The sequence below is a fragment of the Alteromonas sp. ABH4_456 genome, from assembly GCF_056160645.1.
In genome coordinates this window covers 1-57671 of record NZ_JBSWXO010000005.1, presented here as the reverse complement: position 1 = coordinate 57671, position 57671 = coordinate 1, and the positions used below count along the sequence as shown (strand labels likewise).

General features: G+C 50.0%; 49 protein-coding genes and 1 riboswitch (1 of these 50 running past the window's edge). Of the genes, 27 read left to right on the top strand and 22 right to left on the bottom strand.

The features are described from left to right. The 7 genes from ACXAG2_RS09560 to ACXAG2_RS09530 form a co-directional block, all read left to right on the top strand. Positions 1-674, top strand: partial view of a rhamnogalacturonan acetylesterase gene (locus tag ACXAG2_RS09560; RefSeq protein WP_474866346.1) — the 3' portion only. The gene continues 82 nt to the left of window position 1, outside the view; 674 of the gene's 756 nt are visible here — the last part of the coding sequence; its start codon lies off the left edge, out of view; its stop codon occupies positions 672-674. Positions 675-687: 13 nt separating this feature from the next. After that, positions 688-837 (top strand): hypothetical protein, encoded by a 150-nt coding sequence (locus tag ACXAG2_RS09555; protein ID WP_474866343.1) that lies wholly within the window; start codon positions 688-690, stop codon positions 835-837. Between the two features lie 200 nt (positions 838-1037). Then, positions 1038-3719 (top strand): TonB-dependent receptor, encoded by a 2682-nt coding sequence (locus ACXAG2_RS09550; protein WP_474866340.1) that lies wholly within the window; start codon positions 1038-1040, stop codon positions 3717-3719. A gap of 54 nt (positions 3720-3773) precedes the next feature. Further along, a complete protein-coding gene (locus ACXAG2_RS09545; RefSeq protein WP_474866337.1) occupies positions 3774-5285 on the top strand; it encodes a CehA/McbA family metallohydrolase domain-containing protein in 1512 nt (503 codons plus the stop codon). After that, positions 5275-5805, top strand: coding sequence for an RNA polymerase sigma factor (locus ACXAG2_RS09540; protein ID WP_474866334.1), 531 nt, complete (start codon positions 5275-5277; stop codon positions 5803-5805). Before ACXAG2_RS09545 ends, ACXAG2_RS09540 begins: the two co-directional genes overlap by 11 nt. Beyond that, complete coding sequence (locus ACXAG2_RS09535) at positions 5805-6743, top strand: FecR family protein (RefSeq protein WP_474866332.1); 939 nt, start codon at positions 5805-5807, stop codon at positions 6741-6743. Before ACXAG2_RS09540 ends, ACXAG2_RS09535 begins: the two co-directional genes overlap by 1 nt. Positions 6744-6749: 6 nt before the next feature. Next, positions 6750-9728 carry a TonB-dependent receptor gene (locus ACXAG2_RS09530; protein WP_474866330.1) on the top strand — a complete coding sequence of 993 codons (2979 nt, stop codon included), beginning with the start codon at positions 6750-6752 and terminating at the stop codon, positions 9726-9728. A 30-nt stretch (positions 9729-9758) separates the two neighbouring features. Here ACXAG2_RS09530 and ACXAG2_RS09525 read toward each other — a convergent pair whose 3' ends face one another. The 11 genes from ACXAG2_RS09525 to ACXAG2_RS09475 form a co-directional block, all read right to left on the bottom strand. Continuing rightward, on the bottom strand, positions 9759-10676 hold the full coding sequence (locus tag ACXAG2_RS09525; protein WP_474866327.1) for a sugar kinase: 918 nt from the start codon (positions 10674-10676) through the stop codon (positions 9759-9761). Beyond that, positions 10673-11311, bottom strand: coding sequence for a bifunctional 4-hydroxy-2-oxoglutarate aldolase/2-dehydro-3-deoxy-phosphogluconate aldolase (gene eda / locus ACXAG2_RS09520; protein WP_474866324.1), 639 nt, complete (start codon positions 11309-11311; stop codon positions 10673-10675). The genes ACXAG2_RS09525 and eda overlap by 4 nt, the downstream gene beginning before the upstream one ends. Then, positions 11311-12771 carry a mannitol dehydrogenase family protein gene (locus ACXAG2_RS09515; RefSeq protein WP_474866321.1) on the bottom strand — a complete coding sequence of 487 codons (1461 nt, stop codon included), beginning with the start codon at positions 12769-12771 and terminating at the stop codon, positions 11311-11313. The genes eda and ACXAG2_RS09515 overlap by 1 nt, the downstream gene beginning before the upstream one ends. A 4-nt stretch (positions 12772-12775) precedes the next feature. Next, positions 12776-14191 carry a glucuronate isomerase gene (gene uxaC / locus ACXAG2_RS09510; protein WP_474866319.1) on the bottom strand — a complete coding sequence of 472 codons (1416 nt, stop codon included), beginning with the start codon at positions 14189-14191 and terminating at the stop codon, positions 12776-12778. A gap of 13 nt (positions 14192-14204) precedes the next feature. Beyond that, positions 14205-15692 carry a UxaA family hydrolase gene (locus ACXAG2_RS09505; protein ID WP_474866316.1) on the bottom strand — a complete coding sequence of 496 codons (1488 nt, stop codon included), beginning with the start codon at positions 15690-15692 and terminating at the stop codon, positions 14205-14207. Between the two features lie 132 nt (positions 15693-15824). Further along, positions 15825-16847, bottom strand: coding sequence for a LacI family DNA-binding transcriptional regulator (locus tag ACXAG2_RS09500; protein ID WP_474866313.1), 1023 nt, complete (start codon positions 16845-16847; stop codon positions 15825-15827). A gap of 201 nt (positions 16848-17048) precedes the next feature. Then, on the bottom strand, positions 17049-18344 hold the full coding sequence (locus tag ACXAG2_RS09495) for a TRAP transporter large permease (protein ID WP_474866310.1): 1296 nt from the start codon (positions 18342-18344) through the stop codon (positions 17049-17051). Further along, complete coding sequence (locus ACXAG2_RS09490) at positions 18344-18832, bottom strand: TRAP transporter small permease (protein ID WP_474866308.1); 489 nt, start codon at positions 18830-18832, stop codon at positions 18344-18346. The genes ACXAG2_RS09495 and ACXAG2_RS09490 overlap by 1 nt, the downstream gene beginning before the upstream one ends. Before the next feature lie 2 nt (positions 18833-18834). Next, the gene (locus ACXAG2_RS09485; protein ID WP_474866305.1) at positions 18835-19821 is read right to left on the bottom strand and encodes a TRAP transporter substrate-binding protein; all 987 of its coding nucleotides are present in this window, start codon (positions 19819-19821) and stop codon (positions 18835-18837) included. A 14-nt stretch (positions 19822-19835) separates the two neighbouring features. Continuing rightward, on the bottom strand, positions 19836-20681 hold the full coding sequence (kduI, locus tag ACXAG2_RS09480) for a 5-dehydro-4-deoxy-D-glucuronate isomerase (protein WP_119499744.1): 846 nt from the start codon (positions 20679-20681) through the stop codon (positions 19836-19838). 30 nt (positions 20682-20711) lie between these two features. Beyond that, complete coding sequence (locus ACXAG2_RS09475) at positions 20712-21473, bottom strand: SDR family oxidoreductase (RefSeq protein ID WP_474866302.1); 762 nt, start codon at positions 21471-21473, stop codon at positions 20712-20714. 210 nt (positions 21474-21683) lie between these two features. Here ACXAG2_RS09475 and ACXAG2_RS09470 point away from each other — a divergent pair, with 210 nt between their 5' ends. Further along, positions 21684-22928, top strand: coding sequence for a DUF4861 family protein (locus ACXAG2_RS09470; RefSeq protein ID WP_474866300.1), 1245 nt, complete (start codon positions 21684-21686; stop codon positions 22926-22928). A 149-nt stretch (positions 22929-23077) separates the two neighbouring features. Here ACXAG2_RS09470 and thiH read toward each other — a convergent pair whose 3' ends face one another. Genes thiH through thiC form a run of 6 tightly spaced genes read right to left on the bottom strand, consistent with a single transcriptional unit; the run spans position 23078 to position 29325 of the window. Beyond that, positions 23078-24193 carry a 2-iminoacetate synthase ThiH gene (gene thiH, locus ACXAG2_RS09465; RefSeq protein WP_474866298.1) on the bottom strand — a complete coding sequence of 372 codons (1116 nt, stop codon included), beginning with the start codon at positions 24191-24193 and terminating at the stop codon, positions 23078-23080. Beyond that, entirely contained in the window at positions 24190-24960 is a 771-nt protein-coding gene (locus tag ACXAG2_RS09460; protein ID WP_474866872.1) for a thiazole synthase, read from the bottom strand. Before ACXAG2_RS09460 ends, thiH begins: the two co-directional genes overlap by 4 nt. Before the next feature lie 2 nt (positions 24961-24962). Further along, positions 24963-25163, bottom strand: a complete 201-nt coding sequence (gene thiS / locus ACXAG2_RS09455; RefSeq protein ID WP_474866295.1) for a sulfur carrier protein ThiS — start codon at positions 25161-25163, stop codon at positions 24963-24965. Next, entirely contained in the window at positions 25147-25917 is a 771-nt protein-coding gene (locus tag ACXAG2_RS09450; RefSeq protein ID WP_474866293.1) for a HesA/MoeB/ThiF family protein, read from the bottom strand. Before ACXAG2_RS09450 ends, thiS begins: the two co-directional genes overlap by 17 nt. Beyond that, positions 25904-27442 carry a thiamine phosphate synthase gene (gene thiE, locus ACXAG2_RS09445; RefSeq protein WP_474866291.1) on the bottom strand — a complete coding sequence of 513 codons (1539 nt, stop codon included), beginning with the start codon at positions 27440-27442 and terminating at the stop codon, positions 25904-25906. The genes ACXAG2_RS09450 and thiE overlap by 14 nt, the downstream gene beginning before the upstream one ends. Continuing rightward, positions 27442-29325 (bottom strand): phosphomethylpyrimidine synthase ThiC, encoded by a 1884-nt coding sequence (gene thiC / locus ACXAG2_RS09440; protein WP_474866289.1) that lies wholly within the window; start codon positions 29323-29325, stop codon positions 27442-27444. Before thiC ends, thiE begins: the two co-directional genes overlap by 1 nt. A 95-nt stretch (positions 29326-29420) precedes the next feature. Next, positions 29421-29534: riboswitch (TPP riboswitch) on the bottom strand. Positions 29535-29735: 201 nt separating this feature from the next. Between thiC and ACXAG2_RS09435 the strand changes: the two genes are divergently transcribed. Next, the gene (locus tag ACXAG2_RS09435) at positions 29736-29969 is read left to right on the top strand and encodes a FeoA family protein (protein WP_474866288.1); all 234 of its coding nucleotides are present in this window, start codon (positions 29736-29738) and stop codon (positions 29967-29969) included. 44 nt (positions 29970-30013) lie between these two features. After that, positions 30014-31828, top strand: coding sequence for a ferrous iron transporter B (gene feoB, locus ACXAG2_RS09430; RefSeq protein ID WP_474866287.1), 1815 nt, complete (start codon positions 30014-30016; stop codon positions 31826-31828). A 79-nt stretch (positions 31829-31907) separates the two neighbouring features. On the opposite strand, the gene ACXAG2_RS09425 is transcribed toward feoB, so the two are convergent. The 5 genes from ACXAG2_RS09425 to ACXAG2_RS09405 are packed head-to-tail and all read right to left on the bottom strand — an operon-like array spanning position 31908 to position 36610. Beyond that, the gene (locus ACXAG2_RS09425) at positions 31908-33092 is read right to left on the bottom strand and encodes a heme biosynthesis HemY N-terminal domain-containing protein (RefSeq protein WP_474866285.1); all 1185 of its coding nucleotides are present in this window, start codon (positions 33090-33092) and stop codon (positions 31908-31910) included. Next, positions 33089-34252, bottom strand: a complete 1164-nt coding sequence (locus tag ACXAG2_RS09420) for a uroporphyrinogen-III C-methyltransferase (RefSeq protein WP_474866283.1) — start codon at positions 34250-34252, stop codon at positions 33089-33091. The genes ACXAG2_RS09425 and ACXAG2_RS09420 overlap by 4 nt, the downstream gene beginning before the upstream one ends. Before the next feature lie 3 nt (positions 34253-34255). Further along, the gene (locus ACXAG2_RS09415; RefSeq protein WP_474866280.1) at positions 34256-34966 is read right to left on the bottom strand and encodes a uroporphyrinogen-III synthase; all 711 of its coding nucleotides are present in this window, start codon (positions 34964-34966) and stop codon (positions 34256-34258) included. 12 nt (positions 34967-34978) lie between these two features. After that, positions 34979-35920 carry a hydroxymethylbilane synthase gene (gene hemC / locus ACXAG2_RS09410; RefSeq protein ID WP_474866277.1) on the bottom strand — a complete coding sequence of 314 codons (942 nt, stop codon included), beginning with the start codon at positions 35918-35920 and terminating at the stop codon, positions 34979-34981. Positions 35921-35938: 18 nt separating this feature from the next. Continuing rightward, on the bottom strand, positions 35939-36610 hold the full coding sequence (locus ACXAG2_RS09405; protein ID WP_474866275.1) for an alpha/beta hydrolase: 672 nt from the start codon (positions 36608-36610) through the stop codon (positions 35939-35941). Positions 36611-36695: 85 nt separating this feature from the next. Here ACXAG2_RS09405 and gmk point away from each other — a divergent pair, with 85 nt between their 5' ends. From gmk to ACXAG2_RS09320, 17 genes are all read left to right on the top strand, one after another. Continuing rightward, positions 36696-37334 (top strand): guanylate kinase, encoded by a 639-nt coding sequence (gene gmk / locus ACXAG2_RS09400; RefSeq protein ID WP_474843695.1) that lies wholly within the window; start codon positions 36696-36698, stop codon positions 37332-37334. Positions 37335-37441: 107 nt separating this feature from the next. Then, positions 37442-37714, top strand: a complete 273-nt coding sequence (gene rpoZ / locus ACXAG2_RS09395; RefSeq protein WP_119499763.1) for a DNA-directed RNA polymerase subunit omega — start codon at positions 37442-37444, stop codon at positions 37712-37714. Between the two features lie 143 nt (positions 37715-37857). Beyond that, positions 37858-39966 carry a bifunctional GTP diphosphokinase/guanosine-3',5'-bis pyrophosphate 3'-pyrophosphohydrolase gene (spoT, locus tag ACXAG2_RS09390; RefSeq protein WP_474849004.1) on the top strand — a complete coding sequence of 703 codons (2109 nt, stop codon included), beginning with the start codon at positions 37858-37860 and terminating at the stop codon, positions 39964-39966. A 17-nt stretch (positions 39967-39983) separates the two neighbouring features. Further along, positions 39984-40370: a RidA family protein gene (locus ACXAG2_RS09385; protein ID WP_119499765.1), complete on the top strand. Its 387-nt coding sequence runs from the start codon at positions 39984-39986 to the stop codon at positions 40368-40370. Positions 40371-40386: 16 nt separating this feature from the next. After that, positions 40387-40515, top strand: a complete 129-nt coding sequence (locus ACXAG2_RS09380; protein ID WP_474866273.1) for a hypothetical protein — start codon at positions 40387-40389, stop codon at positions 40513-40515. Positions 40516-40525: 10 nt separating this feature from the next. After that, on the top strand, positions 40526-41140 hold the full coding sequence (locus ACXAG2_RS09375) for a peroxiredoxin-like family protein (protein ID WP_303573533.1): 615 nt from the start codon (positions 40526-40528) through the stop codon (positions 41138-41140). 109 nt (positions 41141-41249) lie between these two features. Then, positions 41250-43322, top strand: coding sequence for an ATP-dependent DNA helicase RecG (gene recG, locus ACXAG2_RS09370; protein ID WP_474866269.1), 2073 nt, complete (start codon positions 41250-41252; stop codon positions 43320-43322). Continuing rightward, positions 43315-44073, top strand: a complete 759-nt coding sequence (locus ACXAG2_RS09365; protein WP_474866267.1) for a class I SAM-dependent methyltransferase — start codon at positions 43315-43317, stop codon at positions 44071-44073. The genes recG and ACXAG2_RS09365 overlap by 8 nt, the downstream gene beginning before the upstream one ends. A gap of 9 nt (positions 44074-44082) precedes the next feature. Further along, a complete protein-coding gene (locus ACXAG2_RS09360) occupies positions 44083-44556 on the top strand; it encodes a redoxin family protein (protein ID WP_474848995.1) in 474 nt (157 codons plus the stop codon). Positions 44557-44872: 316 nt separating this feature from the next. Then, positions 44873-45562: a helix-turn-helix transcriptional regulator gene (locus tag ACXAG2_RS09355; protein ID WP_474843684.1), complete on the top strand. Its 690-nt coding sequence runs from the start codon at positions 44873-44875 to the stop codon at positions 45560-45562. Positions 45563-45623: 61 nt separating this feature from the next. Then, positions 45624-46805, top strand: a complete 1182-nt coding sequence (locus ACXAG2_RS09350) for a BaiN/RdsA family NAD(P)/FAD-dependent oxidoreductase (RefSeq protein ID WP_474866264.1) — start codon at positions 45624-45626, stop codon at positions 46803-46805. A gap of 392 nt (positions 46806-47197) precedes the next feature. Beyond that, complete coding sequence (locus ACXAG2_RS09345) at positions 47198-49867, top strand: type I restriction-modification system subunit M (protein ID WP_474866261.1); 2670 nt, start codon at positions 47198-47200, stop codon at positions 49865-49867. After that, on the top strand, positions 49860-51125 hold the full coding sequence (locus tag ACXAG2_RS09340; RefSeq protein WP_474866258.1) for a restriction endonuclease subunit S: 1266 nt from the start codon (positions 49860-49862) through the stop codon (positions 51123-51125). The genes ACXAG2_RS09345 and ACXAG2_RS09340 overlap by 8 nt, the downstream gene beginning before the upstream one ends. A 59-nt stretch (positions 51126-51184) precedes the next feature. Next, the gene (locus ACXAG2_RS09335; protein ID WP_474866255.1) at positions 51185-55171 is read left to right on the top strand and encodes a type I restriction endonuclease subunit R; all 3987 of its coding nucleotides are present in this window, start codon (positions 51185-51187) and stop codon (positions 55169-55171) included. Further along, positions 55171-55851, top strand: a complete 681-nt coding sequence (locus tag ACXAG2_RS09330) for a M48 family metallopeptidase (RefSeq protein ID WP_474866252.1) — start codon at positions 55171-55173, stop codon at positions 55849-55851. Before ACXAG2_RS09335 ends, ACXAG2_RS09330 begins: the two co-directional genes overlap by 1 nt. Before the next feature lie 491 nt (positions 55852-56342). Beyond that, on the top strand, positions 56343-57170 hold the full coding sequence (locus ACXAG2_RS09325) for a TnsA endonuclease N-terminal domain-containing protein (RefSeq protein WP_474866249.1): 828 nt from the start codon (positions 56343-56345) through the stop codon (positions 57168-57170). Further along, the gene (locus ACXAG2_RS09320; protein ID WP_474866246.1) at positions 57157-57654 is read left to right on the top strand and encodes a hypothetical protein; all 498 of its coding nucleotides are present in this window, start codon (positions 57157-57159) and stop codon (positions 57652-57654) included. The genes ACXAG2_RS09325 and ACXAG2_RS09320 overlap by 14 nt, the downstream gene beginning before the upstream one ends. The last annotated feature ends 17 nt before the right edge of the window (positions 57655-57671 follow it).

The following is a 57671-nucleotide window of genomic DNA, read 5'->3' as shown; positions in this document are numbered from 1 at the left end:
ATCTCATCGGCGATTCCACCATGTCCATCAAACCCAACCTGGCATACCCGGAGCGCGGCTGGGGCATGTTATTACCGGCGTTTATTTCACCTGAGCTGGAAATTCTGAATCATGCAGCCAATGGACGCAGTACCAAACGTTTTATTGATGAAGGGCGCTGGGGAAAGGCGTTATCTGAAATGAAAGAAGGGGATTACGTGCTGATCCAGTTCGGCCACAACGATCAGAAGAAAAGTGACCCTGCCCGTTATGCCTCTGCAGAGAAAGACTATCCGGCGTATCTGCACCGTTACATCAAAGATATCCGCGATAAAAAGGCCACACCGCTGATTGCCAGCTCTATTTGCCGCCGTCATTTTGATGAACAGGGCAACCTGAAGCACACGCTGGATGACTATGTGAATGCGGCCCGCAAAGTAGCACAGGAAGAAGAAGTCGCGTTCTTCGATATGAATAAACACACCTGTGATTTCTTCGAACAGGAAGGGGATGCCGCCACCGTGAGATATTTCCTGCGCATTCCGCCTGGCCTGTACACCCGTTACCCCGACGGCAACGAAGACAACACTCACCTGAACACACTGGGTGCCGCGCTGGTAGCTCAGTTCTTTATTAAGGATTTAAAAGCGCAGCAACACCCGCTGGCAAAATACGTGTACAGGGAAACGCTGTAAACTTGCGCTGATCATGAATGGCAGGGCGAATGGATACCGTGCTGCCGGTTTCGTTGATATCGAATTCCAGCATGCTTTCAAATTTGAAATCCTCAGGCAGGCGCACAAACTGACTGCTGCCGATCTTGTACAACTTATCTTTATCCATGGTCTGTTACTTTGACAACGTTATATTAGAAAAGTAGTAGAGCCCGGAGGGAAGTCAAGCGGGGAGCTGATTAAATAACCCTGACCCGATAAACTCTCACCGTCACAAAACCTTCATCAAAAAAACTGTCTGCTTTTTTCATCTGTTGACTCATTACATGTGTTACCCGCGCGCACCGGTACGTTCACTTTTACTTTGCACATTTAGGAACACACATGAAAAACCGATTTATGAAAACCACACTTGCGTTAAGTGTACTGTCGGGTTTAACGGGCATGAAGCCAGCCATGGCGCAGCAGGCCCCCGCCGCAGACGATTCTCTTGAAGTGATTGAAGTCACATCATTTCGTCGCTCGTTGATTCAGGCAAAAGACTTAAAGAAAGATGCAATTATCTCCCGCGATACCATTCTAGCCGAGGATATTGCAGATTTTCCTGACCTCAACCTTGCTGATTCGCTACAGCGGGTTCCGGGGGTGACTATTACCCGTGAGGGTGGCGAGGGTCGTCAAATCTCTCTTCGCGGACTGGGACCTGATTTTACCCGCGTACAGGTAAATGGTATGGAAGCCATGGGGACGTCAGCTTCACCAATGGATGCCCGTGGTGGCGTAAGCCGGACCCGGGGCTTTGATTTCAACGTTTTTGCTTCCGAATTGTTTAACCGTATTGATATCAGCAAAACCTACTCAGCAGACCAGGAAGAAGGCGGTATTGGTGGTACGGTAGGTTTGTTTACCGCCAAGCCTTTTGACTACGATGGCTTTAAAAGCGCTTTGTCTGTGCGGGGCGGCTACAACAGTAACAGCGAAGAAACCGACCCGCGCATGGCAGGTTTGATTTCTAATACGTGGGACAAATTTGGTGCTCTGGTATCGGTGGCTTACAGTCAGCGACATACCGCTGAATACGGTACCAACACCACCCGTTGGCGTCGCGAAGGTGGCAAAACAGCGGCCGACCCGGCAAATACAGATCTGCAAGCCGATTTAGATTCAGGAGAGTTGTGGTTTCCCCGCGGGCACCGTTTTTCCCGTTGGAACAACACGCAGGACCGGCTGGGCATAACCGCGGCTTTTCAGTACAAACCCTCCGACTCGCTTTCCTTCACGCTTGATATTATGCACGCAGAACTGGAAAACAATACTGATGAACATCACTCGGCCGTGAAGGACAATAGCGTAGTTTCTGACCTCATCTGGGAAGAAAACAATGGCCAGAAAGAAGTGGTGTATGCCATGTACGAGGATGCAACCTGGCGTAATGAAAACTCACGACGCTACAACGAATCGGTGTTTGACCAGTATACATTAACCATGGGCTGGACGATTACCCCGGCGTTGTATGCCACTGCGGTGATAGGCACAAGTTCTTCTGATTTTGACCAGCCCGAAGTGATTAAGTCGAATATCCATGCGAAACGTATTGTCGATATAGCAACCGATTTCAGACAAGACCGCTTTTACGGCATTAGCTCGTCGCCTGATTTCGATACGACGCAAATCGACGGCTATGAGATGAAAGACATCTACCTGCAGGAAGACTACATCACCAACGATTTTGATACCGCAAAAGTAGACTTTACTTACCTCCTTGGTGATACCGGCGAATTGCAGTTTGGTGTGAATTACAAGAAATTCGAAAACTCTGCCTGGCAGTTAACCCAGAGTAATGCGCAAAACATCGCGCCACAAAATACAGGTGTCACGGCTTTAAATGATGCACTTGTTAATGTATACAACGAGCATCCTGACACTAACTGGTTGCAAGGCGATCTGGACGCGTTACTTAATTTCTATGGCCTGACAGGCTACCAGATTGATGACAGCGGGTTAACGCAAAACGATAAATCTCCCGTTACCGAAGAAACGTTGGCCATGTACGTGCAATACGGTTGGGAAACGGAACTGGCGGGTAAGCCTCTGTTGGTCAGCGCGGGCCTGCGTTATTTCGAAACCGATATTACCGCCGCCGGCATTTCTTCCGGAGTCGCTATCGAAACCACCCGTTCTTATTCTGACGTACTGCCAACCTTAAATGTTGTTTATGAACTGCAAGACAACATTCTCTGGCGCGCAGCGGCAAGTAAGAACATTACCCGGCCGTCTTTAGGCTCACTCAGTTACAACGCGTCAGTGTCACAAACTTCAGGCGAGGCCATTACCAGCGTAACCATGGGAAATCCCATGCTGGAGCCGTTCGAATCTTTGAACCTGGATACGGCACTTGAATGGTATTTTGATGAGGTGGGTTATGCCGCAGCAGCTATCTTCTATAAAGACATCGACAACTTTATTGTCGATACTACCAGTGAGGTGGTGTATTCCTCATTAGGGTTACCTGCCGCATTACTACCGGCAGACAAAACCGTTGACAGCCTCTTTTACTTGCAACGCCCGGAAAATATGGATGCATCGAAAATAAAAGGTGTGGAGTTAACCTTTTCGCGAGACCTGGATTTTCTGCCTGCACCGTTTGATCACTTAGGTGTTATCGCAAACTATACTTATGCAGATGGTGATGCGCTGTACCGCAATATCTACGGTGAAACGGGTAACGACCAGGAAAAAGCATTTACCGGCTTGTCGAAAAACAGCTACAACTTCACGATATACTACGAGCAGGAAGGGTGGGGCGCGCGCGTGTCAGCTGCCTATCGTAGTGCCTACCTCACGGGCGCATCATCGAGCGGTGATCAGGATGAGTCAGGCTATCATGGCACGACATTCATCGACTTCTCTTCATTCTATCAGTTGACCGACACGATTAAGCTGAGCTTTGAAGGCATAAACCTGACCGACGAACGTCAGGAGTTATACAGCGACTCTCATGATCGTGCTTACAACAGCACGACCAGCGGCCGCACTTATATGCTTGGCGCTACTATGCAGTTTTAAACCGGGCCGCATACCGGGCTGGTCCCGGTATGCGTTTTTACAAAGGAGATTTACATGGTACTAAAGCCTGTTCCGGTTGCAGCATTGGCTGGTGGATTACTGGTATTGTCAGCCTGCGTGTCAGTTGCGCCGGGCGATACGTCCGGCAATGATTTTTTACCTGATGACGGAAAGACCTGGCTAGCCGGAGACCATCATATTCATGGCAAGTTTAGCGCGCAATGGAATTGGAATGATGATCCCCCGTCACCCATTTTCTTTGGTGATGCCCATTATTTTACGGCGTTAAACGCCAGGATGGCGGCATTTCATCAACTGGACTGGATGGTGACCACCGATCACGGCGGCCCTAATCACAGTGTTATTAACCGCAATCTGGCTTATCCGGAACTCGTTGCCTCACGAGCAGCAGTGCCGGACATCATGCAGTTTTACGGGATGGAATTTGACACTCCCGGCGCGCGGCACAGCACATTGATTATCCCGAAAAGTGAGCAGGAAGCGGATCAACTGTTTACGCTGGAAAGCCGGTATAACCGCAGAGAAATTTACCCGGACGAGTCTCCCAGGGATACACAAGCGTTCATGTCAGAAGCGTTAACGGCTATGCAGAATATGTCGCCACGGCCGGTCCTGACAGTGAATCATCCTGCCCGGAAAGCTACCGGATTGAATGAATATCAAAAAATTACTCCGCAGAGAATGCGCGAGTGGCAGGACACGGCACCGGATGTGGTAACCGGCATGACGGCTATTCCCGGCCATCAGGCCGCCACCATAAACCCTGACGGCTCGAATGATCCGGACGCGCCTCGTGCAGAATATTTCGGCTACCCCACACATGGTGGCACCGACCAAATGTCGGCTATCGTTGGCGGTGTTTGGGATAAGCTGTTGGCAGAGGGCCGCAGGTGGACGGTAACAGCGGTGTCTGATAGCCATGCGCATTACACCGAAGGTCGCACTGATTTCTGGCCAGGCGAATACGCCAAAACCTATGTACGGGCCACCCGTGACTACGACAGCGTGTTAGCGGGCATACGGGGAGGCAATGTATTTATTACCACAGGTGACTTAATTGACGAACTTTACGTCAGTATCCGCCAGGGGAAGATGCGGGCAGATATGGGAGAGATGCTGAATCTGCACGGCGGGGAACCTGTTACCGTTACGGTTGCGTTTCACGATCCGCAAAGCGCTAACTTTAATCACCAGTTTCCTGCCGTCGCACGCCTCGATGTCATTTTTGGTGAGGTTGTGGGCACGTACCCTGAAACAGACAGCGCGCCAACCCGCGTGGTCCGGCGATTTTACCCGCAAGACTGGGAACAGCAGGGCGCGTATAAGGTTGTGCAATTTCAGATGCCTGCCCCCAAAGGCAGTGCCTATGTACGTGTTCGCGGCACAAATGTAAAAGATGAACTGGAACCGGAAGTTGATCCGGCGGGAGAAAACCCCTGGGATGACCTGTGGTTCTACAGTAATCCGGTTTATATTCAGTATGCTGATAATGGACTGCCGTTCCGCTGCAATGAATCTGTCACCGGCGCATGCGATGATAAGTGATCAACCAATTCATTTAGTCGTACCATCGCTGCATATGTCAGATAAAGCCTCCAGTCCTTCGTTGCAAGCACTGATCAATTCCAAAGTGCTTAAGCAATACTTGCACAGGCATTCCGTAAACAGCGAAGAAGCGGCGGACGTTTATCAGGAGTCCATTGCCCGCGTGTTAGAGCAGTCCCGTGCATCGGTCATTGATAATCCTCTTGCTTATGCATTCCGTGTTGCCCGTAACCTGCTGGCGAAGCGCCGGACACACGAAACGTGTGACATTGAAGAGCAGCACTGTTACCGGCAGAACCCCGAACTCTATCTTGAAACGCAGCAGCGGATAGAGCTTATTGCTGAGGTGATTAACGCTATGCCGGAACAACGCAGGCGGGTTTTCGAGATGCGGCGTATTGAAGGTCAAAGCCGGCAAGACATTGCAGCGCGTCTGAATATCTCCGCTGAAGCTGTGACAAAGCATATTTCACGGGCAATGGCAGACATCCAACTGCAACTGGATAAGGCGGGTAAGTAGTGGCAAATCAACAGGAACAAGTCTATCTGGAAGCAGGGGAATGGATTGACCGCCTTGCCGACGGTGAACTGGATGCATTAAACCGGCACCGGTTCGTGCGCTGGTTAGAAAAAAGTGAGTTACACAGGGCAACGCTTGAAAAAATGATCGCTACATGGGAAGACCCGACCCTGCAAGCCGCCTTTCTTTCCGCGAAAAAAGCGTCACACCCATCACGAAAACGTACTCTGGTAACATGGGGGAGTGCCGTTGCAGCGTCATTGCTGGCTATAGCGATTATCTGGCCTGGTTATCGGGGGGAAACAGTTGCACCTTCACCACAATTGCTGACCGCCGCGCATGAAGCGTTAAGCGATGGAAGTGAGGTGCAATTGCAGCCCACCAGTGAATTAGCCGTGTTATTTTCGGATGATACGCGTTATTTAAACCTGAAAAAGGGCCAGGGGTATTTTGATGTAGCTAAAGACCGCAGCCGGCCTTTTGTTGTAAAAGTCGGTTTATCTTCAGTAACAGCCGTGGGTACAGCGTTTAACATTGACCGGCAGGAACAACGGGTTGATGTGGTTGTGCACGAAGGTATTGTTGAAGTGCGCGGTAATGCAGACAGTGCGCCGCTTTTACTCAAGGCGGGCGAGCAACTGACTATCGAAAACGGGGTGGCGGGGCCTGTGGAGAAGGTTGATCTGGCACAGCGGGTAGACTGGCGCACCGGATGGATTGAAGTCGAAGATGAGTCTCTGAATTATTTATTTGAACGGCTAAACCGGTATGCGGAAAAACCCATATTGCCGGTGGACAGTGCTGTAGGAAATCGACGTGTTGCAGGGCGATTTAAATTGGAAGAAACGGCACAGACGTTAGCTATGTTGGGGTCATTGTATAACCTGGATATTGCTGACACACGCTCGGGTTATGAAATAAGCCTGCAAGCTGATTAATTCGCTATGAAGAACCGGAGTCTTAAAACGTTTGAAGCTATGGTGTCATGCGTTTCAGGATGTTTTGTTTCCGGTTGTTTTATCTTCAGTTTTTCGCCGGGCTGTGTGGTTGCTGGTGAATCCCTGCCCGCCGGTAACAGCCCTCTGGTCCCGTTGGCTCAGATTGTTACTGAGTTCAGCCGTGACGCCGGGGAAACTGTCGCATTCGATCCTGCGTTAATGAAAGGGTTAACGGCTACGCCGCCGTTGCGACATACATTGAGTACGCAAGAGATCGCTGCCTTGCTTCGACCATTTTCCCTTTGTCTGGAACCGGTGCAAAATGGTCGCGTTATCCGCCAATGCGACTCTCCGCCCAGCGATAATACTGGAAGCTCCGGCGCCACGCCCACAGAAAATAACGCCGTAACCCGCACTCATCCTACTGTAGAAATTGAAGTCACCGGATTTCGCCAGTCGTTGATCCGTGCCAGAGAGATTAAGCGTCTTGCGATGGTGACGCAGGAAACGATTTTGTCTGAAGATATCGCTGATTTTCCTGATTTGAACCTTGCTGATGCTTTGCAGCGTATTCCCGGAATCACTATTACCCGTGAGGGTGGAGAGGGGCGGCAAATATCCTTAAGAGGATTGGGCCCTGACTTTACCCGCGTAAAGGTTAATGGCATGGAAGCGATGGCTATGACGTCTTCTGCCATGGATGCCCGGGGAAGCGTAAGCCGGACCCGTGCCTTTGATTTTACACTTTTTGCATCAGAGCTTTTCAACCGTATCGATGTGAGTAAGTCTTACTCGGTTGAGCAGGATGAAGGCGGTATCGGCGGCACGGTGATGCTGCATACGCCGAAACCATTCGATTTTGCAGACAACATCAATACTGTTGCTTATAAGCAAAGCTACAACGGGAACAGCAAGGAATCTGCCCCCGGCATTCTTGGCTTATTCAGCCGCCGGAATGACACATTCGGTGGACTTGTCTCCGTTGCTTACAGCCAACGGCATACCACTGAATTTGGCACCAATACAACGCGGTGGCGGCAGGAGAAAAAAAGCTATAGCGGAGAGACGGACAGTGAATTACAGCAAGCCCTGGAGCAGGGGGAATTCTGGTTCCCCAGAGGGCACCGTTATTCGCTCTGGAATAATAATCAACGCAGAATGGGTGTGACGACATCCTTGCAATACGCGCCGGACGATAACTGGCAACTGACGTTGAATGGCATGGCCAGCCGGTTACACAATTCCCTCGATGAACATCATATTGCGGTGAAGGACAACGACGACGTGAGTGTTGTGGTATGGGAGCAGAACCGGACTGACAAGGAAGTATTATTTGCCAAATACACCGACGCAACATGGCGGATAGAAACACGCGAAGATGAAAACACATCGACATTCTATCAGCTAAGCCTGGACAGTGAATGGCAGGTAACACCGGCACTTCGTGTCGATTTTCTTGTGGGTACCAGTGCCAGTGATTACTCGCAACCTAAAGTAAACAAAGTCAATATTCGCAAAACGGGTGTTGATATTGTCACAGATTTTCGCGAAGACCGCTTTTACGGCGAGAGCTATTCTACCAACATGGATACGGCATCGCTAAGCGGTCTAACGGTAAAAGACCTCTATTTTCAGGAAAATGCCATGCGCTCGTCATTTCATAACGCAAAAGCATCGATGCGTTATTTGCTGGAAAGTGGCGATGCACTGTCGGCGGGTATTCACGTTAAGTCATTTAAAAATACCGGCGTTGACCGCGCCCGCAGCATTTACCCTGCGCAAGGTGACGGGCAGATATCTGCCGCACAGTTGTCGCTGTTTAATCAGCACCCGGATAAAGCGTGGGTACAGGGAGATTTGGCGGCTATTCAATCTTACTATGGTTTGACAGATATCAAGCTGACGGGCGACGACATTGTTGAAAGTACTGACTTTGATGTGAAAGAAGATACTTACGCGTTATATGGCATGTACGACAGCACCGGAAGCTGGCTTGGAAAACCGTTCTACACGCAAAGTGGAGTCCGGTATTTTTCAACCCGTTTTTCTACCTCAGGCCTGCAAAAAGGTGAGCCCGCGACCGTTTCGAAAACCTACGACGATGTACTTTTTAGCATGAATGCCGTTCTGGAATTGAGCGACGACTGGCTTTGGCGCGCCAGTGTGGATGAGAACATCACGCGTCCTTCCATCCATGATGTAGCGATTACTGCCGAAGTCTCTCAGGCATCCAGAAATGAGGGGGATATTGGCCGGATTTTTATTGGCAATCCTTATTTGAAGCCACTGAAGTCAGTGAACGCTGAAACGGGCATTGAGTGGTATTTTGATGAAGGGGGCATACTGGCGATTTCCGGCTTTTTCAAAAAAATAGACAACTTTGTGGTTGAGGAAGTTGAAGCTATGCCGTACCGGGCGCTCGGTCTGCCGGCGAGTTTATTGCAGGAAGGAGACAGCGAAGATGACATCTTTTATGTCAGTACGCCTCAAAATACTGATTCCACTACGTTTAAGGGGTTCGAATTAGCGTATTCCCGGGATTTGAACTTTTTGCCATCTCCCCTTGATAGCCTCGGCGTTAACGCAAACTTTACCTACGCTGAAGGCAAAACACTGTACAGGGACGTGCAGGGAACTGGCGGGAATCAGGTTAAAACCTTTGCCGGTTTATCAAGGCGTAGCTACAACTTCACCCTGTATTACGATCAGCAACACTGGTCTGCCCGTGTGTCGGCGGCATACCGCAGCCCCTATATTTTATCCGTTCAGCCCGGAAACACCGATCAGGATGAATCCGGCTATCACGCGACCACTTACATTGATGCCTCAGCCAGTATTCAGTTGTCCGGCTCATTGAAAATGACCATTGAAGGGTTAAATCTGACTAACGTAAGAGAAGAACTGTATAGTGATTCGAACGATCGTGCCTACAACACTACAACGAGTGGACGGACATTTCTGGTTGGAATTACTGCGGAGCTATAGCTTCTTTTGCTGAGAACTAACGCCCTCCAATCAGGAGAGCGCTGCTATATGCTTATAAAACGCGTCTTTTTCCACGATCGCGCCGGGGTAGCTGATCACAGTGGCTGCGACTTTTGCGCCGAAGCTGGCAGAGTCGGTCACATCTTTACCAGACAGACGTGCTGACAGGTAGCCGCCATTAAACGCATCACCGGCTGCGGTGGTATCGACAACGGTTTCTACACGCTCAACCGGTACAATGCAATGACTGTCCTGTTCGTAGATGTGCACGCCGACAGCACCGTTCTTCACGATGATCTCTTTAACGCCGAGGTCAGCAACATGCTGGTGGATAGCATCCACGTCAGTGTGGCCATATAACGCCAGATGATCATCACCGCCCGGAAAGGCGATATCTGCATGGGAATAGGCTTTGTCTGTCCATAACTGAGCATGCTCAGGGCCAGGCCACAGACGCGGGCGATAATTAGGGTCAAAGACCACTTTGCCGCCTTTCGCACGAAAACCATCAATCAAATCGAACAGCTTCAGGCGCTGCACTTCATCCAGAATGGCAAGCGAAATGCCGCTGAAATAAAACACATCAGCATTGCTTAAATCGCCGCGCATGAGGTTCAGCGTTTGTGTTGCCGCTGAGTTTGCCCGCCAGTAAGCAAAAGTACGTTCGCCGTGCTTATCCGTACGCACCATGTACAGGCCGAGATTACGGTCTTCACTGCGGTATACCTGGTCGGTATTGATTTCCTCGTCGCCCATTTTAAACAGCAACTCATCACTTAAGAAGTCCGCGCCGATAGCGGTTAAGTAGCTTACTGAAATATCACGGGCGCAGCGCTTCAGGTACACAGCAGTGTTATAGGTGTCGCCGGCGTAGCCTTTAGACAATGTGTCGGCACCACGGTTAACCAGCTCAACCATGCACTCGCCGAAAATGACAATGCGGCTCATGGTCGTAACCCTTCAAATGCCTCCAGCGCCTGCTTGCAGGTGTCTGTGATGCCTTGCCAGTTTTCTGCTTTTACCATGTCAGACGGGATCATCCACGACCCGCCTACGGCAAATACATTTTTCAGGCTCAGATAGTCGTTCAGGTTACTGCCGGAAATACCGCCGGTGGGACAGAACGAGATATGCTGAAAGATGCCGCCCAGTGCTTTTAGCATTGGCGCGCCGCCGCTTAAATGGGCAGGGAAAAATTTGAGTTCGGTAAGGCCGTATTCACTGGCCATCAGAATATCTGCAGGGTTACTGGTGCCGGGAATAAACGGCACGCCTGACGACATTAACCCGTCCAGTAAACGGGGGCTGACGGTGGGCGTCACCAGAAACTGGCTGCCGGCATCTACCGCTTCCTTTGCGTGCTCAGGGCTGAGCACAGTGCCCATGCCTACAACCATATCCGGAAATGTTTCACGGATAGCAGTCACAGAAGCCGCCGCTGCGTCTGTACGGCGCACCACTTCCAGGTTTTTAAGTCCGCTGGCTTCTACTGCCTTTGCAATATTCAGGGCTTGTTCTACCGAATCTGCCTGCAAAATTGGCAGGATCGGGGCGCCTTTCACAATGTGTTTAATGCCTTTCATTATAATTCTCCCAGGCATGCAGCCATTGTTTCAGGTGTAATGTTGCTGAGTTTTTCAACCTGACCGTGCACAGTGTCGCGGAATACCTGGTTGTCAGACAATTCAGCAAAAACGTCACGTTCATTCAGTACTGCATCTGTCAGCGCTTTCGTGTCGCCGCTGTGTTTTTCAGCCAGCGACAATAAACGTTCAGCCATCGGATCGGTAATGGTTTCACCCTCCACCTGACGTTTGGCGATAAATAAAATCCACGCAGCAACAGGTACACTCAGCAGGTTAAAGCTGGCTTTGGCTTTAATGCGGTCACGTACGGTATTCAGAATGCGGAAAGGCAGCTTTTGTGAGCCGTCCCAGGCAATCTGCGCCAGTAAATGACGGATATGTTTGTTGTGATAGCGGTTCAGAATGTCAGCGGCGTAGGCTGATAAATCCATTTTGTCACCGGCATCAATAGTCGGCAGAATTTCTTCTTTCAGCAGACGGCGGATAAACGCTTCAATTTCCGGTTTGCTGATGGCTTCAAATACCGTGTCGATCCCACATAATGTGCCGGTGTAGGCCAGCGTGGAGTGGGTGCCGTTAAGCACACGCAGTTTGGCTTTTTCAAACAGATGCACATCGTCGGTGAAGGTCACGCCTACTTTGTCCCAGGCAGGTCGGGGACCGCTGAATTTATCTTCCACAACCCACTGGGTAAAGGCTTCGCGCTGAATCGGCCACTCGTCGGTAACACCCAGAGCAGCAGCCGTCTGACTCACCAGCGCCTCGTCGGTGGCGGGAGTGATGCTGTCTACCATGGTATTAGGGAAACAAATATTCTTGCTGATCCACGCAGCCAGTTCGCTGTCGAGTAACTGTGCTAAGGCCACTACAGCTGCGCCCAGCTTACTGCCGTTATCAGACAGGTTGTCGCAACTGACGATGGTGATTTCGCTGGCGCCGCTTTCCATGCGTACTTTAAGGGCTGCAACCAGTAATCCGATTGCCGATACCGGTTCTTCCGGAAAATCTTTATCGTGAAGGATATCCGGATGGGCGGCATCGAGTTTGCCCTGGTTGTCCAGGCAATAGCCTTTTTCAGTGATGGTCAGCGTAACGATATGTGTTGCGGGTGCAGTCAGCGACGCCATGATGGCATCACGGTCTTCACCTAACACGTACACGTTATTCATTGCGCCGATGATCTGAGTGTACGGCTGGTTATCCAGTACAACCAGTGAATACAGATTATCCTGGCCGGACAGTTTTTCTTTCAGGCTTTTACTGCGCATAGACACGCCGTCAATACGCCAGTTTCCGCCGTGGGCCATGGCCAGATCGGTATACACCGCCTGGTGGGCGCGGTGAAATGCGCCCGGGCCAATATGCACAATGCCGCTGGTGGTGGCATTCACATCGTATTGAGGCTGTTTTACCTCTGACGGCAAGTCCGCCAGCGTAGAGAAATTCAGACGTGCCATGCGGTTACCCCAGTTTGTAAGCGTTTTTCGCCAGATTATAAGACAGCTGCTGCGCCAGTTCCGCGGCTTCCCAGTCGGCAACGCGGTGTTCAACCACCAGTTGCGCCAGGAAACGGCAGTCGATACGACGGGCCACATCGTGACGGGCCGGAATAGACAGGAACGCGCGGGTGTCGTCATTAAAGCCAACGGTATTATAGAAACCGGCAGTTTCAGTAACGTTGTGACGGAAACGCAGCATGCCTTCCGGGCTGTCGTGGAACCACCAAGCCGGACCCAGCTTCAGGCACGGATAGTGACCGGCCAGTGGTGCGAGTTCACGGGCATACACGGTTTCATCCAGGGTAAACAGGATGATATTCAGATTCGCTTCGTTACCGTACTTGTTCAGCAATGGCTTCAGTGCGTTAACGTAGTCAGTCTGCATAGGAATATCGTGGCCTTTATCGCGGCCGAATTTCTTAAACAGGCTTTCGTTATGGTTACGGAATGAGCCCGGGTGGATTTGCATCACCATACCGTCTTCCACACTCATGCCGGCCAGTTCGGTAAGCATTTGTGCACGGAACAGTTCCTGCTCTGCGGCTGAGGAATCCCCTGACAGCACTTTCGCAAACAGGCTTTCGCATTCAGCAACAGATAAATCTGCGGTGGCGGCAGTCGGGTGGCCGTGGTCGGTAGCGGTAGCGCCGTGTTCACGGAATACCTGACGGCGCTGACGCAATGCGGCCAGATAGCCCTGCCAGCTGGTGGTGTCTTCACCGGTGATATCACCCAGTTTAGCGATGTTATCTACAAAATCTTCGCGTGAAGCATCTACCACGTCGTCAGGACGGAAGGTGGTGATAACGCGCTTGTCCCAGCCGGTGCCTTTGATTGCGCCGTGATGAGTCAGCGGATCCAGTGCGCCTTCAGTGGTGGCAATTAACTCAATGTTAAAGCGGTCCATCAGTGCACGGGGTTTGTATTCAGGCTTCGCCAGCTCTTTGGTGATGAACTCGTAGTAGTCCATGGCGTTGTCTGAGCACAGCATGTCGGTAAGTCCGAACACGTTTTTAAATACGGTGTCGAGCCACATGCGCGACGGTGTACCCGGAAACAGGTAGTAGTGGTCTGCGAACAATTGCCAGATCTTACGCGGATCTGCTTCAGACTCACCGCCATCCCAGCGGCGGATGCCTAACTGCTCAAGGGTGATACCCTGAGAATACAACATACGAAAAACGTAGTGATCAGGCAGAATAAACAGTTCGGTAGCGTTACCGAAGTTTTCGTCGTAGGCAAACCAGCGCGGATCAGTATGTCCATGAGGGCTGATAACAGGCAGGTCCCTGACAGACTGATACAACTCACGGGCGATGCCGCGGGTCTTTTCATCAACCGGAAAAAGCCTGTCTTCATGAAGTAAAATCGGTTTCATAACATTCTCTTTTTTAAAGGGTTACGCCTCGTTTCCAAATAGCAATTTCATGACTGCCATTCTTCTCATTACAGGTAAGTTGTCCTGACGCTGTAGTGAGACAAAGTTGGTACAACTGTGCTGCGCAGTCGTCAATACTGACGCCTTGCAGCACTTGTCCCGCATTGAAGTCAATCCAGTGTGGTTTTTGTTCTGCTATTCTGGAATTTGACGATATTTTTATTGTGGGTACAGGGAACCCGAGCGGTGTACCGCGCCCGGTGGTGAATAAAACAATATGAGCGCCACTGGCGGCCAGGGCCGTTGAGCTGACAGCGTCGTTACCCGGCGCCTGCAGCAGTGACAAACCTTTCTGGTGAACAGGTTCACCGTATTTCAGTACGCCGCCGACAGCCGCCTGGCCGCCTTTCTGCACCGCACCGAGGGATTTTTCTTCCAGTGTCGTTAAACCGCCGGCTTTGTTACCCGGGGACGGGTTTTCGTATACAGGCTGGTTATGGTCGAGGAAGTATTGTTTGAATTCGTTGACCAGTGAAACAATGTCGTTGAACACGGGCTCAGACACGGCGCGGTCCATCAGCAACTGTTCTGCACCGAACATCTCTGGGGTTTCTGTTTGCAGTACAGTACCGCCGATGCCGGTTAAAATGTCGGTCATGCGGCCAACCAGCGGGTTAGCGGTAATACCGCTGAACGCATCACTACCGCCGCATTTTACGCCCAGAACCAGTTCTGAGGCGGGGATCAGTTCCCGTTTGTCGGCACCCACCGGTTTCAGCATTTCGTAAACCAGACGGATACCTTCTTCAATTTCGTCACCTACCTGCTGTGAATTGTAATAACGCAGGCGGTCTTCAGGTTTATCTACCAGCTCCAGCATGGCTGAAAGCTGGTTGTTCTCGCAGCCAAGACCAACGATCAAAACAGCGCCGGCATTAGGGTGAGAAGCCAGTGCTGCCAGAATTGCGCGGGTATCTGTTAAATCGTCGCCCAGCTGCGAGCAACCAAAGGGGTGAGTAAAAGCGCGGAATCCATCACACTCGTTGGCAAAACGGCGCTCACACTCTGAAGCAATGCGCTCTGCAGTGCGGTTTACGCAGCCAACGGTATTGATAATCCATATTTCGTTGCGGATCCCAACCTTGCCATTTTCTCTGCGATAGCCCATAAACGTGCCATCTGTGGCATTGCTCTCGGTGGCACTTTTCTTCAGGTCTTTCCACGTGTATGCTTCCTGACCGCTGAGATTGGTTTTCAGGTTGTGGCTATGAATATGGGCACCGGCGGCAACATCTTCTGTTAAATGACCAATGGGAAAGCCATATTTAACAATGTTTTCACCGGCCTTCATGGCCTTCAGGGCAACCTTATGTCCCGCGGGGATAGCATCAGCCAGGGTAAGCCCAAGATCATTGCTTTGGATACCCGCCTCTAAGTCCATTGTTGCTACGGCAACATTGTCCTGCGGATGAACCTGAATCAATTGGGTTTGGTCTTGCATACTTACACTCCTGCTGGCGAAAGGCACCGTTAATTCTGTTAAGACAATGGGAACAGTTTCTTAACATGAATGCCACCGGTGGCATTGTAGGTCAGAATAGACAGCGGATCAATCTTCATCAGCGAAATTCTTTTACTTTTCTGCTTTGCGGGTGGACTCACGAATGATCAGGTGAGGTTTCACCAGATAACTTTCCATGTCGTCCGTCGGTTTGTTCTCAATCATCGCAATAATTTTCTTCGCAGCCAGTGATGCCATGGCCGTTACCGGGCGCTTCACGGTGGTCAGTGACGGGATCACCCTGGCAGCCAGCAAGTTATCATCGAATCCGGCAATAGACAGTTCTTCCGGCACGCTTATACCCATTTCGTGAGCGACTTTCAGTACGCCGGCGGCCATTTCGTCGTTATTGGCAAAAATGACTGCGGGGCGGGATGACTGAATAAGCAGACTACGGGCACATTCAATACCGCTTTCGTAACTGTTTTTACCTTCGATAACACGGTTATCGGGTAAATCGATGCCCAGCTCGCGCAGGGTATCGCGGAAACCTTCAAGACGTTCAATGGAAGAGTAATAAGCCTGCGGACCACTGATGATGGCAATGTCGCGGTGTCCCAGAGACACCAGATAACGGGCGAGATCGCTGATGGCGGCACGGTCGTCAGACACGACAATGTTCGCGTGGTCGTCTAAATCCACTGAAGCCATACGTACATAATTGATAGCCTGGTCGCGCAGGGCGGCAGCCAGTTCTTTGGCTTCAGACACCGGCGGCAGGATCACCACGCCGTCGATATTCGAGCGTTTGACGAACTTTATACAGTTGTCGATGAAATCCGGTGAGTTGTAGTGGCAGGGATGAACAACCAGTTCATAGCCTTTTTCTGAACAGACGCTCAGAACGCCCCGTTGCACCTGGTCGATATACAGGGCATCCGGGTTATCGTAAATCATACCGAGCAGAAATGAGCGGGAGGCAGCGAGGCCACGGGCCTGCTTATCCGGAGAAAAGCCTAACTCATCAATGACTTTCTGGATTTTTTCCCGGGTGGCCGCACCCACGTTGGTGGCGCCGTTGATCACGCGGGAAACCGTACGTTTAGACACCCCTGAAAGGCGGGCTACATCATTGATAGTCGGACGTTTATCCATGTTTTTCACTTATTATTATTAGCGTTAACGCTGCTCGTTTTATTTAATCATTGTTGCTCTTTGCACCTCTGACACCTGCTGTTCCCCCTGTAGGGTATCCTGCGGAACGGTCAGGTCGGGTAAGTTTAGCCTTTTACACTGCGGATTCACAATCTTAATACGTACAAGCCCTACCAGTGGCAGGGCTTGTTAAAGCGCATGTCAGAATCCCAGTGCTGCGGGCAGTGCTTCTGAGAACCACGCCACATAGGTGACTAACATCAGTACCACAAACATCGCGGCATAAAGTGGCAACAATGGCCGGATTATATTTTCCAGTTTGGTTTTTGCGATGGCACAGGTGATAAACAGTACTGCACCTACCGGCGGTGAACACAAACCAATAGACAAATTAAGCACAATCATAACGCCGAACTGCAACGGGGACATACCCAGCTGCATGGCAACCGGCAGAAAGATTGGCGTAAAAATAAGAACGGCCGGTGTCATATCCAAAAATGCACCCACCACAATCAACAACAGGTTGATAAGCAGTAAGATGACAATAGGGTTGTCACTGAGTTCCAGTAATGCGGCGCTGAGCGTTTGCGGAATATTCTCAAACGACAGTAACCATGACATCGCCGTAGACGCTGCAATCAGCAACATAACGATAGCGGTGGTCTCTGCAGACTTAAGCAAAATGCCGGGCAGTTCTCTGGTTTTTACTTCGCCGTAAACACCCACAGACAGGATGAGTGAATACACCACAGCAATGGCGCCGGCTTCTGTTGCGGTAAATACGCCGCCGACGATTCCGCCGATCACCAGCACGATAAGAAACAGACTGGGAATCGCGGCCAGTAATTTTTCGGCGACCACTTTCATGGGTAAGCGGTCTGAAAGCGGATAGCCCTTAATTTTTGCCCAGATGTAGCACACCACCATGAGTGCCAGACCCACCATGATGCCCGGAATGTAGCCCGCCATGAACAGTGCTGCAATAGATACACCGCCACTGGCAATAGCATAAACAATCAGGATATTACTTGGCGGGATAAGCATGCCGGTCGTTGCAGCCGCCGCGGTAACCGCCGCTGAAAAATTAGGGTCATAGCCTTTTTTCTTCATTTCCGGCAGCATGAAACTGCCGATAGCTGAACAGGCTGCAACCGCAGAGCCTGAGATGGCACCAAACAGCATGCAGGACACCACGTTCACCAGTGCCAGACCACCCGGCAGCGCACCGATAAGTGCCATGGCACATTCAATCAGCCGTTTGGCAATACCACCGCGCCCCATGATCAGACCTGACATTACGAAAAAAGGTATTGCAAGCAGCGCGAAGCTGTCCAGTCCGCCGGCCATACGCTGTGCGATGGTGGTGACAGCAGGTTCAAACTCGATACTCATGAGCATGGCAACCAGCGTCGCCAGGCCTATACTCATCGAAACCGGTACATTAATCAGTAAAAAGAAAAAGAAGCCAACGATGAGGATTATTGCAGTCATTTCCATTACAGCGGCTCCTGTGACTCGTCTATCCAGAGGTTATAAATATTGATGAAGCTGTAGAACACCATGATGACACCGGAAATCGGCAGAACGGTGTAAATCCAGCCCATTTTTACGCCAAGTGCTGCGGAAATCTGATTAAGATCCAGAGTCAGGCTGACCAGTGCGTTACCGCCGACAATAAGTACCAGCACACAAAAGGTAACAACCAGCAGTTCAACGAGGGTCATAATGAGTCTGCGCACAGTTTCTGACTGACGGTTTACGATGAGATTAAAGCCCAGATGGACTTTCTGTCGGTATGCGTAAGCAGAACCTAAAATGCCAATCCAGATAAGCAGGAAGCGGGATAGCTCTTCAGTTACCGAAGCGGGATCTTTCAGCAGGTAGCGGGAAATAACCTGCCACACCACCACCAGAAGGATAGCGGCCATGGCAGCAATCAGCGACGCTGCAAGACTTTTATCAATTAACTTTACTAACTGTCGCATGATTACATCGCCTTAATTTTATCTAGCAGATTACCCACTTCAGAGTCGGCATAGCTGTCGTGGAAAGGTTTTACTGCATCCACAAAGGGTTGCTTGTCGGGATAAATCACCTCCACGCCATCAGCAATCACTTTTTCCAGAGACTCTTCTGTAGACGCCTGCCACAATTTACGCTGATACACCACGGAGTCGGCCATGGCCTGATTGAGCCAGCCCTGCTGCTGAGGTGTAAGATTGTTCCAGGTACGCAGCGACATCAGCATGACGTCAGGTACAGAGGTGTGCTCATCCAGCGAATAGTAACGGGCGATTTCGTAGTGGCGGGACAGGTAATAGCTGGGCGGATTGTTTTCCGCACCGTCAACAACACCCTGCTGCAAAGCTGTGTACAGTTCGCCCCAGGAGACCGGTGTGGCTGCTCCGCCCAGCGCACGTACGGTTTTCACCGCTGTAGGGCTGTTCAGTACACGGATCTTTAATCCTTTTAGATCTTCCGGCGTGCGGATAGGGCGGTCAGTAGTATAGAAGCTGCGGCTGCCGGCGTCGTAGTAACCCAGGCCCTTCAGCTTGAACGCTTCCACACCAGAGAGCAAATCTTTGCCCACGTTACTGTTAAGCACGTTCCAGTAGTGCTCATTGTCACGGAACACATAGGGAATACTAAAAATCTGCATTTCCGGCGCAAAGCCTTCCAGCGGACTGGCAGACACTTTGGTCATGTCCAGCGAACCGATTTGCAGCAGCTCAATCATTTCCCGTTCGGTGCCTAACTGGCTGCCGGGATAAATCGCTACCTGCATGGTGCCGCCGGAATATTCGTCCAGGCGTTCACCTAAAAATACCATGGCTTTGTGCACAGAATGCTGGGGATCCAGAGAATGCCCCAATCTGAGTACCACCACGTCACTGTCCTGCTTACTGCCACAGCCGGCAATCAGGCTTGTGATGAATACAAGCAGCAGTACCGGTACAACTTTAAGGCGCAACATACTTACCTCAATACTTATCTGAGCTGGTCTGGCGGGAACTTGTCCATATCGTCATAGTCGAGGTTTTCCCCGGCCATGCCCCAGATGAACGCATAGTTCGCAGTACCCACACCGCAGTGAATTGACCAGGGCGGTGACAGCACTGCCTGCTCATTGGAAACAAAAATATGACGGGTTTCCTGTGGCTCACCCATAAAGTGGCAGACTGCCTGTCCGTCGGCTAAGTCGAAGTAGAAGTACACTTCGTTACGACGGTCGTGCTGGTGGGCCGGCATGGTATTCCACACACTGCCCGGTGCCAGACGGGTTAACCCCATTTGTAACTGACAGGTATCAACCACGGTGTTGATAAGCAACTGATTAATATCACGTTCGTTACTGGTTTCCTGACTGCCAAGATGCAGCACATTGGCATCGCCTTTACCCACTTTCTTGCATGGGTAAACATGGTGCGCCGGTGCTGAATTCAGGTAGAACTTCGCCGGATTAGCCGCATCGTCTGAAGCAAACACAACGGATTCGTTATCTTTACCGATATACAGAGCTTCTTCTTTTTCCAGTGTGTAGGTAGTGTCGCCTACAGTGACTGTGCCGGTGCCGCCGATGTTAATAACACCCACTTCACGACGGGCGGTGAAGTAACTCATTTTCAGCTGGTCATCCAGCGTTTCCAGTTTCAGTGGCGCAGAAGTTGGTACTGCGCTGCCCACCATGAAACGCTCATAGTGGCTGTAGACCCAGTAGATTTTGCCGTGCTGCATGAGTTTGTCAGCCAGAAAGGCTTCACGCAGTTCATTGGTGTCGTAAGACTTAACTTCCCGTTGTCCTACGGCGTAACGGATTTCGTGTTCAGTAGTCATGGTGCCTGTCTCTTGTAGGGTTTGTGAGGATCAGCGGGCAAGGAAACCGCCGTCGACGGCTAACACATGGCCGTTCACGTAATTGCTTGCATCACTGGCCAGAAACACCAGTGCGCCTTTTAAGTCTTCCGTTTCGCCCCAGCGTCCGGCCGGGATCCTTGAAATAATTTCCTTGCTGCGGCCTGCATCGTCCTGCAGAGCCTGCGTGTTGTCGGTACGGATATAGCCGGGCGCAATAGCGTTCACCTGAACGTTGTGCTTGCCCCATTCATTAGCCAGAGCTTTGGTTAAGCCGGCTATAGCGTGCTTGCTGGCAGTGTAGGCAGGCACTGTGATGCCGCCGCTGTAACTGAGCATAGAGGCGGTATTAATGATTTTGCCGTAACCCTGCTCAATCATGTTGCGGCCGATTTTCTGGCTGAGCAGAAACGCTGAGTCTGTATTTACGCGCAACACGTTCTGCCATTCCTCCAGTGGGAAATCCACGGCCGGGCTGCGGAAAATTGTACCGCCGTTATTCACCAGAATATCGATACCTCCCCAAACAGCCTGTGCGTCATCAGCCAGCTTCTGAACCGCTGCCATGTCTGACAGATCGGCATGCAGGGCGGTAACTTCCACGTTGCTGACGGCGCGGATTTTGGCGAGGGTTTCTTCACATCCGCCTTCACGGGAACTGGCGCAAATAACACTGGCGCCGGATTCGGCCAGAGCGACGGCCATGGCTTGTCCGATACCGCGGCTGGCACCGGTGACCAGCGCACGTTTTCCCGTCAAACTGAAGTTAGGCATGACATTTCCTTTTTGCGTAAAAACGATGAATTTTGCGGGTGTTGTAAATGAACCGGAAACGCATTTTCCGGATAAGCGATGAAACACCACACACAGTTTACAATGTTAACAACATTTAAAATAATTGCCACCGGTGGCAATTGTCAATATATTAGTGCAAAGTATTTCCCTGAATAACGACCTCTAAACGACGAAATCACGGAGCGCAATATGAAGAAATCAACCCTGCCACTGAGTATCATTCTGGCGTTATCCGCTGCCGCATGCAGCCCTGATAAATCCCCGTCTTCTAATCAGGAAAGTCAGGAAAAACAATCATCTGCAGAATCTGTTGTCAGTAAGGTCAGCGTGAGTAATCCGGCCGGTGGCGCAGCGCTTCCGCAACTTCTGCGTTTTCCGGCAAGCGCATTTGATGACGACAATGCAGTGACAAAAAAAGTGACAAACTTTCCTTCTGAGTGGACAAAAGATCAGCAGGGAAATGATGTTCTTAACGTTTTAGTCACATTGGATGCCGGTGAAAAAGCCACAATTGCTCTGTCAGAATCAGCCCCTGATGCACCGGATGTTGCTTACACTGAATTGTCAGTTCGTCAGGGCGGTGAATGGGATGGTAGAGAGTACAAAGCAGACGGTTTCAGCTTTGAGAATGTGGATTCTTTTACTGCGCCTCCGCAACTGACTGATCATTCATACTATTTACGTTATGAAGGGCCAGGCTGGGAAAATGACCTGGTGGGGTACCGCTTATATCTGGACTGGCGTAACGGCACGGATATCTTCGTGAAAACCGGTAACGAACCCGTGCTGCATCAGGTGGGGCAGGATGGTTACGACAGCTATCATGATCTGTCTGACTGGGGCGGCGACGTGCTGAAAGTGGGTAAAGCGCTGGGTCTTGGTTCTTTTGGCCGTATGGAAGGCGACACGGTAATGCATATGCAGAACGTGGACGAGATGTCCTGGGCACTGGGCCATGACGACAAGCTGTCTGCCGGGTTCACTGTGAATTACGACGGCTGGGATGTGAATGGTAAGAAGCTCGATGCCAGTGCAGATTACGAAATTCACGCCGGTGACCCGTCAACTACGGTAACGGTGTCGTTAAGCGAAACAGCAGATGACCTGGTAACTGGGATTGTTAAGCATGACAACACTCAATATATCGAACTGGAAATGAACGGCTGGGGCGTCATTGCCACCTACGGTAAGCAAAGCTTGCTGGGCGAAGATGACGAGCTGGGCATGGCACTGTTCTACAAAGTGGACGATATCTCCCGCAAATTTGAAGCGGAATATGACTATTTGATTCAGTTCAAACCTGCAACAACCATGGAATATCAGTTCATGGCAGTATGGCCTTCTCACCCTGACAGCCCTGACGACGAAAGCGGCTTCACAGAACTGCTGAAAACCAAACTCAAAGCACTGGCAAGCCCTGCAACAGCGGGGTAGGTTGATCCGGGAAGCAAGCCGGACGCATGAGCTGGGAAACCTTGATGCGTTTCAAACACGCTGTGAACCCATCCATGGGAGCTCCACAGCCGCATCCCTGCGGCTGAGGGTTTGAAACGCATTCAAAGCTTCCCTTTTGCCCGGGCTGCTTAACGGCCGAATGCATTCAGCCAGTCTGTCCATACCGGGTCGAGTCCGCTTGCGGTGAGGCTGTTTGCCACTGCACTGGCTGAGCGGGTGTCTTCGGTTGAGAATTGCTCCAGTGCTGTTGTGGGAGCGCTGTATCCACCAGGTTGAGTTTGCGATGCGGCAGACAATTGATTAATGGCCAGTGGTACGACGTTGTCGCGAAATGCCGGGGATTCCCTTGTGGAAAGGCTTAATTCCACTTCCGGAAAACACAGACGGTAAGCGCAAATCAGTTGTATGAGCTGCCTATCTGATACCTGGCTTTTCTGTGAAATCTGGTCACCGGCGCAGGGCTTGATGCGGGGGAATGCAACAGAGTAGCGGCTTTTCCAGTAGCGCTGTTGCAACAGGCTTAGATGTAATGCGGTAAATGCGCTGTCCGTCCGCCATTCGGATAGCCCTAGCAAAGCGCCGAGGCCAATTTTGTTCATACCAGCTTCGCCAAGCCTGTCCGGTGTTGCTAACCGCCAGTCGAAATCCTGCTTTCTGCCCCGCAGGTGATACTCTGCATAGTGAGCGCGATGATAGGTTTCCTGATAAACCAGCACACTGTCCGTTCCGGCTGCTGCAAGGGCACGGTATTCATCTGTAGAAAGCGGTTGCACCTCCATGGAAACATGGCTGAAGTGAGCCTTCACTAACTCCACTGATTTCAAAAAGTAATCCATACCTGCTTTTGTTTCGTGCTCGCCGGTAACCAGCAAAACAGAATCAAAGCCCATTTTCTTAATGGCATAAACTTCATCTGATATTTCAGCCATGGTCAGTTTCGTGCGCTTAATTTTATTGCTCATAGTGAAGCCGCAATAGGTGCATTCGTTGGCGCACAGGTTTGACAGATACAAGGGCACGAACAAAGACACGGTATGGCCGAAACGCTGGCGTGTGAGGGCCTGTGCCTTAACAGCCATATCCGGCAGAAATGCTTCTGCGGCTGGGGATACCAGCGCAAGAAAATCCTGCCAGTGCCGGACGGGGCGTTGTAGTGCTGACATCACATCTGCCGCGCTTTTGCTGTAAAGCGCAAGCCTCACATCGTCCCAGTCCGTGCGGGACAGCTCTTCTGCCACCGTCATGATAACCTTGCCAGAAACTGTGTGAACGGGCTGGTGGCAGAAGCCCGGGAGTTAACCGGTGCGGCACCGGCCAGCCAAGCCTCGCGGCCGGCTTCCACGGCTTTTGCAAACGCAGTGGCCATGGCAACCGGTTGGGTCGCGGCAGCTATGGCGGTATTTACCAGTACTGCATCAGCGCCCATTTCCATGGCTTCGCAGGCATGAGAGGGAGCGCCGATCCCGGCATCAACCACCACCGGGATTCCGGCCTGTTCAATGATGATATGCAGGAACTCGCGGGTTTGCAGGCCTTTATTGGAACCGATAGGTGCGCCAAGTGGCATCACGGCAGCGCATCCGGCTTCTTCTAAGCGCTTGCACAGAACAGGATCCGCATGGCAATAGGGCAACACGTTAAAGCCTTCTTTACATAACACTTCAGCAGCTTTTAATGTTTCTACCGGGTCGGGAAGTAAGAAGCGCTGATCGGGATGAATTTCCAGTTTCAGCCAGCTGGTACCTAACAGCTCTCTGGCCAGACGGGCAGCATAAACCGCTTCTTCCGCTGTCGCCGCACCGGAAGTGTTCGGCAGTAGTGTAACCGGCAGCGAACGCAGAACGTTGAGGGTAGGGTCGGGCACGTCGCCTTTTGAAAGCCGTTTAAGTGCCAGCGTAACAAGCCGTGTCTGGCTGGCGACGAGGGCCTCTTTCATGATGTCAGGGTGACTGAATTTCCCTGTACCGGTGAATAATCTGGATGTAAAAGTAGTGCCGGCAATTGTCAGCATCATTAACCTCCCGCTACCAGAGTAAAGAGTTCAACAATATCATCAGGTTGCAGCTTATGATGTTGCCACTGGCTGGCCGGAATGATTGTCTGGTTTACCGCTACAGCCACTGACGGGGTTTGCTGCAGATAGTCACTGATCGCATCGGCGAGCAGACTGCCTTCAGGCAGAGTGAGCTTGTCACCGTTACACAATATGTTCATGATGTTCCCCGGTATTATTTGAGCATGCCGGACACGCCGGATTTTTGTTTACCCTGAAGTGGCGCAGGGTAAGGGCGCGGCCGTCATAGACGTGAAGTTGTCCGAAATCCACAGGCTGAATGCCGCACAGGTAACTGAGTGCAAGGCTGGCCTGAAACTGACCGGCAATGGCTACCACAGGACTGAATATTCCCTGCTCCATGCACGTTTGTGAGTGCTCACCAATTTGTTCCATGCATTCATAACAGGCCGAGCCGGATACCGGATTCAGCGCCAGCGCCGTGGCGGAAAAGCCTGCTGCACTGGCGGAAATGAGTGGCAGCTTATGTTCAAGGGCCAGTCCATTGACAAATTTTCTGCTGGACACGCTGTCTGTGCAATCCAGCAGCAATGAACAGTACGGCAGGTGGGTGGCAAGTCTGACGGGATCGGCCGGGTCATCAATGCATCTTATCTGACACCCGCCATGCATGACTGTCAGTCGCGACCGCGCAGCATAGACTTTCTTTTGTCCCGCATCGGCTTCGGTAAACAGCCACTGGCGGGGCAAATTACTGAGTGCTACGGTGTCATGGTCGACCAGCACAATTTCGCCCACACCGGCAGACACCAGCGCCATAGCTACCTGACAGCCGAGTCCGCCGCAGCCGAACAGCATGACTTTTGATTGCATGAGTTGGAGCTGGGCTTCTTCATCAAAATTATCCAGCAGTAAATGACGGCTGTAGCGGGAATACAATTCAGTGGTCAGCATGACAGCACCTCCTGCGTAATGCGTTGACTGCGCCTTCCGGATCATCGCTTTCTGTAACAGCCGTTACCACAGCAATGGCATCTGCGCCTGTGGCAGCCACGGTGTCGATATTGCTCAACTTAATACCGCCGATGGCCACAGTGGGAATGCTGTGATATTTGCAAAGTGATACGTAGTCAGCCAGCCGCGCCGGCCCTTGTGGTGCAGATGGCATATCTTTCGTTCTGGTAGGAAAAATATGACCGAGTGCTATGTAGGATGGCCGGATTTGAATGGCGCGGCAAAGTTCTGCATATCCGTGAGTGGAAATACCCAGCCGCAACCCGGCACGGGCAATGGCACTCAAATCGGCAGTGGCGAGATCTTCCTGCCCGAGATGCACACCATATGCCCCGTGTTCAATAGCCAGTTGCCAGTGGTCGTTGATGAAAAGCTGGGTGTTGTAACCGGCAGCCATAGTTACTGCTTCGCGGATGGTTTCACTCAGCGCTGTACCGGCGGATTTTATCCGCAACTGGATAATCTTAAGATTTAAAGGGAGAAGGCGCTGCAGCCATTCAAGGCTGTCGACCACCGGGTAAAGCCCGGGCGCAGAATCCAGCAAGTTAGGGAAAGAATAGTTATGCTTTGCCGGTATCAAGCCTTCAAAAACTGCCGGGAAGTAGGGAAGCAGTGAGGCGGGAAGCGACGGGGCCTGTTGTTCAACGAGCATCCCACGTTCAGACGGTGGGCGATGAAGGATAGCCGTTTCAGGTAAAACAAGCTCTGCCTGTTGCCATGCTGCGGCAACCACAGCTTCGGCCAGCGAAACCGCATCTTCCGCTATGTATTGCTCAGCCATTGCTCCGGCAATAGCCGATGCCAGCAGACAACCGGAACCCCGTAAGTTAAAAGGCTGCCGGGCTTTGTGCACAAAACGCCGGACGTTTTCTTTGCTGTACAGCACATCACAGATTTCCGCCGCGTTCCCGGAGTCGGGCCGGAGCGATGAGCCTGGTCTGTGACCGCCTTTTACCAGCACCTGATCGCAGCCTGAAGCGATAAGCTGATGTGCGGCAGCCAGTTCATCTTTGGCTTGCCGTAACGTAAAGCCTGTCAGCCAGGCCAGCTCACCATAGTTCGGTGTGATAAGCGTGATGTAGGGCAATAACCCGGCGATAGCATCAAACGATAAATCACCAAGCTTACTCTTTGATGATGTCTGTAGTACAGGGTCCCAAATCACCGGAATTTGCGGATATTCAGACAGTTTCTTAATAAGCAACCGGATCTGTTCATCATTCGCCAGCGCACCCACTTTTATTACCGCAGGGATCTGTGGCTGAAAAGCGACTTGCAGCTGTGCCGAAAATGACGCCGGTGATACCGGAGAAACGTGCAGCACACTGTCATGAGTTTGCGCGCTGACCAGCGAGACCACACTAAGCTGGTGGACAGCAAAACATTGCAGCGCACGCTGGTCCTGCTGTAAGCCGGCGGCGCCGGAACTGTCGGTGCCGCCAATGGTTAAAACACGGGGTAACATTATTCGCCCTCAGCAACGGCAGCATCAACGTAGAGAGCGCGGCCGGAGGCAGAAAACTTCTTCGCCATATCGGCCATGCCCTGTTGCTTCGCTTCTTCCGCCTGTGCATGGTCACGGACTTCCTGAGAAATCTTCATGGAACAAAATTTCGGACCGCACATGGAGCAGAAGTGCGCCACCTTGCTTGAAGCTTGCGGCAGGGTTTCGTCGTGATAGGCGCGGGCGGTAAACGGATCCAGTGCCAGATTAAACTGGTCTTCCCAGCGAAACTCAAAGCGGGCTTTCGACATGGCATTGTCGCGTATTTGTGCGCCCGGGTGACCTTTTGCCAGGTCTGCTGCGTGGGCGGCAATTTTGTAAGTAATCAGGCCCTGCTTCACATCTTCTTTATCCGGCAGGCCAAGATGCTCTTTGGGGGTGACGTAGCAAAGCATGGCACAGCCATACCAGCCAATCAGTGCTGCGCCGATCCCGGATGTGAAATGGTCATACCCCGGGGCGATATCCGTTGTCAGCGGACCGAGGGTGTAAAACGGTGCGCCATGACAATGAGATAACTGCTCATCCATGTTCTCTTTGATCAGGTGCATAGGCACGTGGCCCGGACCTTCTATCATCACCTGAACGTCATATTCCCACGCGATAGCTGTGAGTTCGCCTAAGGTGCGCAGTTCGGCAAATTGTGCTTCATCGTTGGCGTCGGCAACAGAACCCGGGCGCAGGCCGTCACCCAGTGACAGACTGACATCGTATTGAGCGCAGATTTCACAGATTTCGCGGAAATGTTCATACAGAAAACTTTCCTGATGATGATACAAACACCATTTCGCCATAATGGCACCACCACGGGACACGATACCCGTAATGCGCTTAGCGGTTAACGGTACAAAGGGTAAGCGCACGCCGGCATGGATAGTAAAATAATCCACCCCTTGCTCTGCCTGTTCAATCAGGGTGTCACGAAAAACCGGCCAGTCGAGATCTTCAGCGACGCCATTGACCTTTTCCAGCGCCTGATAAATGGGCACTGTGCCAATGGGGACCGGGCTGTTACGCAGTAGCCATTCACGGGTTTCGTGAATATTGCGGCCGGTGGATAAATCCATGATGGTGTCAGCGCCCCAGCGTGTGGCCCAGACCAGCTTTTCCACTTCCTCTTCAATGGACGAGGTCACCGCGGAATTACCGATGTTGGCATTCACTTTGACCAGGAAGTTTCGCCCGATAATCATCGGCTCAGCTTCAGGGTGGTTGATGTTGGCCGGAATAATCGCCCGGCCTTCTGCGACTTCACGACGCACGAACTCGCCGGTGATTTCCGCTGGTATGTTTGCGCCGAAGGCTTCTCCTTTGTGCTGCTGGTTCAACAGTTCATTTTTGATCGCAGCGCGCCCCATATTTTCGCGGATCGCGATGTATTCCATCTCCGGCGTCACTATGCCCAGGCGGGCATAGTGCAATTGCGTTACTACCTTGCCGGCAGCGGCTTTACGGATGGTATTTTTCGCCTGAAAACGAATGGATTCTGAGGTGATGTCTGCATCCCGCGCCTGCGTATAGGATGATTCAGATGCGGCAATGGCTTGCGTATCGCTTCGTGCGTTAATCCACTCAGCGCGGCAATGCGGAATGCCTCTGGTCACATCGACTTCACAGGCCGGGTCGCCAAATACACCGGAGGCGTCGTATACGGGAATATCCGGATTAATTTCTTCTTCCTGCCCGCTGATGCGGGTAGGAGACTGGGCAATCATCCGCATGGGCACACGAATGGACGGGTCAGACCCTTCTTCGTACTGGCGGAAAGAATTAGGAAAAGCTTCACCTTTCAGTGATTGTATAAATGTTTGTGCCTGCTGGCGTTTCTCGCGTCGTGTTGACATAGCATTTGTTCCTTTACGGGTGATAAATGCTTGTCAGGAGTGAGTATACAAGGGGCAACACCGGCAAACAGACGGTCGTCTGTTGTGATGGTGGAACGGTGTTGCTGCTTGTTCCCTTCGCAGGTATTAGCCTGATCAGGTTCTACGGATCCCGCAATGCGGTCTCAGCTTGCTTTCATGTGAAAGACGAAGCACTCCGACAAGTTCTGTTTTTACTATAATCATGGATTAGAAAAGAAAACAAGCTTTGTCTTAACGACAGAGTTGGGGCTTTCAACGTTGCAACGCAGAAAGCATCTGGTTCATATCTCCACTTTCTTGTACTCTTCCAACAGATTTTCATGTCCGGAGCACCGGATTTTGCTGTTCGGTAAAGAACAGGCAAACACCACTTACTACAGAGATATCCTATGACATTGTGGGAACTTAATACCAAACAGCAGGCATTAATCAGCTCGGTTAATTCAGACCTGGCTGAGAATGTGAAAGAGCGGCTTTCTGAAATGGGCATTCAAGTTGGCAGAGATATTCAGTGTGTCAGAAAAGGCCCGCTGGGTGGGCCAATCGTGATGCAACTGGGTGGCAGTGTGTTTGCTATCGAAGAAAATCTCGCCGCACAAATCGAAGTTGAAGTGCGTAGCTAACGCTCACTTTTCCGCTGTCGCCAGTAACAGGATACCCTTTTTTCATGCAACGCATTTTAATGGTCGGAAAGCCCAATTCCGGTAAGAGTCTTTTATTCAATCAATTAACCGGTCTGCGACAAAAAGTCGCTAATTATCCCGGTGTTACCGTGGAAGTTAAACGGGGTCAATGTCAGGATTTTGAAGTGGTGGACCTGCCGGGCACTTATACGCTTCGTGGCCTGAGCCGTGATGAAGAAATCGCAATTAAAGAAATCACCGCATCGGTAGAACGTGACGATACCTCTCTGGTGGTTTGTGTACTTGATGCCACCCGTTTAGAGCGCAGTTTAGTGCTGGGGCTGCAGGTGCAGAAACTGGCAAAAGCCAACAATAAAGCTGTACTCTTTGCCCTCAACTTCATCGACGAAGTCCGCAGGATCGGCGAAGATATCGACACAGAGGCGCTGAGTAAAGAATTGGGCAGTCCGGTAATGGCACTGTCGGCAAGAACCCTGGACGGGTTACACGAATTTAAGCAGACCATGCTGTCTGTTGCCAGAGCGCCGTCAGGTCATGTCCCGACGACATCCCTGGCAGAGGGGGAGTCTGCGGTAAACCAGAGTCAGGCACTGGCTTCAAAGTACGGCCTGCAACTGGATGTTGTGCTGAAAAATCAGAACAGCGTCGACCGCTTCCTGTTAAACAGCTGGACCGGCTCTCTGGTATTCCTCGGCGTCATGTTCGTACTCTTCCAGAGTATTTTTACCCTCGCAGCCCCCCTGATGGACGGCGTGGAAACGCTGATCGGCAGCGCTGCTGAAGGTGTCAGTGCCATTACGCCGGAAGGGATTGTTACCGACTTTTTTAACGACGCTATATTCGGCGGTTTAGGCTCTTTCCTGGTGTTTGTACCGCAAATTATGGTGCTGACATTCATCATCGGCTTGCTGGAAGACAGCGGTTATCTCGCCCGTGCGGCGCTGATGTGTCATCGCCCGTTAAGCGCTGTGGGTTTATCAGGCAGAAGCTTTATTCCTTATCTTTCGGGTCATGCCTGCGCCATTCCTGCCATCATGGCGGCCCGTACTATCGAGTCGCCGCACAAGCGTCTTATCACCATGCTGACCATCCCGCTGATGTCCTGTTCAGCCCGTTTGCCGGTTTATGCCTTGCTGGTAGCGGTACTGGTGCCGGAAGACGGTACTTTCCTGGGCATTTTTGGTCTGCAGGGGGCTGCCTTCTTCGGCCTGTATTTCTTCGGTATTATTACGGCCCTGATTGTCAGCCAGTTTCTGTCGCGATTCTTACCGGGAGATCTGCAAGAGTCAGACATGCCGTTCATTCTTGAATTACCCACATACCGCTTGCCACACTGGAAGCCGTTGACTTTCCGCGTTATCGACAGCGGGTTGCAGTTTGTCCGCCGCGCTGCACCGATTATTTTCGTGGTGTCGGTGGGGATCTGGATCCTGGGTTATTTCCCGATGAGTTCGACTCTGGAAGACAGCTGGCTCGGGCAAATCGGCCATGTTATCCAGCCTGTATTCGAGCCGATGGGGCTGGACTGGCGTTACGGCGTGGCAATACTGATGTCGTTCCTCGCCCGTGAAGTCTTCGTCGGCGCGCTGGGTACATTGTTCGGTATGGATGACGCTGAAGACAATGTGGATGGTCTGGCCGGACGTATTCAGGCTGACGGACTGACAACCGGCGCCGGCCTTGGTCTGGTGTTGTTCTACGTTGTGGCGCTGCAATGTGTGGCAACCGTTGCCATGCTGAAAGGTGAAACCGGCAGCAATAAGCTCGCCTGGGGCCTGTACGTCGGATACGGTATCCTGGCCTACGTTATCGCCGTACTGGTGAATATGTTGTACTGAGTTTGGCAGGGTTGGAAACAACAAAGCCCGCTTCAAAAGCGGGCTTTTGTTTTGATATCTGCTGCCGGTGGCTGTTTAGCTACACCAGCGCGTTCTGACTGACTTCCATACTACGTTTGTACATGGCAAGGGCGCCGGTGGCATCCTGCTTGCGCTCGCGGATTTCTGCCAGTGCAATAAGATCCTGCTGGTTTTCATGCAGTTTGATGGCTTTTAACAGCACTTTCTCTGCAAGTATGTCGTCGCCGGCGTTCAGCGCTAACTGACCCAGACAGGAGAAAAGAACAGGATTTGTGTCGTCCTGTTTTATCCACTGTTCCAGTGCGCGGATAGCATTTGCCGGATTGGGAATACTGATTTGCGCCATGTAAGGAAGCAAGATCGGATCAGGGCCCTTCTTCTGCCACTCAACCAGGCAGGTTTCTGCTTCTTTGTGCATGCCCTGTTCCAGCAATTGCTGTGCGTAAGCTGCGCGGCAAGCGTTGTCTGCACGGGCTTTGCGGGGCATGCTTTCCCAGTGTTGCTTCAGTGCATTGGCACCTTGCTTACTGGCAATTTCAGCAAACTTTCCTTTCGCTATTTTCTGCGCCCACAGTACGTAATCGTCTTTTAATGGTTTGCGCCATTGCGGCAATACTTCTTCCAGTGACTGCCACTGACCCAGTTCACCCATAGCACGGGCCTTAAGCCGGATAACCTGCGGGTTCTTCTGCGCTTTTTCATCCAGTTCGTTCAGCTTGTCCAGTGCATCCTGCTGGTGTCCCTGTTCGAGATCGAGCCTTGCCAGTGCAACATGGGCGGCTACTTTCGCGTTATTAAACTCTGCAGCGCGGTCCAGTAAATATCGTACCCGTTCCGGTTCCTTCAGCGCCTTGGCCACCTGTGCAGCAGCCAGAAAATTCACGCCGTCGAAATCGCCGTCAGTGGTATCCTGCAGTGCTTTTTTCGCCGCGATGAAATCGCCTTCAACCATTAACTGAAGACCATTGTAAAAACGGCGCTGGCGCTTACGGCGGGAAAGTCCGCCAAACCATTGTCTTGAGCCTTTAAATAACCCGAGAGTGCGGGAAAGTAACCGCCAGATGATCCACAAAGCCAGCAGACTGAAAAAAACGGTAATACACAGGCTGACAACTGACATTTCAATGTGTAACTGACCCATGGAAATCAGCACATAGCCTTTGTCGCCAATAACCTGCGGCGCAATTAACATTGCGGCAAGTACCGCTATAACCAGCAGAATTGCATACACTAACCGTTTCATTGTGCTGCCTCTCCTTTGCCGTAAGCGGCTTTAACGCGGGATTCCAGCAAGCGTTGAAGCGGTGCCATAGCACTGAGTTCTTCCGGCAGGTTTTCCTGAACATTGGCTTCACCAAGGGCATCCAGGGTAGACAGTGCGCCATTAATTTCCGGTGCATCAGTATCAAATTTATCATTCAGCAGGGCTTTAGCGTTTGCAACCGACTGTTGATACAGATTGTCTTCACCGCTCATAGCAGCAGACTGTGCCTGCATGATTTGCAGTTTAAGCTGCTCTTTGTACAGCCACATTTCTTCAGCAGTCATCATAGGTGCAACAGGCGCATCAGTGCGTCGTACTGAAATAAAATCGTCAACAATAGAATGCCAGACTTTCGCCAGATTACTTTTCCAGTCGTCTACCGATTCAGACAGCGCTTCCTTGCCTGTATTTTCATCCGGACGGGTGAAGGTTTTTAACGGCAGCGCGTCTACCTGAGACAGGAAACCTGACAGGGTTAATGCAAGTTTAACGGTGTCCGTGCGGTTAACCTGACGCAATGTCTGAATGTCCTGTGCAATCAGCCCGCGCACCGGGATCACTGACGGATCGGAAAGCTCTTTTAAACGCTGGTCGGCATTTTCAAGCAGCAGCACTGCGGTATCTGTATCCTCTTCAAGCCACACTTTACGGCCGGCCATGCGCACCAGATAATCCGCTTCAGCCAGCAACCAGTCTGAAGGGCGGCGGCCTTCCATTTCACCTAATTGTGATAGCAGTTGTTCGGTTTGCAATTGCAGGGACTCTGTTTTTTCCGTCAGGCTGTTCACCGTGCCGGCAAGTGCCTGCTTACTTTTTTCCAGTTCGATAAGCTGACGCTGGAGTTGCGCATTTTCATCGTTCAGGTTGCCCAGTATTGCCTTTTGCGCCGACTGCTCGTCTGCCAGTGCGCTCTGACCACTGTCTTTTTGCCACAGAAACCAGTAGCCCGCCGCTGCGGTACCGGCTGCAATCAACAAGGTGAGGATAATGACAATCCATAAGCCGGCGTGGGACGGATGTTTGGAAGTAGTTTCAGCGCCGGCCTTGTCTTTGCCGGATGCCGTTGACGATGGCGTGATGTCTTTTTCTTCAGGCAACACCAATGTGGAATCCGTATTGTGTTTATCGTTGTCAGCCATGGTTTACTCCCAATTTTCCTTTATCCACGCACATAGCGTGTTGTCACTGGCGTCACTGCAAACGGCAACCTGCGTTGCACCTGAGGCGCTGATTTGTGCTGCTACTCTGTCGCTGACGGTCAGCCAGCGTTGCTTTCGCAACATGTTAGTATCATAAACGCGAAACAGCTGCTCTGCCATTTCGCCGCTGGTTGCCACTATGCCTGTAATCTGTGGCCACTGCCAATTATCTGTTTGTATAGGTTTTTCCAGCAACAGGCGCTGGTAGACCGCAAATTCTTCTACGTGGTTTTGCTGCAATAAGAGCGTGTCCCGCAAAGTGGTTCGACCACCTTGCCCTTTAATAATAACGATTTGTCGCCGGTTTGCACTATTGAGTTGTGATAACGCCAATAAACCTTCTGAATTTTGCTGCTCCGGTACTGCTACAGACAGGCCATATTCCTCAAGCACCCTGGCGGTTGATGTGCCTACCGCAAACCAGCGGGAGGGCAATACTGACAGCGGTAACGCAGATAACAACTGCGCGGCAAAAGCACTGGTCACGATGATGTAATCTGCAGGCTGCGTTGCAAGATGATGTGCAAGACGGCTACGTTCTTCTTCGCTTGAAGTGATGGTCAGCGGGGCGACACCAGAACATGAAATACCCGCCAGGCGAAAGGCTGCGACACTTTTCGCCAGCTTCTGCTCAGGGCGGGTAATCAATATCATAGGTTTAAATGATTAGTCGTGCAGGGCGCTTAAGATCTCGCCGGCACCCTGTGACAGTAACGATTCTGCCACTTCCACACCCAGCGCTTCTGCCCGTTCGCGATGTCCGGTTGCAGATGCATACAGTAAGGTTGCGCCGTCGACGCTGCCGACCATACCGGTCAGTGTGATGGTGTCGTTGGCCAGTGTGGCAAAACTGCCGATGGGTACCTGACAGCCGCCTTCCAGACGGGTATTCATGGCCCGCTCGGCATAAACCCGGTCTGCGGTATCTGCGTGGTTGAGCGCACCGAGCAGGGCAATCAGTTCGATGTCGTCGTTGCGGCATTCTATGCCGACAGCGCCCTGGCCTACCGCCGGTAAAGACAGTTCTGGAGACAATTCATGGTTGATGCGGTCCTGCATCCCCAGGCGGATAAGTCCGGCCGCGGCGAGAATGATGGCATCGTATTCGCCGTTATCCAGCTTCGCGAGGCGGGTATTCACGTTGCCCCGTAAGTCTTTAATCTTTATATCAGGACGATATTTACGTAACTGGCACTGGCGGCGCAGGCTGGACGTGCCCACGACTGCGCCCTGAGGCAAATCATCGATACTGGCAGCGGTATTCGACACAAAAGCATCGAAAGGATTCTCCCTGGGACAAATAGCGTGTAAACCAAAGCCTTCGGGAAATTCCACCGGTACATCTTTCATGCTGTGTACCGCAATGTCTGCACGGCCTTCCAGCATGGCCACTTCCAGCTCTTTGATAAACAGGCCTTTACCGCCAATTTTGGCCAGCGGCGTATCGAGAATTTTATCGCCCTGGGTGCTCATGGGCACCAGTTCTACGTGCAGGCCGGGGTGGGCCATCAGCAGTTGTTCTTTGACATAATCTGCCTGCCATAAGGCCAGCGCACTTTTGCGGGTGGCAATACGGATGGTAGTTCGGGAAACGGGTTGTTCACTCATGGGTAAATCCTGAAAAGCTTAGTCGAGCACAGTTTGCAGCCAGCGGCTGATATCCTGAATTTCCTGTACACATACATTATGTTGCATAGGATAGGTTTGCCAGGTCGCTGAAAAACCATTGTCTTCAAGTGCGGTATGGGCCATTTTTCCCAGCGAAGCCGGCACCACTTCGTCATGGATGCCATGGGCCATCATCACCGGCGTAGACTTGTTTACGTCACTGGCTTCTTCTGCCAGCTTGCCCGGTTTGCACATGTAGGTAGACAGCGCCATGATGCCTGCTATTTTATGCCGCAGACGGGTGCCCAGATGCAGCGCAATCACACCGCCCTGAGAAAAGCCGGCCAGCACCATTTTTTCATACGGAAAGCCGGCTGCATGCTGGGCTTCAAGTAGTGCATTTACCCTCTCTGCAGATTCGATGACGCCGGCTTCATCAGCGCGGTTATCGAGATCCATGGTTTTAATGTCGTACCAGGCACGCATACGCATACCGCCGTTGATGGTTACCGGACGCTCCGGCGCATGAGGAAACAGAAAACGTACTGGTAAAGCCGCCGGTATCTGCAGTTCGGGGACAATAGGGGCAAAGCCGTGTCCGGAGTCACCTAAACCGTGCAGCCAGATAACACAAGCCTGCGGGTTGTCACCCGTATTTGCTTCTACGTAGGGTAATAAGGCTTCTTTCATTATGTCGCTTCTGTTACTCAATTCTTAGCGCTATGCTACCATTGCCGTCTGAAATCACCACAACATGATGACAAAAAGCAAGATTATGGCTTCTCTACTTGGTAATTTGTTTATTCTCGCAGCCCCTTCTGGTGCGGGAAAGTCCAGTTTAATTAAAGCATTGCTGGAAAAGCATGACGGAAATCAACAATATCCCATGCAGGTGTCAGTTTCTCACACCACCCGTAAGCCACGGCCCGGAGAAGTCGACGGCGTACATTATCATTTTGTCAGTCATGAGCAGTTTGAAGCACTCATCGAGCAGGGCGTGTTCTTCGAATATGCTGAGGTGTTCGGTAACTACTACGGCACGTCCCGTGTGACCATTGAGCAAACTTTGCACCGCGGTATTGATGTGTTCTTAGATATCGACTGGCAGGGTGCCCGTCAGGTGAAAAAAATCATGCCGGATACCTGTGGCATTTTCATCCTGCCGCCTTCTACAGAAGTGCTGCGCCAACGGCTGACAAACCGCGGGCAGGACTCAGACAGCGTTATCGAAGGACGCATGCAGGAAGCGGTATCTGAGATGTCTCATTATGCTGAATTTGACTACGTACTGGTGAATGATGATTTCTCTGTGGCGCTGGCAGAATTAGAAGCCATTGTGTGTTCCCGGCGCCAGCGTACTGTTAAGCAGCAACTACGTCACAAAGCACTGATTGCAGATCTGGTGGGATCGTAAAAGATCTTGCTGATTAAACCTACAAAATACTAGGACTTGAAAGGCATGTGTTGTATACTGCGCGGCCATTTTGAGTTTTACGCTTTTATTCATTTTCGGAGAGATACATGGCACGCGTAACCGTAGAAGACGCCGTTGATAAAGTTGGTAACCGCTTTGACCTCGTACTGGTTGCAGCACGACGTGCTCGCCAGCTGGCAACCGAAGGTAAAGAAGCACAGGTTGATGTGCAAAACGATAAGCCGACGGTTACCGCTTTACGCGAAATCGAAGAAGGCCTGGTTACTGCCGATACGCTGGATCAAGATGATCTGCGTGATCAGGAAAGACAAGAAAGCGCGGATTTCGCTTCTGTAGCGAACATCCTGTCTGAGCAATAATCAGCGGATCGCTGCTGTCATTCAGACTATACAAACGCCAGTGAGCTTTTAATCGGGTTCACTGGCGTTTTGCTATTGGCATTCCCTACAATACTTCATTATTCTGTTTCTATTGGCTTTATTCGCAGGAAAGTTGTCTACACGTGTATTTATTCGAGGGTTTAAAACAAAAAATCTCTGAGTATCTGTCAGCAGAACGGGTTCAGCTGGTACAGGACAGCTTTGTTTTAGCTCATGAAGCCCATGACGGACAGATGCGATCCAGTGGCGATCCCTACATTACTCACCCTGTTGCTGTGGCCGGTATTCTGGCGGATATGCATCTTGATCACGAAACGCTGATGGCCGCGCTGCTGCACGACGTGATTGAGGACACCCACTACAACCAGGAAGATCTGGCTGAAGCCTTTGGCGATACCGTTGCCGAGCTGGTGGAAGGGGTAAGTAAGCTGGACAAAATTGCGTTCAGCAGCAAGCAGGAAGCACAGGCAGAGAACTTCCGTAAGATGATGATGGCGATGGTGCAGGACATCCGCGTGATCCTCATCAAGCTGGCCGATCGCACTCACAATATGCGTACGTTAGGGGCGCTGCGTCCCGATAAGCGACGCCGTATTGCCCGTGAGACGCTGGAAATCTATGCGCCGATTGCCCATCGTCTGGGTATCCACGATATTAAGAACGAGCTGGAAGATCTTGGTTTTCAGGCCATGTATCCCATGCGTCACCGTGCCCTGAAGTCTGCGGTGAAACAAGCCCGTGGTAACCGCAAAGAAATTATCGATAACATCCGTCAGGAACTGGCTACCCGTCTCGGCGAGCACAAAATTGAAGGTGATGTCATCGGCCGCGAAAAGCATCTGTATTCAATTTACCGCAAAATGAAGAACAAGGAGCTGATGTTCAACGAAGTAATGGACATCTATGCCTTCCGTATTGTGGTTGAAAGTGTGGACAACTGTTATCGCTCGCTGGGTGCCATGCACAGCCTGTACAAGCCCATCGAAACACGCTTCAAAGATTACATCGCGATTCCGCGCACCAACGGTTATCAGTCGCTGCACACGTCGTTAATTGGTCCTCACGGTATTCCGGTGGAAGTACAGATACGCACGCTGGCCATGGATCAGATGGCAGATAAAGGGGTCGCAGCCCACTGGCTGTACAAAGAACCGGGTGACAGTGATACAACTGCCCAGCTTCGTGCCCGTAAATGGATGCAGTCACTACTTGAACTGCAGCAGAGCGCCAGTTCCAGTTTTGAATTTATCGAGTCGGTGAAAACAGACTTATTCCCTGAAGAGATTTACGTATTCACGCCGGACGGCCGTATTATCGAGCTGCCCATGGGCGCCACTGCCGTAGATTTTGCCTATGCTGTTCACTCGGACATTGGTAACACTTGCGTGGGTGTGCGGGTAGAGCGTCGTAACTATAGCCTGAGTAAGCCGCTGGAAAACGGCCAGACGGTAGAAATTATTACCTCGCCGAAAGCCAAGCCGAATGCTAACTGGCTGAACTTTGTGGTCAGCGCCCGAGCCCGTACCCGCATCCGCCAGTATCTGCGCAGACAGCATTCGCAGGAAGCGGTGAATATGGGTAACCGTCTGCTTCGTCATGCGCTCGGTACAGTGAAACTGGATGATATCAGTCAGGAAGATATCGACCGGGTGGTTGCGGAAACCAAACATCAAACCTTCGAAGACTTGCTGACAGATATTGGTCTGGGTAATGAACTGAGCGCCATTGTTGCCCGGCGCCTGCTGGGTGAATCGGCAGAGATCCCTGATAAGAAAGGCAATGTGGCTATCCGCGGTACAGAAGGCCTGCTGGTGCACTACGCCCGCTGCTGCCATCCCATTCCTGATGATGAAATTGTGGCGGTACTCAGCCCGGGCCGTGGCATGACGATTCACCAGACGGGTTGTAAAAATATCCGTAAACTGGCGAAAGAAGAGCCTCAGCGTGTGCTTCCCATGCAGTGGGACGATACGCCACAGGGCGAATTTAAGGCTTCGCTGCGTATTGAACTGTACAATCACCAGGGTACACTGGCGAATCTGACCAATATGATTTCCAGCTGCGATTCCAACATTATTGGGCTCCAGACAGAAGAAAAAGAAAGTAATATTTATTTCATCGATATTGAATTGACGACACATAACCGCGTGCATCTGGCGCGAATTATGAAGAAGATCAGAACCATGTCAGAAGTGCAGAAGGTCTCGCGTCACAGTCAATCCCGACACTAATTTACACAGGATTCAACATGGCTAAAGCAATTATTCAGACCGATAAAGCGCCACAGGCGATCGGCACATACAGTCAGGCAGTTAAAGCAGGCACCACCGTTTATTTGTCTGGCCAGATCCCGCTGAACCCGGAAACCATGGAAATCGTATCTGACGATTTTTCCGAACAGGCTAAACAGGTTTTCGAAAACGTAAAAGCGGTTTGTGAAGCTGCCGGCGGTACTATCAACGATTTGGTTAAGGTAAATATCTTCCTGCCGGATCTGTCTCATTTCGCCACGGTAAACGAAATCATGGCGCAATATTTCACTAAGCCTTATCCGGCCCGTGCCGCCATTGGCGTGAAAGAACTGCCAAAAGCATCGCAAATTGAAATCGACGGCATCATGGAATTGCCTGAGTGATTTCACAGGTATAAATATGAAAACCGCACGTAGTTGCGGTTTTTTTATGCCTGAAGGACGGACGATTTCACTGTTTATCTCCAGAAATGAAAATAGTTTGAAAGATAACGCTACAGGCGCAGGTCTCTTTAAATTCAAAACCTGAGGAGAGTGTTATGCGCTTAATTTTTATGTTGTTACTTATTGTTGCCGGCGGGCAGGTGTTCGCGGCAGCAATGCCGTCAAAGGCCCCGGATGAAGTTCGTCCTTTACTGGAAGGCATGACAGTGCCCGATGTAGTGGTATCTGATACAGACGGTGCGCCGTTCAGTTTAAAAGCGCTGCTGATGCAAAAGCCGTCAGTGGTGTTGTTCTATCGCGGCGGCTGGTGCCCGTATTGTAACCGTCAACTGGCGGGCCTGAAGGATATCGAAAAGCCATTATCAGATCTTGGCTATCAGATCCTGGCAATTTCACCCCAGTCATTAGAGCAGTTAACGTCACAAAAGCTTGAAAGCGAATTTGCTGCAAGGCTGTTGTCTGATGCAAAGCTCAATGCCCTGAATGCGTTCGGGATCAGCTATTATGTGGATGATGAAACAGCAAAGCGTTACAAAGGCCATGGCATCGCCCTGACAACCGATGAGACAGGAAAGCCCGTCCTGCCGGCACCTGCTGTGTTCATCGTTGATACTGAGGGTAAAATTCAGTTCAGCTACGTTAACCCTGATTATAAAGTACGGCCATCTCCGGCATTGATCCTTGCTGCAGCAGAGGCAATTGCCAAATAAACCTGTCTTTTCTGACAAGGGCTGCCGGACCTGAACCGGCAGCCCCTCGCAAACCTGCTATGAATGGCTTACACTGCGCCTATCCGCAAATAAATATGCCTTAATTATCATGCAGTCACTCGCTCAAACACCCATTACCACGTTGAAAGGCGTCGGCGCAAAGGTGGCTGAGAAGTTAACAAAAATAGGTCTGCACACCGTACAGGATGTCCTTTTTCATCTGCCATCCCGTTATGAAGACCGCACCCAGGTTTACGAGATTGAAGATTGTAAGCCGTTTACTCACGTGAGTATTCAGGGTGAGGTAAAAACCGCCGACATTCAGTACGGCAAAAAACGTATGTTTGTGGTGAAGGTGTCTGACGGTACCGGCACCATCACGCTTCGTTTTTTCCATTTTGGCGCGGTTCAGCGCACCATGATGACGCCTGGCAACGAAGTGCGTTGTTTTGGCGAAATCCGCACGGGTAAATGGGGGCTGGAGATGATGCACCCTGAATTTGCTCTCATCGGCGAGGACGACGGTGAAACAGAAGACACTCTGACACCGGTTTATCCCACTACAGAAGGTGTTAAGCAGCTCACGCTGCGCAGTCTTACCGACCAGGCGCTTAAACTGCTGGAGAAAGGCGCGTTAAGCGATCTGCTCCCGCAAGGGATGTATGAAGGCCAGGTGTTGCTGGCAGATGCTCTGAAGCTCGTTCACCGTCCGCCACCGGATGTTCCGCTGGAAATGATGGAAGAAGGCCGGCACCCCGCGCAGAAGCGACTTATTCTCGAGGAATTACTGGCACATCACCTGAGCGTACTGAAGGTGCGTCAGCAGGCACAGGCCCAGCCGGGTATCGCCATTAAGATTAATCAGTCTCTGATTGACCAGTTACTGGGAAACCTGCCGTTTTCGCCCACCGGTGCTCAGCAGCGGGTAGTCAAAGACATTCAGAAAGACATGGCCATGAATTGCCCGATGATGCGGCTGGTTCAGGGAGATGTGGGCTCAGGGAAAACTCTGGTGGCAGCACTTGCTGCATTATCCGCTATCGGTGCCGGTTATCAGGTTGCCCTGATGGCACCTACAGAACTGCTGGCTGAGCAGCATGCCAGCAATTTCCGTGACTGGCTGTCACCACTGGGCATTGAAGTGGGCTGGCTGGCCGGTAAATTGAAAGGTAAGGCACGGCAGGAAGTACTGACACGGCTGGCGTCCGGAGAAATACAAATGCTGGTGGGCACGCATGCCATATTCCAGGAACAGGTGGAATATCAGCAACTGGCACTGGTCATCGTGGATGAACAACACCGCTTTGGTGTGCATCAGCGTCTGGCGTTAAGGGAAAAAGGTGAAAAGCAGGGGCGCTTCCCCCATCAGTTGATTATGACGGCTACGCCTATTCCCAGAACGCTGGCGATGACAGCCTATGCAGACCTGGATACCTCCGTGATTGATGAGCTGCCCCCCGGCCGTTCACCGGTAACCACGGTTGTTCTTCCTGATACCCGAAGAGGGGATGTGATCGCCAGAGTTTATGAAGCCTGTCATAACCAGGGGCGTCAGGCTTACTGGGTGTGTACACTCATTGACGAGTCTGAAGTGTTACAGTGTCAGGCGGCTGAGGACGCTGCCATTACCCTGAGAACCGCTTTGCCGGATTTACGGGTCGGGCTGGTACACGGTCGCCTCAAGCCGGCAGAAAAGCAAGCAGTCATGGATGAATTCAAACGCGGTGAGCTGGATTTGCTGGTGGCTACCACGGTTATTGAAGTGGGCGTGGATGTACCCAACGCCAGTATTATGATTATCGAAAACCCTGAGCGCCTTGGTCTGGCACAATTGCACCAGCTTCGCGGCAGGGTGGGGCGCGGCGCGGTAGAGAGTCAGTGTGTGCTGATGTACTCAGCCCCGTTATCCAAAACAGCGACGCAGCGTCTGGGCGTGCTCCGTGAATCAAACGACGGCTTTTACATTGCCCAGAAAGATTTAGAAATCCGTGGTCCGGGGGAATTAATGGGGACAAAGCAAACCGGTATTGCAGAAATGCGTATTGCCGATCTTGTCCGCGACGCGCAGTTAGTGCCTCAGGTGCAATCTATCGCTGAAAAATTGTGGCAGGACTATCCAAGCCATGCTCAGGCGATAATTAACCGCTGGATTGGCTTTAAGGAACAGTACGGTAATGCATAACATTCCGGTGTTTATTGACGAAACGCAAAGCGAAGAACAACAGAACCAGTTAAAAAGGGTTGCAGAGCACTGGCAGTTCAGAGTGCAGAATACGCTGCCAGCCGGGCTGGCTCTCACCCTGGAAGACGGCAAGCTGGCAGTGAAAGATTTTTCCGAAGCAAAGCAGCAGGGCGTGTTCGTGGATTTCCTGTCTGGCAGCAGCGTGTATCGCCAGCAACATGGCGGCGGTAAAAAGGAACCCATTGCTAAAGCAGTGGGCGTGAAAGGTCAGGAAGTGCCTGTAGTTCTGGATGCAACGCCGGGGCTCGGGCGGGATGCCTTCGTGCTGGCGTCGCTGGGCTGTCGTGTAGTGATGATGGAACGCTCTCCTGTCGTCGCGGCATTACTGGCCGACGGCTTGCACCGCCTTTCTATGCAAGCACCTGAAATGGAAGAAAAATTCAGGCTGATTCACGGGAACAGTATTGAATGTATGAATACATTGGATGAGCAAATAGATGTAGTTTATCTTGATCCAATGTTTCCACATCGCAAAAAATCTGCTTTAGTAAAGAAAGAGATGCGGGTCTTTCAACAATTACTGGGCAGTGACGACGATGCTGACAGTTTGTTAGCACCGGCAAGGGAACTCGCCGGAAAACGTGTTGTTGTAAAACGTCCCGCGTATGCAGAACCGCTGGCCGATGTGCCGCCTGCTATGGCCATCACCAGTAAAAAGCACCGTTTTGACGTGTACATTTCCACTCATTAGGAGAGAAGTATGATTAACGTTGGCAGTACATTGCCTGAAGTAACCTTTGGTTTGTTGAAGGATGGCAAGACAACCAACCCGCATACCAATGATATATTTGGCGGCAAACGCGTTGTAGTCTTCGCCGTACCCGGCGCTTTCACCCCGACCTGTTCTGCGGCGCACCTGCCCGGCTATGTCGCCCTTGCTGACAAGATCAAAGCTAAAGGGGTCGATGATATCGTCTGCATCTCAGTAAATGATGCTTTTGTGATGGATGCGTGGGGAAAGTCAGCTAACGCGGAAGAAATTACTATGCTTGCTGACGGTAATGCGTTTTTCACCCGCACTATTGGTCTCGATATGAATACCAGTGACTTTGGTGGTGTGCGCAGTATGCGTTATTCCATGCTGGTTGAAGATGGTGAAGTAGTAAAACTGAACATTGAAGATCCGGGTCGTTTTGAGGTGTCTGACGCAGAAACAATGCTTAACAGCCTGTAAATAGTCCTAATGCATTCAAATGATGGAATTGACTAATACTTTAGTCGATTCCATGACTTATCTCTCTCCCTTTATTGCTCTGTAACTACCGGAAATTCATTGATTTTTATAAATGTTTAGTAAGCGCTATCTATTTATGCGTTTTTTACAACATTTAATGTACAGTATGCGCCATTCTGCTATTCTTAAAGAATAGAGCGGTATACCTATGCAGGTGGAGATTATTTGGTACTTCACGAAGAAAACCATTAATCATCCGTGCGCTCATGCTCACAGGGTAAGTTGAGCAGCTCAAACGGAACCATGGAGGGAAAGTATGTTGAGCAAAAACCAGAAGTTTGGTGTCTATCTGATATCCAAATCCTTATCTTCAGATGAAGCTAGCGACGAACAGGTCATCCTGTTCAAGCATCTTTTGCAAACCTGTGGTTATGAAATCACAGAACTCACATCTATAGAACAGTTAGAAACCACCTCCAATCAGGACCTCATTTTTTACGATGCCGCTAAGGCTGAAGAAAAAATGGAAGCGTTTTACCGTTATCAGGGCTTTGCCCGCTGGATTCTGTTTAATCTGGAACACGGCGATATAGACGAGTGTGAGGCCATCATTGCAGGCGTCGAGGGAACCTTCTATACCTCTGACTCACCTGAATTATTACTGAAAGGTGTGCGCCGGCTGGCCAAAATGGATGTGTGGTTTAAACGCAACTCCATTAACGAGGCATTGCGCCGGTTGCGGCAACAAACCCGTAAAGCCAATGCGGCTATTGCCCGTCCCAAAGAGTTAAATAAAATGGCACTGCATCCCAAGCTTACAAAGCGGGAAGTGACCATTATTGAACTGGTGGCACAGGGTTCGCAGAATCAGGAAATCGCTGATCAGTTGCATATCAGTGTGAATACGGTAAAAACGCATATATACAGTATTTTCCGTAAAACCCATTCGAGAAACCGGATTGAGTTGCTGTCCTGGTCACAGCAATTCGTCAGCGAGTACTCCTGACGCTTCAAGAATCTTACCGGGCACACTATAATCCGGCTTTTGAATTTGCCGGAGTCAGTTTGTGGTCCAGAAAGATGTCATTGTAATCGGTGCGGGCGCTGCGGGATTGTTCTGCGCAGCGCAGGCGGGTAAGCGTGGCCGCGCTGTCTCTGTGCTGGATCACGGAAAGAAAGTCGGACGTAAAATACTTATGTCCGGTGGCGGACGGTGTAATTTCACCAACATGTATGCTGAACCGGCCAATTTTCTGTCTGCTAATCCTCATTTCTGTAAATCTGCTCTGAGCCGCTATACCCAGTGGGACTTCATCTCTCTGGTGAGCGAATACGGCATTCCCTATCATGAGAAAACCCTCGGCCAGTTGTTCTGTGATAACAGCGCATCAGACATCGTAGATATGCTGGTAAAAGAATGTGATAAAGCCGGTGCTGAAATCGTTACCCGCTGTGACATTCTGAGTGTGGAGAAAACAGAGACCGGTTATGCGCTGAGCACTTCGCTGGGCGATTATGTTTGCGAATCCCTGGTTATCGCTACCGGCGGTCTGAGTATGCCGAAAATTGGCGCTACGCCATTCGGCTACAAAATTGCAGAACAGTTCGGTCTGAAGGTCCTGCCAACACGAGCCGGCCTGGTACCTTTTACACTGCACGACAAAGACAAGCAGGCATTGGAAGCATTAAGCGGCATCGCTGTCGATACGTCAGCAAGTTGTAACGACACATCCTTCCGCGAAGCAATGCTGTTTACTCACCGGGGTTTAAGCGGCCCGTCCATGCTACAAATATCGTCTTACTGGCATCCGGGGGACACCCTGCATATCGACTTACAACCTGCCATGAGCGCCACTGAATATCTGACAGCCGCTCAGCAGGATACGCCCGACGCGCAACTCTCTACGGTACTCAGTAAGTTCTATCCCAAACGGCTGGTACAAACCTTTATCGACATCCGGCAGTGGCCTAACGAACCGGTAAAACGCCTGACCCACAGCCAGATAGCGGAAATCGACAACACCTTATCTGACTGGCAAGTCACGCCCAATGGCACAGAAGGCTACCGCACCGCAGAGGTGACACTGGGCGGCGTAGATACAGACGAACTGTCGTCGAAAACCATGATGAGTAAGAAAGCCGAAGGCTTATTCTTCATTGGCGAAGTGGTAGACGTTACCGGCTGGCTCGGCGGCTACAACTTCCAGTGGGCCTGGAGCAGCGCCTGGGCCGCCGGGCAGTATGTTTGATATGTATGGAGCAAATTAAAACGAAGACAGATTAAATTAGGGCGAAGACAATCTTTTGGCTGAAGTTGCATCAAAAAGGCTTAACTATATGATAGTTATAACTTTATGCCGTCTTCGTTTTTGGGCTGAGTAACCATATTGTATGGTTGATAGCATGTTGTATGAATGTGATGCTCTCTATTCAGCATACAGTTAGCGCCCGAAGGTAAAGGTTTTTACTACTCAGTGCTCTTAAGAGCTGATTTATATATTAAGATGTCAGGCAAATTGTTCACTATCTTGAGGCGTGCATTACTTAAATGTAATCATGCTTAAGTAGTTGAACTGTAAATTTAATTAGTACAGGACGGCTTCTGTTAAGTCGATGTACGTAAAAACCTTAAGACTTCGAAATGCAGAAACTCACACTTAACCGACTCTCCAGTAAACTGTTCAAAGCCTGTGACATCTTGCGAGGCAAAATGGATGCCTCTGAGTACAAGGAATACATCTTTGGTATCCTGTTCCTTAAACGCATGTCGGACCAATTCCATAAAGACTATCAAGCAAAAATCAGTGAGCTTAAAGCAGAAGGGAATGACGATGACGAAATAGAACTTTTGCTAGAAGATGATGAGCAGTTTGATTTCTACGTGCCGGAAAAAGCGCGTTGGGAAAACCTCAAGCACTTGAAGATCAATGTCGGGTCAGGGCTAAACAAAGCGCTGGAAGCATTGGAAGAGAGCAATACAAAGAAAGGCTTGGAAGGCGTACTCAAGCACATTAACTTCAACCGTAAGGTGGGTAAAAAGCCTATCCCTGATGAGCGTCTGGTTGAGTTTATTCAGCACTTTGACAGCATCCCTCTCTCAAATGACGACTTCGAATTCCCCGATCTATTGGGCGCAGCCTACGAATACCTGATCAAATATTTCGCCGACAGTGCAGGCAAAAAAGGTGGTGAGTTCTACACCCCTGCGGAAGTGGTGCGTTTGCTTGTGGAGATTCTTGAGCCAGCTGAGGGCATGGAAATCTACGATCCCACCTGTGGTTCGGGCGGTATGCTAATCCAAAGCCGCAACTATGTGCAGGAAACGGGTGGTAACGTTAAGAAAATTCACCTATTCGGCCAAGAAGACAATGGTGGCACCTGGTCTATCTGTAAGATGAATATGATTTTGCACGGAACAGGGGGTGCAGACATTGAAAATGGTGACACGCTAGCCACACCACTGCACCGAACCAAAGATGGTGAAGTGCGTCCTTTCGATCGCGTGATTGCTAACCCCCCATTTTCACAAAACTATAAGAAAGTGGATATGCAGCTCAAGGAACGCTTCAACACTTTTATGCCAGAATCTGGTAAGAAAGCGGACTTGATGTTTGTGCAACACATGGTGGCTTCGCTCAAAGCCAACGGTAAAGCTGCCGTGGTCATGCCTCATGGCGTATTGTTCCGTGGCGCAGAAGAGCGTACTTGCCGCCAAGACTTCATTGAGCGCGGCATTCTTGATGCCGTGATTGGCCTGCCGCAAGGATTGTTCTATGGTACGGGCATTCCTGCCTGTGTGTTGGTGCTCAACAAAGCTGGACGTGAAAACCGTGACTCAGTGCTGTTTATCAACGCTGACCGTGAATATCGCGAAGGCAAAAACCAAAACAGCCTGCGCCCTGAAGATATTGAGAAAATCACCAGCGTCTACAAAGCGATGCTGGAAGATGATAAACACCCAGGCGTCGAAAAATATGCGCGTTTGGTTCATAAAGACGAACTGGCACGTGAGGACTACAACCTCAATATTCGCCGTTATGTCGATAACAGCCCAGCACCAGAGCCTCAAAACGTCAAAGCGCATCTAAACGGCGGTATTCCAACCAAAGAAATTGATGCACTGCAAAGCACTTGGAATGATTACCCGGGCTTAAAAGAAAGCCTGTTCGTTTCGCGTCCTAACAACGAGTTTCAAGATTTTGCGGATGAATTTGAAGCGCTGTCATCGCTCAAACCGCACATTGAAAACTACCCAGCAGTACTGAAAAAACATGCTGTTTTCCAAGCCGCGTTAGATGATTGGAAACAAGATTTTGCTGGCTTTGAAGCTCTGGGAGACAAGAAGCTAGGTGATGAAGGAGTATTTGCACTCCGCCGCGAATCGCTGAATACCATCGAAAAACACCTCATGCCGATCAAACTGCTGAACCAATACAAGGTGCGTGGTGCGTTGGCTGATTGGTTTAAAACTCTGGAAGCGGATTTTAAATCTGTTGCTGCAAGCGGCTGGAATGCAGAGCTCATCCCTGATGAAGTGCTGTTCGCCAGCCAGTGCGCGGATGTAGTGGAAGAGCTGGGGAGCAAACAGGCGCGTATCAGTGAACTGCAAGCTTTTGTTGATGTAGCAGATGAAGAGGGTTACGAGCCGACCGATGAAAACCCTGCGCTGCCGTCTGAGTACGTGAAACAGCTGAAAGACGAGCTGAAAGATTATAAAGCGACGATCAAAACCAGCCTGGCAGTGCTTAAAGCCCAGATCAAAGATGCCTTCACCCAGCTGAAGAGCAGTGCAGAACTTCCCAAAGGCACTAAGCAAGGGGATTTTTCCAAAGGGCTGACAGGTAAAGAAATGAACTTCGCTGTACATAGTGAGATTCTTTCTTTAGCGGATGAACTTGGTGTTGAGTTAGATAACCTTGAGCTAATCAAAGAGCACGCACGAAAAGGTGAAATTGCAGCGGCTGAAGCAACGGCGATTGAAGTCAAACTGGCAGCGCACAAAGCGTTGGAAGATGAATTGAAGCAGCTGAAAGCAGAAATCAAGGAAACTGAAAAACGCCGAGATGAACTGCTTGAGGCTGCCCGAGCGGCAATCACACCAGAACAGGCGAAAGTGTTGATTCTGGACAGGTTCAAAACCGAATTGGATCGTCAATACCAAAGCTATGTGCGTGCCTTGTTGCTTGACCGTATCGCTGCAATTGAAAACCTGCACAGTAAGTACCAAGTTACCGCAAAAAGCATCATTGCCAAGCGAGAGCAGGAAGCGAACAAGTTGGCTGGCTTTATGAAGGAGCTGGGGTATGAGTAATTCTGTCTTAGAGTTCGTCTGGGAAACAATGATCTCTGTCGATTCTCTGGTGGTTTCTGATCAAGTCAAGCTAGGTAGAGGAGAGATTATTTCCAAAGAAGATATTAGAGATTTACCCGGCCCTTACCCAATTTATTCCTCTTCATCAAAGTCCCAAGGGAAGATGGGACAATACGGAAAATTCATGTTTGATGAAGAGTTGATTACGTGGTCAGTCGATGGAGGGGGATTTGTTTTTTATCGGCCTAAACATAAATTTTCTGTAACGAACGTTTGTGGCTACATGCAGCTTTCTGAACAATGGGACTACAGATTCGTTTCTTATCTTCTGCAATTGCAGCACAGTTATTTGTCATTTGATTATCAAAGTAAAGCGCACCCTAGTGTTATTCGGAACCTTTATTATCTACCGAAGGTAGACATAGGTATTCAAAGAAAAATTGCTGAAATATTGGCAACCATCGACAACCAAATCGAAGCCACTCAAGCCCTTATCAACAAATACACCGCTATCAAACAAGGCATGATGGCAGATTTGTTTAGCCGAGGTATAGACCCAGAAACCAAAGCTCTTCGCCCAACGTTTGATGAAGCGCCGGATCTTTATCAAAAAACGCCATTGGCGATGTTGCCTAAGGGGTGGAAAGTGATTGAGTTAGAAAATCTGCTGGATGAAGTAAACAGTCCAATGCGAAGTGGGCCATTCGGTAGTGCTCTGCTGAAAGAAGAGCTGGTCAGTGAAGGTATTCCCTTATTGGGTATCGATAATATTTTTGTTGAGCGATTCAAGGCTAGCTATAAGCGCTTTGTTACTGAGCGGAAGTTTAGAGAACTATCTCGTTATGCCGTTCGAGAAAGAGACGTGGTCATAACGATAATGGGAACGGTCGGAAGATCGTGCGTTATTCCCGAATCTATAGGGGTGGCTTTATCGTCTAAGCATTTATGGACAATGACGTTTGATAAGGAACAAATATTACCTGAACTAGTTTGTTGGCAATTGAATCATTCGCCTTGGGCTGAAAGTTGGTTTAGGCGTGAATCGCAAGGGGGGGTTATGGATGCAATCCAGTCTCAAACGCTCAAGAAACTGAAGCTAGTAGTTCCCCCGCCAGTAGAGCAAAATGCGATCTATGAACGTTATGAAAATTTAAATAATCATATTGAAGTTAATCAGACCTCGTTGGACAAGCTGAAACTTCAAAAGACTGGCCTAATGCAGGACCTCTTAACAGGCAAAGTCCCCGTACCCGCATAACAAAAAAAGAAAATGGCAGCAGGCAAACGCCTCCCTGCCATTAATAAGGATATCAAACAATGTCAGAGTACCAATTGGTTGAAAAGCCGCTGCTAAACCAGCTTAAAAGTATGGGTTGGGATGTGACGGATTTAGGGCAAGGTGTGCCTACCGACCCAACCACCAGCCTTCGCAGCTCTTTTCGTGAAGTCATCTTAAAAGACATTTTTAAAACCGCAGTACACCGCATTAATACCACTGATGACGGCAAGCCTTGGCTGACGGATAGCCAACTCGATGTCTTGCTCGATGACGTCACCGACTTTGGTACTCACAAATTATTGGTGGCCAATGAAGAGTTTATTGGCCGTTTGCACAAGTGGCAGATCGACCGCAACGAGTTGGAAAATGAGGATGACCCAGTAGTTAAGCTGATTGATTTTGATAACTGGGAAAACAACACGTTCACCGCCATCAATCAGTTCCGTGTTGATACGCCTGGGTTGGGTAAAGAGCACATTCGGCCTGACATTGTATTGTTCGTCAATGGCCTACCGCTGGTGGTGATTGAGTGTAAAGAGCAGTCGCAGCATTGCTGTAACCCAATGGCAGCAGGTATTGACCAATTACGCCGCTATGCAGACTTGCGCGAGCCCGAACACAGTAAGCTGCGTGAGGGTGAACCCGCTCTGTTCTTTACCAACCAGTTGATGATCAGCACCTACGGTGATGATTGCAAAGTGGGCACTATCACCTCGAATGAGGATTATTACTTCAACTGGAAAACTATCCACCCCGATACTGAGCCTTATATTGCACCAGAAATTGGCACCCAACGCAGCCAGGAGAAGCTCGTTCAGGGTATGCTTCACCCTCAAAGACTGCTTGATATCACCCGCTGTTTTACCCTGTTTATGGATACCGATAATGGCCCACGAGTAAAGGTGATTTGCCGTTACCAACAATTTCGCGCGGTTCAGAAAATCATTGAGCGTATGGAGCAGGGCGAAACGGGGATTCAACGCTCAGGTGTGGTTTGGCACACCCAGGGAAGCGGAAAAAGCCTGACCATGGTGTTCTTGGTGCGTAAGCTTCGTCGCCATCCAGAGCTTAAAAGCTACAAGGTACTGATGGTCAACGACCGGAGTGATCTTGAAGAGCAACTAACCAATACCGCAGCGTTAATTGGTGATACGGTCGTTGAGATCAAGAGCACCAAGGATGCAAGAGAGAAGCTGGCGAACGACACCTCGAACACTAATATGGTGATGGTGCATAAGTTCCGCGAGCAAGATAGCAGTTTTCTGCCGGAATCCGTTCGCAAGCTACTATCTAAACATCTCGCAGAAGCAAAAGAAGCGGGCGATGTTGAGCGTATTGAAGAGCTGGAAGCTGATTTTGATGCTGAGATTGTTATGCATCGACCTTTCGGCGTGATCAACGCCGGTGAAAAAGTGCTGATCTTGGTGGATGAAGCGCACCGCACCCAGCGAGGCGGCAAAGACCGCGCAAGCCTTTCAGACAACCTGTTTGATGCTTTCCCTAAATCAACCCGAGTGGCGTTCACGGGAACGCCGCTTATTGCTGACCACCACACTTATCCAACCTGGAAGCGCTTTGGCGTCAGCCAAGAAAAAGCCTATATCGACAAATACAAACTTCAAGATGCCGTCGATGATGGTGCCACGTTAAAAATCCTATACGAAGGTAAAACCGCTGAAAGTGCGATTTACGACAAAGCTGGGTTTGATACCAAGTTTGAAGATCTCTTTACGGACAGAACAGAAGAAGAGCTAAGAGAGATCCGTAAAAAGTACGGTGCGGAAGGGGATATTCTTGAGGCAGAAAAGCGCATTGAGGAAATTGCTGAGGACCTAGTAAAACACTACATAAGGCAGATTTTGCCAGCAGGCTTTAAAGCACAGGTGGTATGCTCTTCCAAACAAGCAGCCATTCATTACCAAACCTACATTAAAAAAGCGCTGGCGAAAGAAATAGAGCTATACAAAAAGCAGCCAGAGCAATGTATCGATAAAGCCTGGCTTGAACGTCTTGAGTTCTTGAAAACTGCGGTAGTGATTTCTAGTGATGACACTAATGAAGCCGCGTCTTACACCTACGCCAGAAAGCAGGCCAAAGAGCTAAAAGCCGTTGAGAGCTTTAAGAAGAAGTTTGATCACAGCAAGCCCAATACCGGCGTCGCTTTCTTGATTGTCTGCGACATGCTGTTAACGGGCTTCGATGCACCCATTGAACAGGTGATGTATCTCGATAAAAAGCTGCGAGAGCATAACTTACTGCAAACGATCGCGCGTGTGAACCGAACCGCGAAGGAGAAAAAACGCGGTTATATCGTCGATTATATTGGTCTGGCTCATCACCTGAGAGATGCATTATCAATGTACTCGCAGGACGACCAAGATGACATTCTGGAAAGCTTGCAAAACATTGATAGCGAAGTGCCTGTTTTGGAAAGTCGTTATCGCCGCTTGCTTCAGCTGTTTACCGAACTCAAGGTTCACAACATTGAAGCGTTTGTGAACCAAGAGCTTAGTGTCGATGAGCACTATCAAGTTCAGCTTCAAGCGATTTCTGTTTTAGAAGATCCTCGCCAGCGTGACAGTTTCAATGTGTTCTTGAAGAAGTTTCTTCAAAGTATGGACATCATCATGCCTAACTCTTTGGCGGACCCTTACAAAACGCCAATGTACCAGTTTGTGCATATTCAAGCGAAAGCACGTCAGCGTTACCAAGATGACAGCATGAGCTTCCAAGGTGTGGGTGCAAAAATTCGTCACCTTGTGAACGAGCACCTGATCAGCCTGGGTATTAACCCTAAAATTAAACCGATTGACCTGTTCAGTGATGCGTTTATGACGCACATGGGGAAAGAGCCGGATTTACAAGCGCAAGCGAGTGAGATGGAACACGCCATTCGTAAGCACTGCAAAGTAAATGCGGATGATGACCCAGTCTTTCACAAAAAAATGAGTGAGAAGCTGGATGAGATAATCAAAAAGCACTCTGGCAACTGGGAAAAGATGATCCTAGAGCTGAGTGCTTTGCGAGATGAAATTGACGCGGGACGCGGCCCGAATGCTCAAATTTCCGACCCATTCTTTGATCTGATTGTCAGCATTGCATTCCCAAATGGCGAACCTGTTAAGCCGATGGACAAGGTGAAAGCATGTGTCGACGCCATAATGGAAGAGCTAGGCGAGAATATCAGTAGTCTAGACTTCTGGGAGCGTGAGGACTTGGTGTCTGAGTTGAGAGGGCGTATCAAAAAACGCTTTATCCTCAGCAAAGTACCGCAACTGAAAGACGCACGTGAACAGCTAACGATTGAGGTAGTTGCGCTGGCACGTAGACGGGAGCTATTGATTTTGTCAGATCAGGCACTGAACCAGCGAATTGATGAAATTATCGAAAAGCTCCGCGCGATTGATCCTGAAGCGTTGCAAAAACAAATCAGCGAGCAACCAGATCTCTCCATGCTGAAATATGACTTAGATGGCGTTGATTTGTATCTTGCCCATGAACTAGAGCAATATGAGAGCTTCTATGAGTTAGCGTTGATTAAGGTCACTACTGATATTAATTATGTAGAAAATGAAGAAGACCATTCAACACTGCCGTATGAGGTGCGAAAGCAGTTTAATTTGTTTGCAGATGATGTTCTTGAAGCCTTGGTCGATATCATCCTCACAATTCAATCAGAGCTCTCGTTCCCAGATTTAGAAGAAAGGCCGATTGTCGCTCTTAAAAGTACAGCTAGAGGGAGTTTTATTTACGATCTTGCTGTAGGAGTAATGTCTGCTGGACTCTTTGAAGTAATAAAGCTGACAGTCACACAAGGACGACAACAAATAAAGAGTTTTCTATCTAGAGGAGAGCGGATTGTGTCCGAGTTTCCAGCTTCAGTAGAGCGGAATCGAGCTGAACGAGGGCAAGATGAAGCGAAATATGGAATTTCCCGCACAGAAGAGCAATTGCTGGTAGATGAAGCACTAAAGCAGCTTCGTGACCGTAATTCACCAAAGCAAGATAAGAAAAAACATCACTAATGCAATACAAAGATATCAAATACAGCTTGAAACAAAGCAAGCGAAAGACCACCAGTATTCTTATCGAACGGGATGGGTGTGTGACTGTACTTGCGCCTGAAAGCTATGAACGTGAAAAAGTTGAGGGCATTATTGAGGAAAAAAGAAGCTGGATTTATCGTAACCTAGCAGAATGGGAAGACCTTAACCGAACTAAAGTAGAGCGTGAGTTCGTGAGCGGAGAAGGCTTTCCTTATCTAGGTTGTACATATCGATTAAAGTTGGTGGAAGAGCAGAAAGAAGATCTAATTCTTAAAAACGGTTATTTTCTAATGCGACGTGACAAAGCCGAGTACGGTAGTGGACTATTTAAAGACTTCTATCGCACAAAGGGGCTATCAAGGATTAGTAAGCGAGTAAAACACTTCGCTCCTAAGTTGGGCGTAGATTACGCTACTATCCGAGTAATGGAACTTCAGCATCATTGGGCTTCATGTACCCCTAAGGGAGACCTAAATTTTCATTGGCGTTGCTTGATGGCACCGCTAGCTGTTCTCGATTACATTGTTGTTCACGAGCTAGCCCATCGCATTGAGCGTAATCATAATGCAACTTTCTGGAATGTCGTGGATAAGGTAATCCCCGACTATCAAAAGCATGTTACTTGGCTAAAGCATAATGGTGCAGGTATGGACCTATGAAGAGGTCATTAAAATTATACGCACACAATTAGACCAGAAATATGGCGGACTGGCCCAGTGCTTCTGTCTCACCATTGGCTGTACTTCGAAGAACTCTAAAAAAGTATGCCGCTATTGTAGAGGAGGTTTACAGAACCATTTGGCCTATGTGTTGTACATAGTTAGGTTTGCTGCAACGCAATTTTTTAGGACCAAGAATGACAAAAAACGACTGATAGCAGTTAACTCGATATATTAAGTTACTGGCTAATCCTTTCTAATCAAAGTGTTACATTTTTTGCGATTTTAAAAATCCATTTTTTATTAAAAATTACGATTTTTGACAGGAAGCTAAATAATCGTATATTATTGTTTTATAAAGATAAAATTGATCTCTCGGTTGATTTTGGCTACGCTATTTATGATTCAATAACGGATAGCTAGAATGCAAAATCAATTCTCAATACACGCTTTAATCTTTTCCCCGTGTTTTAATTCTTCGAGATAAACCAGTGGGAAAAAAGACTAAAGGCTGCACACTTGCTCGCCAAAATGCCTGGTATAAAGTCCATCGCGACAGCTTGGAGCACGGACAGGTGTATGAGCCTTTCTGGCGTACTGACGATATTCCAAGCTACGGTATCAAAAGCAAAGTACCCCACGTTCGCAACACGAAACGCCTGATGCATTTCTTATCGATGAATGAACTGTGGATGTACATGCATTTAGCGAACAATCCACTGGTTGTTGAAGTGTATGAGCAATATGCAATTCCCTTAGAAGTTACATTGCCCTTAGCTGATGAGTTAGGTGTAAAACATCCAGTTTATGTTGGGACTCGCGTTCCTATTGTTCAAACGATTGATTTCTTTGTAAGAATGCTTGATCCGGAGAGCGGTGATGAGTATCTGGCTGCGTTCCCAGTGAAGCAAGCTGATGACGCACTGCGTACTCGCACTGTTGAGAAACTCGCGTTACAAGAAGGCTTTTGCTTACTAGAAGACATCGAATATGAACTTATCACGAGTGAGTCTCTGCGCACTGTACACAGTCAAAACCTTAAAACACTTTATCGACATAGAACGCTCCCCATCTATTTAAAGCGAATTGCAAAGCGTTGGCTACCCAACTTTTTCGGCGTCGTCTCAGATGACTGTCACCAACGCACGGCTCATCTCATTGAAATCGCTAGTAAAACTACTGGTATTGACTATGAAATTGGTGTTCGCCTGTTCTATCACGCGCTCTGGCATAAGCTTATTCTGATGAACTGGTCAAAGCCGCTTCAACTTGAAAAAGCCGCATCAGTACTCGAAGTTAGCCCAAATGCTGCTGCCTAAATTGCCAGATTCTTCGTCATTACAAGTCAATCGTGTGATTGTGCGCGATGATAGTAGCGAGCCATTTCAGCTCGACAACATCACGCTTACGGAAGACATGTTGTTAGTGAAAGTCGATTTGGGACTCGATCTTGTTTTTGCGATTAACGTCGAATCGACGCCAAAATTGCCAATTAGTCTTCGTTACAACGCACTTCGTATTGCAATTGATTCGCAGCGACTGCATGTCATCGATATGGCGTGGGATCCTAAAGTGCTGCGAGCATTTGAGCAGTTATCCCCTACTGAGCAACGTAAAGCGCAGTCGCGCTATGATGTAATCGCGCCCCTGATTTCAGACCTCGAAGCTGTGATCCGCAACAGTCATGGCGAAGGCGTCTTTAAAAAAGTCATCACAGAAAGTGGTCATTCTGCGTATTCCGTTTTACTTGAACAGCCATTCCGGTTTTATTTGAACACCCCAGATCAACGCATCGTTGGCTAGCTGATTTTTACCTTAAG

Coding starts and splice junctions, on each gene's coding strand:
- ACXAG2_RS09555 (WP_474866343.1), top strand. CDS start 688: ATGAATGGCAGGGCGAATGGATACCGTGCTGCCGGTTTCGTTGATATC.
- ACXAG2_RS09550 (WP_474866340.1), top strand. CDS start 1,038: ATGAAAAACCGATTTATGAAAACCACACTTGCGTTAAGTGTACTGTCG.
- ACXAG2_RS09545 (WP_474866337.1), top strand. CDS start 3,774: ATGGTACTAAAGCCTGTTCCGGTTGCAGCATTGGCTGGTGGATTACTG.
- ACXAG2_RS09540 (WP_474866334.1), top strand. CDS start 5,275: ATGATAAGTGATCAACCAATTCATTTAGTCGTACCATCGCTGCATATG.
- ACXAG2_RS09530 (WP_474866330.1), top strand. CDS start 6,750: ATGAAGAACCGGAGTCTTAAAACGTTTGAAGCTATGGTGTCATGCGTT.
- ACXAG2_RS09525 (WP_474866327.1), bottom strand. CDS start 10,676: ATGAGCCGCATTGTCATTTTCGGCGAGTGCATGGTTGAGCTGGTTAAC.
- eda (WP_474866324.1), bottom strand. CDS start 11,311: ATGAAAGGCATTAAACACATTGTGAAAGGCGCCCCGATCCTGCCAATT.
- ACXAG2_RS09515 (WP_474866321.1), bottom strand. CDS start 12,771: ATGGCACGTCTGAATTTCTCTACGCTGGCGGACTTGCCGTCAGAGGTA.
- uxaC (WP_474866319.1), bottom strand. CDS start 14,191: ATGAAACCGATTTTACTTCATGAAGACAGGCTTTTTCCGGTTGATGAA.
- ACXAG2_RS09505 (WP_474866316.1), bottom strand. CDS start 15,692: ATGCAAGACCAAACCCAATTGATTCAGGTTCATCCGCAGGACAATGTT.
- ACXAG2_RS09500 (WP_474866313.1), bottom strand. CDS start 16,847: ATGGATAAACGTCCGACTATCAATGATGTAGCCCGCCTTTCAGGGGTG.
- ACXAG2_RS09495 (WP_474866310.1), bottom strand. CDS start 18,344: ATGGAAATGACTGCAATAATCCTCATCGTTGGCTTCTTTTTCTTTTTA.
- ACXAG2_RS09490 (WP_474866308.1), bottom strand. CDS start 18,832: ATGCGACAGTTAGTAAAGTTAATTGATAAAAGTCTTGCAGCGTCGCTG.
- ACXAG2_RS09485 (WP_474866305.1), bottom strand. CDS start 19,821: ATGTTGCGCCTTAAAGTTGTACCGGTACTGCTGCTTGTATTCATCACA.
- kduI (WP_119499744.1), bottom strand. CDS start 20,681: ATGACTACTGAACACGAAATCCGTTACGCCGTAGGACAACGGGAAGTT.
- ACXAG2_RS09475 (WP_474866302.1), bottom strand. CDS start 21,473: ATGCCTAACTTCAGTTTGACGGGAAAACGTGCGCTGGTCACCGGTGCC.
- ACXAG2_RS09470 (WP_474866300.1), top strand. CDS start 21,684: ATGAAGAAATCAACCCTGCCACTGAGTATCATTCTGGCGTTATCCGCT.
- thiH (WP_474866298.1), bottom strand. CDS start 24,193: ATGACGGTGGCAGAAGAGCTGTCCCGCACGGACTGGGACGATGTGAGG.
- ACXAG2_RS09460 (WP_474866872.1), bottom strand. CDS start 24,960: ATGCTGACAATTGCCGGCACTACTTTTACATCCAGATTATTCACCGGT.
- thiS (WP_474866295.1), bottom strand. CDS start 25,163: ATGAACATATTGTGTAACGGTGACAAGCTCACTCTGCCTGAAGGCAGT.
- ACXAG2_RS09450 (WP_474866293.1), bottom strand. CDS start 25,917: ATGCTGACCACTGAATTGTATTCCCGCTACAGCCGTCATTTACTGCTG.
- thiE (WP_474866291.1), bottom strand. CDS start 27,442: ATGTTACCCCGTGTTTTAACCATTGGCGGCACCGACAGTTCCGGCGCC.
- thiC (WP_474866289.1), bottom strand. CDS start 29,325: ATGTCAACACGACGCGAGAAACGCCAGCAGGCACAAACATTTATACAA.
- ACXAG2_RS09435 (WP_474866288.1), top strand. CDS start 29,736: ATGACATTGTGGGAACTTAATACCAAACAGCAGGCATTAATCAGCTCG.
- feoB (WP_474866287.1), top strand. CDS start 30,014: ATGCAACGCATTTTAATGGTCGGAAAGCCCAATTCCGGTAAGAGTCTT.
- ACXAG2_RS09425 (WP_474866285.1), bottom strand. CDS start 33,092: ATGAAACGGTTAGTGTATGCAATTCTGCTGGTTATAGCGGTACTTGCC.
- ACXAG2_RS09420 (WP_474866283.1), bottom strand. CDS start 34,252: ATGGCTGACAACGATAAACACAATACGGATTCCACATTGGTGTTGCCT.
- ACXAG2_RS09415 (WP_474866280.1), bottom strand. CDS start 34,966: ATGATATTGATTACCCGCCCTGAGCAGAAGCTGGCGAAAAGTGTCGCA.
- hemC (WP_474866277.1), bottom strand. CDS start 35,920: ATGAGTGAACAACCCGTTTCCCGAACTACCATCCGTATTGCCACCCGC.
- ACXAG2_RS09405 (WP_474866275.1), bottom strand. CDS start 36,610: ATGAAAGAAGCCTTATTACCCTACGTAGAAGCAAATACGGGTGACAAC.
- gmk (WP_474843695.1), top strand. CDS start 36,696: ATGGCTTCTCTACTTGGTAATTTGTTTATTCTCGCAGCCCCTTCTGGT.
- rpoZ (WP_119499763.1), top strand. CDS start 37,442: ATGGCACGCGTAACCGTAGAAGACGCCGTTGATAAAGTTGGTAACCGC.
- ACXAG2_RS09385 (WP_119499765.1), top strand. CDS start 39,984: ATGGCTAAAGCAATTATTCAGACCGATAAAGCGCCACAGGCGATCGGC.
- ACXAG2_RS09380 (WP_474866273.1), top strand. CDS start 40,387: ATGAAAACCGCACGTAGTTGCGGTTTTTTTATGCCTGAAGGACGGACG.
- ACXAG2_RS09375 (WP_303573533.1), top strand. CDS start 40,526: ATGCGCTTAATTTTTATGTTGTTACTTATTGTTGCCGGCGGGCAGGTG.
- recG (WP_474866269.1), top strand. CDS start 41,250: ATGCAGTCACTCGCTCAAACACCCATTACCACGTTGAAAGGCGTCGGC.
- ACXAG2_RS09365 (WP_474866267.1), top strand. CDS start 43,315: ATGCATAACATTCCGGTGTTTATTGACGAAACGCAAAGCGAAGAACAA.
- ACXAG2_RS09360 (WP_474848995.1), top strand. CDS start 44,083: ATGATTAACGTTGGCAGTACATTGCCTGAAGTAACCTTTGGTTTGTTG.
- ACXAG2_RS09355 (WP_474843684.1), top strand. CDS start 44,873: ATGTTGAGCAAAAACCAGAAGTTTGGTGTCTATCTGATATCCAAATCC.
- ACXAG2_RS09345 (WP_474866261.1), top strand. CDS start 47,198: ATGCAGAAACTCACACTTAACCGACTCTCCAGTAAACTGTTCAAAGCC.
- ACXAG2_RS09340 (WP_474866258.1), top strand. CDS start 49,860: ATGAGTAATTCTGTCTTAGAGTTCGTCTGGGAAACAATGATCTCTGTC.
- ACXAG2_RS09335 (WP_474866255.1), top strand. CDS start 51,185: ATGTCAGAGTACCAATTGGTTGAAAAGCCGCTGCTAAACCAGCTTAAA.
- ACXAG2_RS09330 (WP_474866252.1), top strand. CDS start 55,171: ATGCAATACAAAGATATCAAATACAGCTTGAAACAAAGCAAGCGAAAG.
- ACXAG2_RS09320 (WP_474866246.1), top strand. CDS start 57,157: ATGCTGCTGCCTAAATTGCCAGATTCTTCGTCATTACAAGTCAATCGT.